49 protein-coding genes, 2 tRNA genes and 1 pseudogene (1 of these 52 cut by a window edge) are annotated in these 57,120 nt (G+C 62.3%); 30 read left to right on the top strand and 22 right to left on the bottom strand.

Annotated features, from left to right (window positions below; all coding sequences use genetic code 11):
• Window positions 1–126 precede the first annotated feature (126 nt).
• Window positions 127–1,791, bottom strand: coding sequence for an ABC transporter substrate-binding protein (locus AC0L3L_RS11820; protein WP_473637679.1), 1,665 nt, complete (start codon window positions 1,789–1,791; stop codon window positions 127–129).
• Between the two features lie 295 nt (window positions 1,792–2,086).
• On the opposite strand from AC0L3L_RS11820, the gene AC0L3L_RS11825 reads away from it, so the two are divergent.
• The 3 genes from AC0L3L_RS11825 to rbsK all read left to right on the top strand — a co-directional run bounded on the left by AC0L3L_RS11825 (window position 2,087) and on the right by rbsK (window position 4,626).
• On the top strand, window positions 2,087–3,145 hold the full coding sequence (locus AC0L3L_RS11825) for an ABC transporter ATP-binding protein (protein WP_473637680.1): 1,059 nt from the start codon (window positions 2,087–2,089) through the stop codon (window positions 3,143–3,145).
• A gap of 98 nt (window positions 3,146–3,243) precedes the next feature.
• Window positions 3,244–3,696, top strand: coding sequence for an RbsD/FucU family protein (locus tag AC0L3L_RS11830; protein WP_473637681.1), 453 nt, complete (start codon window positions 3,244–3,246; stop codon window positions 3,694–3,696).
• Window positions 3,697–3,699: 3 nt separating this feature from the next.
• Entirely contained in the window at window positions 3,700–4,626 is a 927-nt protein-coding gene (rbsK, locus tag AC0L3L_RS11835) for a ribokinase (RefSeq protein ID WP_473637682.1), read from the top strand.
• 304 nt (window positions 4,627–4,930) lie between these two features.
• Here rbsK and AC0L3L_RS11840 read toward each other — a convergent pair whose 3' ends face one another.
• Window positions 4,931–5,713, bottom strand: coding sequence for an ion transporter (locus AC0L3L_RS11840; protein WP_473637683.1), 783 nt, complete (start codon window positions 5,711–5,713; stop codon window positions 4,931–4,933).
• 396 nt (window positions 5,714–6,109) lie between these two features.
• Between AC0L3L_RS11840 and AC0L3L_RS11845 the strand changes: the two genes are divergently transcribed.
• From AC0L3L_RS11845 to AC0L3L_RS11855, 3 genes are all read left to right on the top strand, one after another.
• Window positions 6,110–6,397 carry a GIY-YIG nuclease family protein gene (locus AC0L3L_RS11845; protein ID WP_065009969.1) on the top strand — a complete coding sequence of 96 codons (288 nt, stop codon included), beginning with the start codon at window positions 6,110–6,112 and terminating at the stop codon, window positions 6,395–6,397.
• Window positions 6,398–7,078: 681 nt separating this feature from the next.
• Window positions 7,079–7,273 carry a hypothetical protein gene (locus AC0L3L_RS11850; protein ID WP_352956255.1) on the top strand — a complete coding sequence of 65 codons (195 nt, stop codon included), beginning with the start codon at window positions 7,079–7,081 and terminating at the stop codon, window positions 7,271–7,273.
• Between the two features lie 54 nt (window positions 7,274–7,327).
• Window positions 7,328–7,621 carry a hypothetical protein gene (locus AC0L3L_RS11855; protein ID WP_473488893.1) on the top strand — a complete coding sequence of 98 codons (294 nt, stop codon included), beginning with the start codon at window positions 7,328–7,330 and terminating at the stop codon, window positions 7,619–7,621.
• Window positions 7,622–7,714: 93 nt separating this feature from the next.
• Here AC0L3L_RS11855 and AC0L3L_RS11860 read toward each other — a convergent pair.
• Window positions 7,715–7,791 (bottom strand) — tRNA-Asp (locus AC0L3L_RS11860).
• A gap of 215 nt (window positions 7,792–8,006) precedes the next feature.
• Here AC0L3L_RS11860 and AC0L3L_RS11865 point away from each other — a divergent pair.
• Window positions 8,007–8,082 (top strand) — tRNA-Val (locus AC0L3L_RS11865).
• A 99-nt stretch (window positions 8,083–8,181) separates the two neighbouring features.
• Here AC0L3L_RS11865 and AC0L3L_RS11870 read toward each other — a convergent pair.
• Both AC0L3L_RS11870 and AC0L3L_RS11875 read right to left on the bottom strand, forming a co-directional pair.
• Window positions 8,182–8,424, bottom strand: a complete 243-nt coding sequence (locus AC0L3L_RS11870; RefSeq protein WP_473637815.1) for a pentapeptide repeat-containing protein — start codon at window positions 8,422–8,424, stop codon at window positions 8,182–8,184.
• Window positions 8,423–8,746 (bottom strand): annotated as a pseudogene (locus AC0L3L_RS11875) (pentapeptide repeat-containing protein); the annotation flags it as partial. The gene AC0L3L_RS11870 and the pseudogene AC0L3L_RS11875, both read right to left, overlap by 2 nt.
• Window positions 8,747–9,473: 727 nt before the next feature.
• Between AC0L3L_RS11875 and asnB the strand changes: the two are divergent.
• From asnB to AC0L3L_RS11900, 5 genes are all read left to right on the top strand, one after another.
• Window positions 9,474–11,411, top strand: coding sequence for an asparagine synthase (glutamine-hydrolyzing) (gene asnB / locus AC0L3L_RS11880; protein WP_473637684.1), 1,938 nt, complete (start codon window positions 9,474–9,476; stop codon window positions 11,409–11,411).
• Window positions 11,412–11,431: 20 nt separating this feature from the next.
• Window positions 11,432–11,695: an acyl carrier protein gene (locus AC0L3L_RS11885; RefSeq protein WP_123150041.1), complete on the top strand. Its 264-nt coding sequence runs from the start codon at window positions 11,432–11,434 to the stop codon at window positions 11,693–11,695.
• A 22-nt stretch (window positions 11,696–11,717) separates the two neighbouring features.
• Window positions 11,718–13,265 (top strand): class I adenylate-forming enzyme family protein, encoded by a 1,548-nt coding sequence (locus tag AC0L3L_RS11890; protein WP_473637685.1) that lies wholly within the window; start codon window positions 11,718–11,720, stop codon window positions 13,263–13,265.
• On the top strand, window positions 13,262–14,269 hold the full coding sequence (nadE, locus tag AC0L3L_RS11895; RefSeq protein WP_473637686.1) for an NAD(+) synthase: 1,008 nt from the start codon (window positions 13,262–13,264) through the stop codon (window positions 14,267–14,269). The genes AC0L3L_RS11890 and nadE overlap by 4 nt, the downstream gene beginning before the upstream one ends.
• Before the next feature lie 263 nt (window positions 14,270–14,532).
• Entirely contained in the window at window positions 14,533–15,789 is a 1,257-nt protein-coding gene (locus AC0L3L_RS11900) for a flavin-containing monooxygenase (RefSeq protein ID WP_473637687.1), read from the top strand.
• Window positions 15,790–15,939: 150 nt separating this feature from the next.
• Here AC0L3L_RS11900 and AC0L3L_RS11905 read toward each other — a convergent pair whose 3' ends face one another.
• The 8 genes from AC0L3L_RS11905 to AC0L3L_RS11940 form a co-directional block, all read right to left on the bottom strand.
• A complete protein-coding gene (locus tag AC0L3L_RS11905; RefSeq protein WP_473637816.1) occupies window positions 15,940–17,055 on the bottom strand; it encodes a hypothetical protein in 1,116 nt (371 codons plus the stop codon).
• A gap of 447 nt (window positions 17,056–17,502) precedes the next feature.
• Window positions 17,503–18,273 carry an SDR family NAD(P)-dependent oxidoreductase gene (locus AC0L3L_RS11910; protein WP_473637688.1) on the bottom strand — a complete coding sequence of 257 codons (771 nt, stop codon included), beginning with the start codon at window positions 18,271–18,273 and terminating at the stop codon, window positions 17,503–17,505.
• Window positions 18,270–19,265: an ABC transporter permease gene (locus AC0L3L_RS11915; protein ID WP_473637689.1), complete on the bottom strand. Its 996-nt coding sequence runs from the start codon at window positions 19,263–19,265 to the stop codon at window positions 18,270–18,272. The genes AC0L3L_RS11910 and AC0L3L_RS11915 overlap by 4 nt, the downstream gene beginning before the upstream one ends.
• A gap of 161 nt (window positions 19,266–19,426) precedes the next feature.
• Window positions 19,427–20,467 (bottom strand): sugar ABC transporter substrate-binding protein, encoded by a 1,041-nt coding sequence (locus AC0L3L_RS11920; protein ID WP_473637690.1) that lies wholly within the window; start codon window positions 20,465–20,467, stop codon window positions 19,427–19,429.
• A 39-nt stretch (window positions 20,468–20,506) separates the two neighbouring features.
• Complete coding sequence (locus tag AC0L3L_RS11925; protein WP_473637691.1) at window positions 20,507–21,271, bottom strand: ATP-binding cassette domain-containing protein; 765 nt, start codon at window positions 21,269–21,271, stop codon at window positions 20,507–20,509.
• Window positions 21,272–21,288: 17 nt separating this feature from the next.
• Window positions 21,289–22,455, bottom strand: a complete 1,167-nt coding sequence (locus AC0L3L_RS11930; RefSeq protein ID WP_473637692.1) for an ROK family transcriptional regulator — start codon at window positions 22,453–22,455, stop codon at window positions 21,289–21,291.
• A 515-nt stretch (window positions 22,456–22,970) separates the two neighbouring features.
• Window positions 22,971–24,260 carry a M23 family metallopeptidase gene (locus AC0L3L_RS11935; protein WP_473637693.1) on the bottom strand — a complete coding sequence of 430 codons (1,290 nt, stop codon included), beginning with the start codon at window positions 24,258–24,260 and terminating at the stop codon, window positions 22,971–22,973.
• A 186-nt stretch (window positions 24,261–24,446) separates the two neighbouring features.
• Window positions 24,447–24,914, bottom strand: coding sequence for a peroxiredoxin (locus AC0L3L_RS11940; protein WP_473637694.1), 468 nt, complete (start codon window positions 24,912–24,914; stop codon window positions 24,447–24,449).
• A 96-nt stretch (window positions 24,915–25,010) separates the two neighbouring features.
• On the opposite strand from AC0L3L_RS11940, the gene AC0L3L_RS11945 reads away from it, so the two are divergent.
• Complete coding sequence (locus AC0L3L_RS11945; RefSeq protein ID WP_473637695.1) at window positions 25,011–28,394, top strand: hypothetical protein; 3,384 nt, start codon at window positions 25,011–25,013, stop codon at window positions 28,392–28,394.
• Between the two features lie 189 nt (window positions 28,395–28,583).
• Here AC0L3L_RS11945 and AC0L3L_RS11950 read toward each other — a convergent pair whose 3' ends face one another.
• Both AC0L3L_RS11950 and AC0L3L_RS11955 read right to left on the bottom strand, forming a co-directional pair.
• Complete coding sequence (locus AC0L3L_RS11950) at window positions 28,584–30,308, bottom strand: adenylate/guanylate cyclase domain-containing protein (RefSeq protein WP_473637696.1); 1,725 nt, start codon at window positions 30,306–30,308, stop codon at window positions 28,584–28,586.
• A gap of 586 nt (window positions 30,309–30,894) precedes the next feature.
• Window positions 30,895–32,640 (bottom strand): adenylate/guanylate cyclase domain-containing protein, encoded by a 1,746-nt coding sequence (locus AC0L3L_RS11955; protein ID WP_473637697.1) that lies wholly within the window; start codon window positions 32,638–32,640, stop codon window positions 30,895–30,897.
• A 633-nt stretch (window positions 32,641–33,273) separates the two neighbouring features.
• Between AC0L3L_RS11955 and AC0L3L_RS11960 the strand changes: the two genes are divergently transcribed.
• Genes AC0L3L_RS11960 through AC0L3L_RS11970 form a run of 3 tightly spaced genes read left to right on the top strand, consistent with a single transcriptional unit; the run spans window position 33,274 to window position 35,845 of the window.
• A complete protein-coding gene (locus AC0L3L_RS11960; RefSeq protein ID WP_473546605.1) occupies window positions 33,274–33,852 on the top strand; it encodes a Spy/CpxP family protein refolding chaperone in 579 nt (192 codons plus the stop codon).
• 43 nt (window positions 33,853–33,895) lie between these two features.
• On the top strand, window positions 33,896–34,597 hold the full coding sequence (locus AC0L3L_RS11965) for a response regulator (RefSeq protein WP_473637698.1): 702 nt from the start codon (window positions 33,896–33,898) through the stop codon (window positions 34,595–34,597).
• Window positions 34,598–34,600: 3 nt separating this feature from the next.
• Window positions 34,601–35,845 carry a sensor histidine kinase gene (locus AC0L3L_RS11970; protein WP_473529866.1) on the top strand — a complete coding sequence of 415 codons (1,245 nt, stop codon included), beginning with the start codon at window positions 34,601–34,603 and terminating at the stop codon, window positions 35,843–35,845.
• Window positions 35,846–36,353: 508 nt separating this feature from the next.
• Here the strand turns inward: AC0L3L_RS11970 and tyrS are convergent.
• The gene (gene tyrS, locus AC0L3L_RS11975; protein ID WP_473637699.1) at window positions 36,354–37,607 is read right to left on the bottom strand and encodes a tyrosine--tRNA ligase; all 1,254 of its coding nucleotides are present in this window, start codon (window positions 37,605–37,607) and stop codon (window positions 36,354–36,356) included.
• Between the two features lie 321 nt (window positions 37,608–37,928).
• On the opposite strand from tyrS, the gene AC0L3L_RS11980 reads away from it, so the two are divergent.
• Together AC0L3L_RS11980 and AC0L3L_RS11985 are read left to right on the top strand one after the other, a co-directional pair.
• Window positions 37,929–38,657, top strand: a complete 729-nt coding sequence (locus AC0L3L_RS11980; protein ID WP_473637700.1) for a glycosyltransferase family 2 protein — start codon at window positions 37,929–37,931, stop codon at window positions 38,655–38,657.
• The gene (locus AC0L3L_RS11985; protein ID WP_029353575.1) at window positions 38,650–38,982 is read left to right on the top strand and encodes a lipid-A-disaccharide synthase N-terminal domain-containing protein; all 333 of its coding nucleotides are present in this window, start codon (window positions 38,650–38,652) and stop codon (window positions 38,980–38,982) included. Before AC0L3L_RS11980 ends, AC0L3L_RS11985 begins: the two co-directional genes overlap by 8 nt.
• Before the next feature lie 113 nt (window positions 38,983–39,095).
• Here the strand turns inward: AC0L3L_RS11985 and AC0L3L_RS11990 are convergent, their stop codons facing one another.
• A complete protein-coding gene (locus AC0L3L_RS11990) occupies window positions 39,096–39,746 on the bottom strand; it encodes an FMN-binding negative transcriptional regulator (RefSeq protein WP_473637701.1) in 651 nt (216 codons plus the stop codon).
• A gap of 5 nt (window positions 39,747–39,751) precedes the next feature.
• Window positions 39,752–40,426 (bottom strand): alpha/beta hydrolase, encoded by a 675-nt coding sequence (locus tag AC0L3L_RS11995; RefSeq protein WP_027154148.1) that lies wholly within the window; start codon window positions 40,424–40,426, stop codon window positions 39,752–39,754.
• A gap of 241 nt (window positions 40,427–40,667) precedes the next feature.
• On the opposite strand from AC0L3L_RS11995, the gene AC0L3L_RS12000 reads away from it, so the two are divergent.
• The 8 genes from AC0L3L_RS12000 (at window position 40,668) to sufA (ending at window position 48,371) form a co-directional block, all read left to right on the top strand.
• The gene (locus tag AC0L3L_RS12000; protein ID WP_473637702.1) at window positions 40,668–41,831 is read left to right on the top strand and encodes a cysteine desulfurase family protein; all 1,164 of its coding nucleotides are present in this window, start codon (window positions 40,668–40,670) and stop codon (window positions 41,829–41,831) included.
• Window positions 41,832–42,018: 187 nt separating this feature from the next.
• On the top strand, window positions 42,019–43,536 hold the full coding sequence (gene sufB / locus AC0L3L_RS12005) for a Fe-S cluster assembly protein SufB (RefSeq protein WP_473637703.1): 1,518 nt from the start codon (window positions 42,019–42,021) through the stop codon (window positions 43,534–43,536).
• Window positions 43,533–43,973 (top strand): hypothetical protein, encoded by a 441-nt coding sequence (locus AC0L3L_RS12010; RefSeq protein WP_473546588.1) that lies wholly within the window; start codon window positions 43,533–43,535, stop codon window positions 43,971–43,973. The genes sufB and AC0L3L_RS12010 overlap by 4 nt, the downstream gene beginning before the upstream one ends.
• Window positions 43,974–44,004: 31 nt before the next feature.
• Entirely contained in the window at window positions 44,005–44,760 is a 756-nt protein-coding gene (gene sufC / locus AC0L3L_RS12015) for a Fe-S cluster assembly ATPase SufC (protein ID WP_473637704.1), read from the top strand.
• Window positions 44,761–44,803: 43 nt separating this feature from the next.
• Window positions 44,804–46,072, top strand: a complete 1,269-nt coding sequence (gene sufD, locus AC0L3L_RS12020; protein WP_473637705.1) for a Fe-S cluster assembly protein SufD — start codon at window positions 44,804–44,806, stop codon at window positions 46,070–46,072.
• A 189-nt stretch (window positions 46,073–46,261) separates the two neighbouring features.
• Window positions 46,262–47,503 (top strand): cysteine desulfurase, encoded by a 1,242-nt coding sequence (locus tag AC0L3L_RS12025; protein ID WP_473637817.1) that lies wholly within the window; start codon window positions 46,262–46,264, stop codon window positions 47,501–47,503.
• A gap of 5 nt (window positions 47,504–47,508) precedes the next feature.
• Window positions 47,509–47,901, top strand: coding sequence for an SUF system Fe-S cluster assembly protein (locus AC0L3L_RS12030; RefSeq protein WP_473637706.1), 393 nt, complete (start codon window positions 47,509–47,511; stop codon window positions 47,899–47,901).
• 89 nt (window positions 47,902–47,990) lie between these two features.
• Window positions 47,991–48,371, top strand: a complete 381-nt coding sequence (sufA, locus tag AC0L3L_RS12035; protein ID WP_006206001.1) for a Fe-S cluster assembly scaffold SufA — start codon at window positions 47,991–47,993, stop codon at window positions 48,369–48,371.
• Window positions 48,372–48,504: 133 nt separating this feature from the next.
• Here sufA and AC0L3L_RS12040 read toward each other — a convergent pair whose 3' ends face one another.
• On the bottom strand, window positions 48,505–49,002 hold the full coding sequence (locus tag AC0L3L_RS12040; RefSeq protein ID WP_473637707.1) for a GFA family protein: 498 nt from the start codon (window positions 49,000–49,002) through the stop codon (window positions 48,505–48,507).
• A 92-nt stretch (window positions 49,003–49,094) separates the two neighbouring features.
• On the opposite strand from AC0L3L_RS12040, the gene AC0L3L_RS12045 reads away from it, so the two are divergent.
• Window positions 49,095–49,418 carry a TfoX/Sxy family protein gene (locus tag AC0L3L_RS12045; RefSeq protein ID WP_473637708.1) on the top strand — a complete coding sequence of 108 codons (324 nt, stop codon included), beginning with the start codon at window positions 49,095–49,097 and terminating at the stop codon, window positions 49,416–49,418.
• Window positions 49,419–49,437: 19 nt separating this feature from the next.
• On the opposite strand, the gene AC0L3L_RS12050 is transcribed toward AC0L3L_RS12045, so the two are convergent.
• A complete protein-coding gene (locus AC0L3L_RS12050; protein WP_473637709.1) occupies window positions 49,438–50,376 on the bottom strand; it encodes a carbohydrate kinase family protein in 939 nt (312 codons plus the stop codon).
• 274 nt (window positions 50,377–50,650) lie between these two features.
• On the opposite strand from AC0L3L_RS12050, the gene recA reads away from it, so the two are divergent.
• Both recA and alaS read left to right on the top strand, forming a co-directional pair.
• Complete coding sequence (gene recA, locus AC0L3L_RS12055; RefSeq protein ID WP_008875470.1) at window positions 50,651–51,748, top strand: recombinase RecA; 1,098 nt, start codon at window positions 50,651–50,653, stop codon at window positions 51,746–51,748.
• A gap of 249 nt (window positions 51,749–51,997) precedes the next feature.
• Entirely contained in the window at window positions 51,998–54,664 is a 2,667-nt protein-coding gene (gene alaS / locus AC0L3L_RS12060; RefSeq protein WP_473637710.1) for an alanine--tRNA ligase, read from the top strand.
• Between the two features lie 47 nt (window positions 54,665–54,711).
• On the opposite strand, the gene AC0L3L_RS12065 is transcribed toward alaS, so the two are convergent.
• Together AC0L3L_RS12065 and AC0L3L_RS12070 are read right to left on the bottom strand one after the other, a co-directional pair.
• A complete protein-coding gene (locus tag AC0L3L_RS12065; RefSeq protein ID WP_473637711.1) occupies window positions 54,712–55,338 on the bottom strand; it encodes a glutathione S-transferase family protein in 627 nt (208 codons plus the stop codon).
• Window positions 55,339–55,448: 110 nt separating this feature from the next.
• Complete coding sequence (locus tag AC0L3L_RS12070; protein WP_473637712.1) at window positions 55,449–56,660, bottom strand: NADP-dependent isocitrate dehydrogenase; 1,212 nt, start codon at window positions 56,658–56,660, stop codon at window positions 55,449–55,451.
• Between the two features lie 217 nt (window positions 56,661–56,877).
• Here AC0L3L_RS12070 and AC0L3L_RS12075 point away from each other — a divergent pair, with 217 nt between their 5' ends.
• Window positions 56,878–57,120, top strand: partial view of an RNA methyltransferase gene (locus tag AC0L3L_RS12075; protein ID WP_473637713.1) — the start only. Its footprint extends 603 nt past the window's final position; 243 of the gene's 846 nt are visible here — the first part of the coding sequence; the start codon lies at window positions 56,878–56,880; its stop codon lies off the right edge, out of view.

A 57,120-nucleotide genomic window follows, 5' to 3' on the forward strand; every position in this document is an offset into this window, starting at 1 on the left:
TGGGTGTCAATCGCTGGCCCCCCCGCGGCTCCCCCCCTACATTTTTTTTTTTTTCGCCGGGGCGGCCGTCTTTGGGTGGGGGCGGGGGGCGGCGGGCCCCCCCCCCACGGTTCCTAGAATCTCAGCCTACATGCCAAGCGAGGCCTTGTAGAGCTTGATCTGGTTTTCGCGGCCGATCTGGTCGGTCAGCTTCTCCCAGGCGGCCGCAATGGCGTCGGCGCCTTCCTGCGCCGTCATCTTGCCGGCAAATGTGTTGGCCAGGATGTCCTCGGCGGCACTGTAATATTGGAAGATGCCGGGGATGCGCGGCTCGATCGCGGCGTTCGGATGGTTGTAGCTGTCGGCCTCCGACTTCAGATACGAGGTGATGAAAGCCTCGTCGTAACCGGCCGCCACCCATTCCGGAATGTCGAAATGGGAGTTCCGGTAGGGCTGGAATCCGGACGGATATGCCGCGCACCAGAGAGACAGGTCCTTGCCGCCGAGATGGGCCGCGGCCGACCATGCCGCCTTCTTCTTCTTTTCGTCGCTGTCGACCCGGGCCATGACGTAGACGCCCCAGCCGAGATAGGCGCAGTTCGGCGCATGGTTCGGGCCGCTGGCCAGCTTGTCCCATTGGCCGGTCTTGGAATTGTAGACGTCGTCCGAGCCTGGCAGGATCGAGAAGCCGGTGACGTCGCCGACGACAGAACTGTCGTTGGTCTTGACGTTGGAGCCGACGTCGCCCCACCAGGTGACCATCGAACCGGTGCCGGCCAGGAACTGCTGGAAGGCGGTGGTGTTCGGGTCAGCGTTAATCTGATCGGCAGGCTCGGAAGGCAGCGCGTCGATCACGTCCTGGATCGCCCGCACCCAGGCTGGATTGTTGATGCGCGGCTTCATCGTATCGGCATCGAACAGCCAAGCCTTGTCGTCAGGATGCTTGGCATAGGCGCTGGCGCGGCTGCCGAGGAAGTAGAAGCCGAAGCCGCCCCACGCCTTGGGCGCGTCGAGATAGCCGAAGACATCCTGGCCCTGGAACTGCTTGCCCTTGAGGAACTTGGTCACGGCCTGCACCTGCTGCCAGGTCTTCGGCACGCCCCATTCGCCCCCGCCGCCGCCTTCCTGCCACGCCTTGGCGAGGTCGGCATCGGCAAACACGTCGGTGCGGTAGTTGAAGTTGTGCGCGTCGCCGTCGACGGTCACGCGATATTGCTTGCCGTCCCAGGTGCCGACCGGTGGCTGCAGATAGGCCACGACGTCCTTCATGTCGATCTGGTCCTTGACCCAGTCCGGCATTTCGGAAGTGAGACCCTTGCCGCAGACGTCGCCTTCGAACGGCGCGCCCATCTCGATGATGTCGAAATCGACGGTGCCGGTGGCAATCGACTGCTGCAGCCGGGCGTTGTAGTCCGCCTGCGCCAGGTCGATCCAGTTGATCTTGGCGCCGGTATAGGTCTCCCACGGCTTCAGGAAGCCGCGAAACAGCACATTGTGCAGGTTCTGGTTGTTGAGCCCCATGAAGGTGAGCTGGACGCCGGCGAATTCGCCTTCCTTGACGCTGGCCTTGGTCGCCTCCAGGCAGAGCTCGCCGACCTGCTGGAAGTCGGCATCGGTCGGCTGGCCCTTACCGACACCGGGGATCTGCAGGATCTGCGCGCGCAGCTCGCCTGCGGCGGAAGCAGGGCGCGTCAGTGCGCCAAGCCCGGCGCCGGATGCCGCTGCGATCGCGGCCATGCTGGCCGCGCCCTTGAGAACATCGCGGCGAGTGGCTCCCGCGCGGACAAGTTGATTGTAAAGGCTGACTTTCATCTCATTCCTCCCAGAATCTCAATGGTGCTTGTTTCGGATGCTTGGAGCGCTGGACGTGTTCCCCAACAACAGCGACTCCTGGAAATAGGGCCCAAGTTTTCCTCCCGCGACACTTCGATTTCCGTAGTCCGAACTAGTGTGCCGGCGCGCCCGGAACAGGGGTCAAAACCCGAGCCCTTTCACTATTCTCACAACCAAGTGCCGTGTCAACGAGGATGGGGTTTTTTATCTATAAAAGACTGACTTGCCCTAGCCGTTTGCGTTGTTTAGCTTCACCGCAACGAAAGGGGGGCCGATGGCTCAAGTCGCGATCAGCAATGTGGCCAAGGCGTTCGGAACCGTCAAGGTCCTGCACGATGTCAGCGTCGACATCGCCGACGGGCAGTTCGTGGTGCTGGTCGGTCCTTCGGGGTGCGGCAAGTCCACGCTGCTCAGGATGGTGGCGGGGCTGGAGACCGTTTCCGGCGGCACGATCGCCATCGGCGACCGTGTCGTCAATCATCTGCCGCCGGCCAAGCGCGACATCGCCATGGTGTTCCAGAACTACGCGCTCTATCCGCACAAGACGGTCGAGCAGAACATGGCCTTTGCGCTGAAGCTGCGGAAGACCGACCCGGTTGATGTCGCCGAGCGGGTCAAGCGTGCCGCCGATATCCTCGACCTCAATCCCTATCTCAAGCGCTATCCGCGCCAGCTCTCGGGCGGCCAGCGCCAGCGCGTCGCCATGGGCCGCGCCATCGTGCGCAACCCGCAGGTGTTCCTGTTCGACGAACCGCTGTCTAACCTCGACGCAAAGCTGCGCGTCCAGATGCGCACCGAGATCAAGGAACTGCACCAGCGGCTGAAGACCACCACCATCTATGTCACGCACGACCAGATCGAGGCCATGACCATGGCCGACAAGATCGTGGTGATGCGCGACGGCCGCATCGAGCAGGTCGGCGCGCCGCTGGAACTGTTCGACCGGCCGGCCAATCTGTTCGTCGCCGGCTTCATCGGCTCGCCGTCGATGAACCTGCTCAAGGGCGTGGTGCGCAAGGGCGACAAGCCTGTCGTCGAGATCGCCGGGACGCCGTTTCCGATCGCTGCGAACAGCGCCGTGGAGGATGGGCGCAAGGTGGTCTACGGCGTACGGCCCGAGCATCTCGAAATCCACCCCGACGGCGTGCCGGCGAAGGTTTCCGTCGTCGAGCCGACCGGTTCCGAAACGCTGGTCTTCTTGCGCTTCGGCGAGGGCGAGATGGTGGCGCTGTTCCGTGAGCGCCACGATTTCAAGCCGGGCGACACGCTGCACCTGAAACCCCGGCTCGACCAGGTCCATCTCTTCGATTCAGAGACCGGCCGTCGTCTTTAACACTTTGAATTGCGCATGATCTTATCCGAAAACCGCGAACACTTTTCGGGATCATCCGCCAGGCTTCGCATCAAAAAAAGCCCGTTCGGGAGGGAACTATGCTTAAAGGGATCAATCCGCTGCTCAATGCCGACGTGCTCCAGGCGCTGCGGGCGATGGGCCATGGCGACGATTTGATCATCGCCGACACCAACTTCCCTTCCGATTCGGTGGCGCGCCAGACCGTGCTCGGCCGGCTGCTGCGTATCGATGCGCCGGCCGCGGACGTGGTCAAGGCGGTTCTGTCGCTCTATCCGCTGGACAATTTCGTCGACGACGCGGCCGCCCGCATGGAGATCGTCGGCAAGCCGGACGAGATTCCCGCAGTGCAGACGGAAGTGCAAAGAGAGATCGACGCTTCGGAAGGCAAGGCCTGGCCGATGATCCCGGTCGAGCGCTACGCCTTCTACGAACGCGCCAAGAAAGCCTATTGCGTCATCCAGACCGGCGAGCGCCGCTTCTATGGCTGTTTCGCCTTCCGCAAGGGCGTCGTGCCGCCGGATGCGGAGTAGCAGATGCCAGGCAAGCCTGTCGTCATATTGGGGGTCTTCGTCGCCGACACCGCTTACCGCGCCGCCCGCCAGCCGCGCATGGGCGAGACGCTCCTTGGCACATCCTTCACGCTTGGCCCGGGCGGCAAGGGCTCCAACCAGGCGGTTGCGGCCGGCCGGCTCGGCGCCGACATCACTTTCCTGACGCGCCTCGGCGTCGATCCCTTTGCCGATATGGCCAGGCAAACCTGGGCGCAGGCCGACGTGAAAAGCGCTATCATCGACACGCCCGAGAGTTACACGGGTGCGGCTTATATTTTCGTTGAGGAGACGACCGGCAACAACGCCATCATCGTCAGCCCCGGTGCGGCCATGCTGATTTCGCCCGACGACATCGAGGCTAACGCTGGCCTGATCGGCTCGGCCGGCGTCTTCGTCACCCAGCTCGAGCAGCCGATCGAGGCGGCGATGCGGGCGCTGGAGATCGCGCGCGGGGCAGGGGTGACGACCATCCTCAATCCGGCGCCTGCGGCAAAGCTTCCGGATCGCATCTACACGCTCTGCGACTATGTCACGCCCAATGAGACCGAGGCCGAGGAACTGACCGGCATCAAGGTGTCGTCCATCGAGGACGCCCGCCGCGCCGCCGATCGTTTGCTTGGAAAGGGCGTCGGCGCCGTCATCGTGACGCTCGGTGAAAAAGGCGCGCTGCTGCACACGGCCAGCTGCTCCGACCATGTCGGCGCGATCAATGCCGGCCCTGTGGTCGAGACCACCGGAGCAGGCGACGCCTTCAATGGCGGCCTGGCCGCAGCACTTGCGAGAGGGGTGGAACCGCTGCAAGCGGTCCGCTTCGCCTGCGCCGTCGCCGGCATCTCGGTCACCCGGCCCGGCACGGCGCCGTCGATGCCGACGCTGCAGGAGGTCGAGGCATTGCTCGCCAAGGGGTGAGGCCGCGCAGCCTCGCCGGCGCTCTCGACTTTAGTCCGTTCCGACCACGGTGACATATTAGTCACAGTTAATGTAAATCGGAAAACCCATCTTGCGTCATTGGCATAGGTGTCCCGTAATGGGTCACTGGGTCTGGCGCCGCAATTGCACGGTCAGCGATGCCGGGGGGCAATCTTGACCTGGCAAGGGGGGGTGATTGGGGGGCCCCGCCGCTTCGCAAATGGAGCGGCGGGGTCTTTCACGGCACCACACCATCACAAGCCGCCGACGGATAGGAATGTTTTGCAATGCTCGCGGAGGCGATCTAGCCGCGAACGCCGGACAATTCGCGGACCTCTGCCCGCAACGCCCGTAACTCCGCGAGGATGATGGCCTGATCGCTGTGCAGCGTTGCCCTGTCGGCCGATTCTACGGCCTCATGCTCGGCCTCCATCGCCGAAACAATCACGCCGATGAACAGATTGAGCACGGTGAACGAGGTCGCGATGATGAATGGGATGAAGAACAGCCAGGCGGTCGGATAGACCTCCATGACCGGGCGCACCACGCCGTCCGACCAGCCTTCGAGAGTCATGACCTGGAAAAGCGTGAAGAGCGATTCCGGTATGCCGCCGAACAATTCGGGAAAGGACGAGCCGTAGAGCTTCGTCGCCATCACCGCAAAGACGTAGAACACCAGCCCGAGCAACAGCATGATCGAGCCCATGCCAGGCAAGGCGGTGATGAAGCCGGTGACGACGCGGCGCAGCGACGGAACGATGCTGATCAGGCGCAGGACCCGCAGGATGCGCAGCGCCCTTAACACAGAGAGCGAACCGGTCGCGGGGATAAGCGCGAAACCGACGACCAAGAGGTCGAAGATGCGCCATGGATCGCGGAAGAAATTCGTCCTGTAGACGACCACCCGGATCGCGAGTTCGAAGACGAAGACGCCAAGGATCGCGCGGTCGATGGCCGTTAGAAGCGGGCCAAAAACAGCAATCGCATCGGGCGAGGTTTCGAGGCCGAGCGTGACGGCGTTGATCAGGATCAGGACCATGATCGTGAGGTCGAAATGGCGCGATTCGATGAGCGATTTCAGGGCCAAGGCTTCTTCTCCGTTAGAGCATCGGACCCAAAGTGGGAACCGGGTTCGGGAAAATCCAATGCTCAAACGCATATGACAGGCTTGGAACGCAACAAATACAAAAAGTTGAAACTCTCAGGAAACCGAAAGTCGAAACTTTTGTATTAAGGAACCAAGTAGTTCGGCACAGAGGATTTGGTTCTTCGACTGAGCCTGAAAGGGATTGTCGACGGTCCAGCTGCACAATCTCCAACGTCTGCGATTAGCCGCAGGCCACCACACCTTCGTCATCCTAGGGCGGAGCAGGAGCGAAGCGACGTCGCGGAGACCCTGGGATCCATTCCGTGACATCAGCCGAAGAATGCAGCGGCTCAGAACGGCGCTTGCATCCGCAACGGTGCTCGTTACCCTTCCGCCATGACCGGCTATGCCTACATGACCGCCAGCCAGAAGCGCGGCACGATCTACATCGGCGTCACCAACGATCTCGGCCGCCGCATGCCGGAGCACAAATCCGGCCAGGGCTCGCGCTTCACCAGCCGCTACGGCGTGCAGCGTCTGGTCTGGTACGAGGAACATTTCGACATTCGTGACGCCATCCAGCGCGAGAAGTCGCTGAAGCGCTGGCCGCGCCAATGGAAGATCGAGCTGATCGAGAAGACCAATCCAGAGTGGTTCGAGCTTTTTCGCGGAACCGGGTGGTAGCGTTCGGTTCTGGGCCGCTGCATTCTTCGGCAGAGGTAACGGAATGGATCCCAGGGTCTGCGCCGCGTCGCTTCGCTCCTTGCTCCGCCCTGGGATGACGAAGTGGAGGGATGCTTCGGCTAACCTCGAAGGTTTGCGATCTGCCACTGAGATTCGCCACTGACGGGAATTATCGACGTTCGCTGCCGATCGCCGATCTGTCAAAATCACTGTGTCGAGGCTCTAGTGACCGCGTTCATTCGCGGCAGCGCGAAGGATTGCGTCGCTCGTCGGGACCAACATGCAGCGATCATCTGCCAACTCGCCAGGAACCATGCGGGGAGCAGCGGGTTTGGCTTGGATGCAGACACGTTCGGTCCACCATTCTCCAAGGAGAATACAATGACACTAGCAAGTAAGACCACAGCAGTTGCCGCGGCGTTGGCCATGCTGGCTTCGCCGGCACTATCCCAGACGAGCTCACCTGCCCCCGCCGCACCTGCACCGGATCGTGGCTCAGAGCCAGCGCCGAGCGGGCCAACCGAAGACTCCATGCGCAATATGATGCGTGAGATGATGACTGAGATGCTCGATGAGAGAATGCAGGAGCATCGCCGCCCCCGAGCAGAACGACGAGGTGGCGATCGTTGGCATCGCGATTTCCGAAGAGGTCCGCATGACGGGCGCCGAATGGGAGGCGGGATGATGCATGGCGCGCGGATGCGAATGATGTTCGCCATAGTGGACGCCGACGGCGATGGTGCGCTTTCTCAAACCGAGGTTCAGGATTTCATCGGGCGGATATTCAACGCCGTCGACGAGAACGGCGATGACAGCGTCGACAGGGAGGAAATCCGATCCTTCTTCCACGGAGGTGCCGACGAAACGGGTGAATAAATCACTGCAAGTCTTGCGCGTTCCTGGACGGAAATTCAGGAGAGGAATTCGGAAATGGCTGGTCTCGTTGGCAAGTTTGTCGGGAAAACCCCGGCGCCTCGCAAGGGCATGGCTAGTCCCAACCAGAACAGAATGGCTGAGCTCAGCGAGCGCCGCACCGAGCTGAATCTGCAGATCAGCCTGCTCAACGAACATGAAACCACACGACTGATCGAAACCGCTCTGACGGAGCGTTTGAAGGTATCGACGCCGGCAGATGACGAACTGCCCCAGCTAGCTCACAACGTCGATCCGCAAGCGGTGATGAGCCAAATCGAACGGATCTCTAAAAATCGAACCAAGCGCTAGAAATTATCGAGTGCCCAGGTCGACGCGAATATCTGAATTGCCGGTCCGGCATTCAGAGTTTTTTTCATTTCCAATCAGCTAAGTGATTGAAAATGGCGCGAGTGACGGGGCTCGAACCCGCGACCTCCGGCGTGACAGGCCGGCACTCTAACCAACTGAGCTACACCCGCGCAAGACGAGCACGGTCAGCCGTGTTCGTCGTTGGGGCGGTGGATAAGGCGTAAGCCACCGGGTGTCAAGCGGAGCGCGACAGCATAACAGCAAACAGGAGAAGGTTTTTTGACAAGCCGAATTTTGTTGCCGAAAACGACCAGCGGCGAGGGCGTTGTGCGCTCATTTGGCCTTGCGAACCCCGTCCTAACTGCTTAAAGGTCCGGCCCGGAGCGGGCGATTAGCTCAGTTGGTAGAGCGCTTCGTTTACACCGAAGATGTCGGCGGTTCGAGCCCGTCATCGCCCACCATAAAATCAATAACTTCCGCCCAGAAGACGAAGTTACCTCCGGGTTCATTGAACTGGGAGGCAATTCAAAACGGCACCCCCTCTCCATCAAATACCGGGACTAGCAGCCTCTGTTATCTATCAGGCCGTCCGGCATTGTTGTGTTGCAAAGTTTCGCGTCCACAAGCAGCGCCGCGTCCAAGTTTAGCACCAAATGCAAGTTTGCTCCCTCCAGGTTTGCGCCCGACAGCCGCGCTTGCGCAAGGCGCGCGCCCCTTAGGCTTGCACCAGTCAAGACCGCCCCTGACAGGCTCGCATTTGACAGGTTTGCGCCAGAAAAGGCTCGCCTTCGACAGGTTCGCATTCGACAGATTCGCGCCTGACAAGTTCGCGTAATTCAGGCTGGCGCCAGATAGTTCCGCGCCGGAGAGATTCGCACCGCTAAGGTCCGCGCCATTCATGTTTGCTTCTTTAAGGTCGGCGCCCGTCAGGTTCGCATTGGTCAGAATCGCGCCCGGCAGATAGCTCCCCGTCATGCTGGCGCCCGATAGGTCGCAGTCTGCGCATATTGGCTTGGACCTGAGACGCTCGACCGCATCCAAATCGAACGCAGTCGTGGAAGAAGTGCCCAGCCCAACGGCCAGCGCAGTGAAAACTGTCAGTTGTTTTATCCGCCATCCCAGCATGTTTACGGCTCTTTTTGGAAAAATGCGACCTGAGGTTGTACTGCCGCAGATCGCCCGCGTCTTGGCGTCGTTCCTAGTGTCGCGCCATCTGTCAACGATGCCTAGAAGCTAGGCGGCGCGCCCAGTCGGTCAACGCGATAGACCACAGGCCATGCCGCCGAATGGTATCATGGGGACCGACTACCAAACACGATCTCAGGGTTGTTGTGGGCTCTAAACGCGGAACAGATCAGGGCCGGGCGGCGTTAGGCAGCACTGGGAACCCCGAATGACTCCTCCGGGTTCCAGTTGAGCCGGCGAAAATGCCCCTCGCTTCCCTCCGGGACATCTCGCCAGTTCATTCGACTATCAGCGCTTTCAAGGTTGCACGTGAGCAGAGCGACAGGCGCTCGCTGACTTCGGGCAAACCTAATCGCTTTTAGTTTCCGCCGTTTTGTCGGGTTAGAGCGGGGCGGCTCGGGATTGCAAATCCATTGAGCGAACAAGCGATCTGTGACGGACCCACTGAGCCGGCGATGGGCGGCAACGCGACTGCGCCGCCGTTGCTCGAACAAAGTTGCATTTAGCGTTGAAATATACTTTTCTATCTCGACGAGATAATAGAGCTAAAAAAGTACATTTGTTGTTTAATTATTGTTAACCATGTGTTAGCCGAAGTTATCCGGTTAACGCTTGAGGCAACTATTGAGGTTATGTTTCGTACATCGCTGATAAATGAGTCATACCAATGTGCGGATTCGGGGGCTATTTCGGTTCGATCCGGGATGCGGAAGCTTTGCTTGCGCGGATGATCGCTGCGATCGCCCATCGCGGCCCGGATGAGCAAGGGAAATTTGTGGCAGCCGACGCCGGGCTCGGGCATGCGCGGCTGTCCGTGATCGGGATCGGTGACGGCCAGCAGCCGATGTCCGACGTGTCAGGCAATTTGACGATTGCTTTCAACGGCGAGATTTTCAACTACCTGGAACTGCGCGAAGGGCTGATGGCCAAGGGCCGGCGCTTCCGTACTTCGAGCGACACAGAGGTCATCCTGCAGCTGTATGACGAGATGGGTGAAGACTGCCTGTCGCTTCTGAACGGCGATTTCGCCTTCGCGATATGGGATAACAGGCGCCGGCGTATGGTGCTTGCCCGAGACCGGATGGGTGTCCGGCCGCTGTTCTACACGAGCAAGGACGGCGTGCTTTACTTCGCGTCGGAGATCAAAGCCCTCCTGAAGGTCCCCGGCGTCTCAGCCGAGTTCGATCCGATTGCACTCGACCAGATCTTTACGCTGTGGGCGCCGATCGCTCCCCGCACGGCTTTCCGCAACATCCACGAGCTGGAGCCGGCAAGCGTGATGATCGCGACACAGGGGCAAGTCACGGTCAAACGCTATTGGCACCTCGACTATCCGCATCGGGACGCGCCGTCGAAGGTCACCAACGAGGACGATGCCGCCGAGGAACTGCAAGCGCTTTTGACCGATGCGGTGAGGCTTCGCATGCGCGCCGACGTGCCGGTCGGTTCTTATCTTTCGGGCGGGCTCGATTCGTCCCTTGTTTCGGCGCTTGCCGCCGGCATGACTCCTCGGAGGCTGCAGACATTTTCCGTGACGTTCGACAGCACCGAACATGACGAAAGCGCCTTCCAGACCGAGATGGCTTCAGCACTTGGCGCCCAGCATCGAACCATTGCCTGCCAGGCCGGCGATATCGCCGGCGTCTTCCCCGACGTCATCCGCTTTGCCGAGCGGCCGATCATCCGCACCGCACCGGCCCCCCTCTATCAATTGTCCGGCCTCGTTCGTCAGGCCGGCCTGAAAGTGGTGCTGACCGGCGAGGGCGCCGACGAGGTCTTCGCTGGGTACGATGTCTTCAGGGAAGCGCGTGTTCGCCGGTTCTGCGGACGGCAGCCGGCATCGCGCATGAGGCCGCAGCTGTTCCGCAGGCTTTATCCCTATCTGCCGGGCCTGCAGCAGCAGTCCGTGGAGTACCTGGCTGCTTTCTTCGGCGCCGGCAACGCTGCGCTCGACGATCCGCTGTTCTCGCATCGGCCGCGCTTCAAGACCACGGCGGCGGCGAAGATTTTCTTTTCCGGTGACCTGCGTGCGACGTTGAAGGGCTATGACGCGGCCGAGGAACTGGTCAGCCGGTTGCCCCAAGCATTTTCCCTGTGGCACCCGCTGCATCAGGCGCAATATCTCGAAACCCGCTTCCTTCTGCCGGGTTATATCCTGTCCAGCCAGGGCGATCGGATGGCCATGGCGCACGGTATCGAAGGACGTTTCCCTTTCCTCGATCCTCGTTTGGTGGAGTTCGCAGGGAGACTTCCGCCGGAAATGAAGCTCAAGGGATTGGTCGAAAAGCACATACTGCGCAAGGCAGCCAAGCACCTGCTTCCCAGCGCGATCCGGGAGCGTACCAAACAGCCTTACCGGGCTCCAGAAGCCAGCTCCTTCGTTGGAGCCGGAGAACTGGATTATGTCCGCGACTTGCTGAGCGAAGCGAGCATCGCTGCCGGGGGACTGTTCAACGCCAAGGCGGTGGCGAACCTTCATGAGAAATGCCGCACGCAGCCAGCGTCCGGGTTCCGCGACAACGCGGCCTTCGTCGGCATCCTATCGACGCAACTGTGGCAGAAGAATTTCACCAGCCAAGAAGTCAGCGCAGCACGAGCGGCCTGAGAAATCCAGGGAAGGAAAAAATGATGATAACAATCAAGGACAAGGTCAGAGCCTTTATCGTTGACAACTTCTTGTTTGGCGACACGTCGTACGAACTTGCAGATACAGCCTCGCTGATCGAGAACGACATCATCGACTCGACCGCCGTGGTGGAACTCGTGGCCTTCATTGAGGACAATTTCGGTATTGTGATGGTCGATTCCGACATTGTACCGGCCAACCTGGATTCGCTTGATCGTATTTCGTCCTTCATCAAGGCGAAAGCGGGAACGCCGGTAGTCTAGGCGCGATCGGCGAGGAGCGTCCGTGCGGATCGAACATTTTCTGGCCGCAAAGGCCGCTGCCCATCCCGCCAAAACGGCATTGGTCACCAAGCAAAGAAGGCTGCGCTACGAAGAACTGGACGATCTTTCGAGCCGCCTTGCCGCAGCCCTTTTCCTGAACGGCGTCAGGCCCGATGACCGTGTCCTCGTTTTCATGGACAATTGCTGGGAGGCCGCGGTTTCGATTTTCGCCGTCCTCAAGGCAGGGGCAACCTTCAGTCCGGTCAACCCATCCACCAAAGCCGACAAGCTTGCCTACATCATTGCCGATTGCGACGCTGCGGCGATCCTCACGCAAGCAAAACTGATGCCCGTGGTCGCTGAAGCGTGCGGATCGCACGGCAACACCGGCATCTTCGTGGCGTCGACCGCTGGTGCCGATGGCCAATGCCCGGCAGGGGCTGCATCCCTGGCGGACTGCCTGACGCTCGAGGCCAGAGAGATAGACCACCGTGGCATTGACGTCGATCTCGCGATGTTGATCTACACCTCAGGCTCAACGGGCCGGCCCAAGGGCGTGATGATGACGCACCGCAATTGCGACGCGGCAGCGGACTCCATCACCACCTATCTGCGTAACGCGCCCGGTGACATCATTCTAAATGTACTTCCACTCTCGTTCGACTATGGCCTCTATCAGTTGCTGATGGCCGTCAGGCTCGGCGCCACGCTCGTGCTCGAGAAGTCCTTCGCCTTTCCTCAAGCGATCTTTGAGCGTATCCGCGAGGAAGGCGCCACCGGTTTTCCGCTTGTGCCGACGATGGCAGCGATGATCCTGCAGATGCGTGACCTGACGCCGGGCTTCCTGCCCAGCGTTCGCTATATTTCCAACACGGCGGCTGCCTTGCCGCCGGCTCATATAGAACGTCTGCGGTTCCTTTTTCCCGGTGTCAGGCTCTATTCGATGTACGGCCTGACGGAATGCAAGCGCTGCACCTATCTGCCGCCCGAGGAACTCGATCGCCGGCCGGGGTCGGTCGGCATAGCCATCCCGAACACCGAAGCCTTTGTCGTCGACGACCACGGGCAACGCGTGCCGCCAGGCGTAGCGGGTGAACTGGTCATTCGCGGACCGCACGTCATGCAGGGTTATTGGCGAAACGAAGCTGCGACGGAACGAGTGCTCAGAGTTGGCCCGGATCCTTGGGAGAAGGTTCTCTACACCGGTGACCTGTTCAGGACCGATGAGGACGGCTTTCTCTATTTCGTCGGCCGCAAGGACGACATCATAAAGACGCGGGGAGAGAAGGTGGCCCCGAAGGAAGTGGAAGCCGTGCTTCACGCCCATCCCGGCGTCGCGGAAGCCGTTGTCGTCGGCGTGCCGGATCCGGTGCTCGGGCATGCGATCGGCGCATTCGTCGTACGCTCGGACCCGACGCTCAGCGAAAAAGATGTCATGCGCCACTGCGCACGTCATCTCGAGGACTTCATGGTCCCCAAGGTCATCGAGTTCCGCCGGGAACTGCCGAAGACGGATACTGGCAAGGTCAGCCGCCGGCTTGCGGCAGAGATGATGGAGGCCACGCAATGAGTGTTCGCCCGACCCAGGACGCGCAGACCTTTCTGGCGCGGGCTCTGGCGATGGACCCCGCCGCCGAAACGGACAGGATCGTGACGGCCTTGCGCAACCAGTTGCGCGGCATCCGCAAGCGCGGCCTCGTGCTCGGTCTTTCAGGCGGGATCGATTCCAGCGTTTCGGTCGCCTTGGCCGCGCGCGCCGTCGGCCACCAGAATGTACTTTGCCTCCTCATGCCGGAAAACGATTCCGATCCGGAAAGTCTACGGCTCGGTCGGCTTGTCGCCGACACTTTCGGTGTCGAGGCTATTGTGGAGGATATCGGGCCGGCCCTGCGCGCGATGGGCTGCTATCAGCGTCGCGACGCTTTCATCCGCGAACTGGTCCCGGAGTACGGCGAAGGCTGGGCCTCGAAGATCGTGATTGCGAACGCCCTCGAAGGCGAGGGCTACAATATTTCGTCGCTGGTGGTACAGGACCCCAAGGGCAAGCAGACCAAACTAAGAATGCCGCTGCCGGTCTATCTCGGTATCGTCGCCGCCACCAACATGAAGCAGCGCACCCGCAAGCAGATCGAATACTATCATGCCGATCGCCTGAACTTCGCCGTTCTTGGAACGCCGAACCGGCTGGAATACGATCAGGGCTTCTTCGTTAAGAACGGTGACGGCGCGGCGGACGTCAAGCCGATCGCCCACCTCTATAAAACGCAAGTCTACGCGCTCGCGGCCTATCTCGGCGTTCCCGAGGAAATCCGCAACCGGCCGCCGACCACCGATACCTATTCGCTGGCACAGACGCAGGAGGAGTTCTACTTCTCGCTTCCTTATGACCGCATGGATCTTTGCCTTTGCGGCCGCAACAACGGCGTGGCCGCCGAAGTGGTGGGGCAGGCGGCGGGACTGACTGCCTCGCAAGTTGAACGCGTCTGGACCGACATCGCCGCCAAGCGCAAGGCGACGCGCTATCTGCACCTGCGTCCGCAACTTGTCGATGAAGTCGAGGAAGTCGATACCTGACCTAGCCACGGCGAGCGCTTCAGGGTGACCGATGTTCCGCCCCCACATTGCCCTGTCCGTCTTGATCTGTGATCGGCTTTCCGTGGACGAGCAAAGGGAGTTCTCGATGGAGACTACGTTGGAGGTTCTCGGGTTCGCCTTGCGCTCTGGCGAGAGGCTGGCGAACCGGAATGCGGTAGGCCAGTCGGACGGAAATCGGCGGTGCTGGACTAGTTGCCGTGGACAAGGCTTAATGCTGCGCGGCGAGATTGCCGGGGGCGATTATGAGATCACCGCAGCAAATGACCGATGGCGGCGATATTCTCGATGCTGTCGTCATCGGGGCCGGCTGGGCCGGCCTGGGTGTCAGCTATTGGCTGGCGCGACGGGGCCAGCGCCACAGCGTATTGGAGCGGGGCCGCATAGGAGAGACCTGGCGCACACAGCGATGGGATTTATTTCGGATGAATACTCCCAACGTGCAGACCGTCATGCCGGGCGATTGCTATGACGGTCCGGATCCGGATGGTGCCCTGACGCGCGATCAGTTCGTCACTCTCCTTGAGGATTTCGCCGGGCGCAACGCGCTGCCGATCGAACCGGATACTGCGGTAAGCGAACTCACGCACGAGAATGGCGCCTATCGGCTGACCACCTCACACGGCACGCTTTGGGCGCGCAATGTGATCGTCGCAAGCGGCAGCCTGAATTGTCCAGTGCGCCCGGTCTGGGCCGCCGCGTTGTCGCCCGCTCTCCGCCAGATCGACGCTTCCGGCTACCGAAGCGCTGCCGATCTGCCCGATGGAGCGGTGCTGGTGGTCGGAAGCGGCCAATCTGGTGCTCAGATCGCGGAGGAATTGGCGGACGCGGGTCGAGCAGTCTTCCTTGCGACCAGTCGTGTCGGACGGCTTCCACGGCGCTACCGGGGTCGCGACATCATGGTCTGGCTGCTCGAAAGCGGGTTTCTCGACGTGCGCCGGGAGGAGGTCATTCGACTTGCGGGACGCATCCCGCCGCGTGGTGTGCTCGGGTCGACGCATACGATAAGCCTTCAGGCGCTGAGCGCCCAGGGTGTCGTGCTTCTTGGGCGTCTCACCGGCATCGAGGATGGCGGCAGCCTCTCGTTTGCCGACGATCTCGAAGCGAATGTCCGCTTTGCGGATGAAGCCTCCGAAAATGTCAAACGCCATGTCGACGACTATATCAGCCGCATGGGGATCGATGCACCCGTTGCGGAGCCCGACCCGGCGGAGACGGTCGCGATGCGTCAGCCGAACCCGACGATCGGTTCGCTCGATCTCTCCCGCTCCGGCGTAACGAGCGTGGTGTGGTGCACGGGCTTTAAGGGCGATTTCAGTTGGATGAGGCTTCCCGGTGCGCTCGACAGCGCGGGACAGCCTGTTCACGCGGATGGCGTGGCCGCCCTGCCGGGCCTTTACTTCGCAGGGATGGACTTCGCCTCCACACGCAAGTCAGGCATCATCTTGGTGATCGCCGAGGAAGCACCTCGCCTTGTCGAACATATCGCAGGGCATTCGTGACCGCCTTTGGCATAGTCAAGAAGCTCCTGACAGTCCGGGCCGGGAGATCGTCAGCCACCGCCTTGCGCCGCGCTTAGCGACGTTCCCACTGAGCGAAGCAAAGGCCTTCAACGATCAGCCAATAACTTCGCTCCCGCACGACTGAATGCTTCAGGTGAAGCCGCCGCCGATCAGCCGGCTCCACTGCTCGCCCGCAAGCCCGTTCAGGAAAGCTTGCGAGTTCTTCATGGCATCCAAAACCTCTGGATCGCGTGAATGCACCACGGTCGAGGCAACGGTCAGGAAAGCTATGCGTCGCCCAAGCATTGCTTCCAGAAGTGCGGGTTGAATGCGCCCGCGCAGGCCGCTGACGCCGCGTACGGCGGCATGATCGATCAGGCAGTCGATCACCGAACCCGCCTGACCGGGAAGGGCGAGGATCTGCAGCACGCGACCGATTTCACCCGCCCGTGCGTAATAGGCGAATGCGCCGACATTGGTGCCGACCGGCGATGTCACGGAAACGTAGATAAGCTCGCCCAGCTCCGGCTTTTGTGCCGCATCGGTTAGGATGTGAGCAAGCTGGCCCTCCGACCACTCCGGGCGCAGGGCGAACTGGGCGGTCAACGGTTCGACGAGCTTGGCAAATGTGCCGCTGTCGATTTCCGACGTCCGAAAAGCGCCATGGCCTGCCCCGTCCGCCGCCACACCGGACCAGCGTCGTTCGCTGGACTTCATTCGCCTGCAATAAAATCGGTCGATGGCATGCGCAAACGGATTGAGCATTCTGGCAAGCTTCATGCGACTGGCGGAAAGGCCGAGCACAAAGCTTGACGGCCGCATCACGCGTACCCAATCGAGACTGTATTGCGGCAGGACCACGCCGCGCAGCCGTGTCCACAACCTTGCAGAGATGTCGTTGGCCGTCTCGCTGAAGGAGATGTCTTGCGGACCATCCAGGTAAGCTTTCAACAAGCGGGCTCCGGCCATCGGGTCGCGCTCATGATCCTCGACCATGAGCGAGCTGCAGATGGCGGCTCGTAATTGCCGGCCGTTGAACTGCATCGGCAATGCGTGAACGCCGACAAATCCGGAGACGCGGCCGGCTGCGTTGACGTGGACAAGCGACCGCAGATCGCCTCCGCAACCCGGCGCCTCCAGATAAAACCGTCTCATATAGTCGATGAGCGCTGGCGTCGCTTCGGTCCGCTCTTTGCGCAGCACGCGTTGAAACATGCCTGCGACTGCCGGAAGATCGGCACCTTCCAAGGCGCGAATGACGCTCAAGCCCGGCTCCCGGCACCGGAGTCCCCGCGTTTCCAGACCATGGCAAGGCAAGGCTTCCCATCGGCCATCGCGGCGACCGTCGGGTGTTCGTAGCGGTGCAATCTCGACCAGTTGCAATCGCTCCGGTGGCCGAAAGCAGAGCTGTAATGCTGCGGCAAGGTAGGCCCTTTGCTTGATCATGAAAACGAGCGTCGTTGCTGTTACCAACTTCGGGTAAACCGATGTTGAAGTATTGGTAGCGAATCGAGTTTTATCGGACGCAGCCTTGTTTCGTCGGTGCCGCCGCACGTCCGGCGAAGGCTCAGCCTGCAACTTCCGGTGCGAAGCCAAGTCGCTTGGCTACTATCCTTGCCCGCGTCGCCGGTCTTGAGACGAACCATGGCAAGTGCTGCCATGATCTGCCGCTGTTGCCTGGTGCAGGAAAAAAACCGGCGCCGAAATCGACGATCATGGCGGAAGCAGCCGGAAATCCTTGCCTTCGGGCAGCAGCTGCCCGCCGTCGACGATGATGGTCGTGCCGGTGATGTAGCTGGCGTCGTCCGAGGCCAGGAACAGGAAAGCATTGGCCACGTCGCGCGGGCTGCCGAGGCGGCCGAGCGGTATGGAGTCCTCCATGTTCTTTATATAGGCGGCGCCGCGATGCAGCTGGATTGCTTCGGTGAGGATATTGCCGGGTTCGACGCCGTTGACGGTGATGCCATAGGCAGAGAATTCGAGAGCGGCCGAACGGATCAGGCCGTTGATGCCGGCCTTGGTCGCCGAATAGTGGCCGTGACCAGGGCTGGTGACGTGCGGGCCGGTGATGGAGGAGGTGAACAGCATGCGGCCAAAGTGCTGCGCCTTCATCGGAACGAGTGCGGCCCGGGCGGCGTTGAAGCTGCCGCGCAAATTGACCGCCATGACACGGTCCCAGTCCTCCGCACTGGTGTTTTCCAGCAACTGCCACGGATAGACGCCGGCATTCTGGACCATGATGTCGAGACGGCCGTGATGGTCGAGCGCCAGCGCAACGGCGGCCTCCACATCGGCCATCTGCGAGATGTCGGTGCGGATGAAGGCAGCGCCGAGCTCGTCCGCGGCCGCTTGCCCGGCCTCGACCTCGGTATCGGCCAGGACCAGCTTCGCGCCCTCTTCGGCAAAGCGCTGTGCGATGCCCTTGCCGATGCCGCGCGCACTGCCGACGATCAGCGCGATCTTGTCTTTGAGCCGCCCGGTCATGCCAGCCTCTGGCGAATGGTTTGCTTGAAAGCGTCGAGCAGCACGGCGGCAAGCACCAGCAGGCCGTGGATCACCTGGGTGAAGTTGGCCGGAAGGCCCATGAGGTTGATCGCCGTGTTGATGGCCGACAGCAAAAGCACGCCGGCATAGACGCCGGGCAGGGTGCCGACGCCACCCTTCAGGCTGACGCCGCCAATGACGACGGCGGCGAACGCGTTGAACAGCAGGCCGACGCCGAGATTGGCGGTGGCGCCGGAGGTGCGGATCGCCAGCAGCCAGCCGGCTAGGCCGGCGATGGCGCCAGCGAGAACGAAGGCGATGACGAGGTTGCGGTTGACGCGGATGCCGGCGCGGAAGGTTGCGGTCTCGTTGCCGCCAATCATGACGAGATGCCTGCCGAAGGGGGTCTTGGCCATGATCAGCGAGAAGACCACGAAACACGCAATGGTAATCCAGGCGGTGAGGGGCAGGCCAAGGAGGCGCTGAATGCCGAACCAGCGGATTGCCGGCGCAAGATCCTGTGCGGAGCGGCCGCCGGAAATAACCAGCACGAGGCCGCGCACCCAGATGTAAGACGCCAGCGTGATGATGAAAGCACTCATCTTCACCTTGACGACCAGGTAGCCGTTGATAACGCCAATGGTGCCGCCGACAGCAAGGGCAATAAGCAGCGAAACCGGAACCATCAGCCATTCCGGATGCAATTGAACGCCAAGGCCGATGCCCGCCGAGCAGAACAGGATACCGACCGCCATCGCACTGAGCGCCGCCACGGATTCGACTGACAGGTCCATGTGGCCGGTGATGATGACCAGCGCCAGGCCGATCGACATGACGCCAAGCACGCTCGACGCCTCTATGATGTTGGCGAAGATACCGAGCTGGAAATAGTTCGGAATGGAGATGGAGAAGACCACCAGCACGAAGACCAGCATGAACCAGACGAGGTTGTCGAGGGTGAACTCGAGGGCGTGGCGCGTGCGGGGATTCATGGTGCTGATCCGACTGGCGCATGACCCCGAAAGCCGATTCGATTTTCGGGATTATGCGCGGATTGAAAATTGCTGCAGCGTGCCTGCGCGTTCGTTCTGACGTGCCGGGCTGCAGAGGTTGGGCTCCGGGCCGGCGTGGCCCGAAGCCCTAGGCGACTTTGCTATTCGACCGGCTTCACGGTGTCCGTGGGCGGCTTCAGATTGCCCCAGAAGGCCGGGTTGTCGACGTTTTCCTTGGTGATCGCAGCGCCGGGGATCTTGATATTTGGCCCCCAGGCTTCCTTGGTCACGGTCGACTTGAGGCCGAGCACGTCGTACTCGCCCGGCTTGATCTCCTGCTTGTTGACGACCTTGTCCATGAACATGGCGACGGCGGCGGCCTGAGCGTAGAGCGGCTGCTCGACTTCGACGTTGAGCCAACCCTTGCGGATCAGGTCGAGGCCGACCGGCGCACCGTTCGAGCTCATCAGCATGACGTCGCCCGGCTTCTTGCCAGCGGCCTCGAGCGAGGCGACGGCGGCGACCGAGAGGTGCGCCGCATGGCTGAAGATCAGGTCGATATCAGGGTTGGCGAGCATCTGGTCGTTGACGATGGTCCCGGCTGCATCCGCCGCCCATTGCATGGCCGGCACCGAGATGATCTTGACGTCCGGGAACGCCTTCATCTTCTCCTCGAAACCCTTCTGGATGTCGAGCGTGTAGGGGTCGCCAGGATCGCCGAGCACCTGGAGGATCTTGCCTTTCACCGATCCGTGCTTCGCCTTCAAGAGCTTCTCGGCCTGATCGGCGGCAATCTGGCCGATCTCGACCGTTCCCGCCACCGACGTGAAATCGGACGGTGTCGAGGTGATCTGGCGATCGAACTCGACCACCGGGATGCCGGCGGCGCGGGCGGCCTCGATAGACGGCTTCAACGCATTGAAATCGACGGCAGCGAGAATGATCGCCGACGGCTTGAGCGCGATAACGTCGTTCATTTGCGATTGCTGAGCGTCGGTCTTGTTATCGGCGTTCAGCGTCTTCATCTCGTAGCCGACCTGCTTCAGGAACATCTCCAGAGCGCTCACCGAGCCGGTCTGGAATTCGTCGAGCAATGTCGGCACCAGGTAGTAGACGGTGCCCTTGGACTGGGCGAATGCCGGCGTGAGCGTGGCAAAGGCCAGTGCCAGGATACCGAAGACAGCAAGAAGTATTTTCTTCATGTCGTTCGCTCCTTTTGCGCCGGACCCCTCGTTTGTCCCTCAGCCTGCCGGTCCGGCACCGGCGAGCGTCTCTCCGGTGATCATGTTGACCACCGCGTCGGGACTTGTCTTGTTGCGCGCGACATCGCCCGCCACGACGCCTTGCCGGATCACCACGATCCGGTCGGCGACCTGGAAGGCCTGTTGCATGATATGGGTGATGATGACGACGCCGATACCTTGGCTCGCCACCTGACGGATCATGTCGAGACCGCGCCGCGTCTGCTCGACACCGAGTGCCGCGAACGGCTCGTCGAGAAGCACGAGCTTGCCGCCAAAATGCACGAATCGGTTGAGCTCGATGGCCTGCCGCTGGCCGCCCGAGAGGTGCTCGACATTGGTTCTGAGCGAAGGGATGCGCGTGCCTGCGCTGGCCAGCGCCTTTTCGACCACCTGCTCCATGGCGGGTTCGTCAAGCACGGCAACGCCAAGAAATTTCCTGGTGATCTCGCGGCCCATGAAGAAATTGGCCACCACGTCGACATTGGTGCAAAGCGAGAGGTCCTGGTAGACGGTCTCGATCCCCGCCGCCTTGGCCTCGGCGGGAGATTTGGCCAGGAATTCCTTTCCCTCGAACAGCATGCGACCGGAGGTCGGCTCCAGGCCGCCGGCGATGATCTTGACCAGTGTCGATTTGCCGGCGCCATTGTCGCCCAAAAGCGCCACTACCTCGCCCTTGCCGATCGAGAAGCTGATGCCCTTGAGCGCTTCGATCGCGCCATAGTTCTTGGCGACGTTGTCGAGCACCAGCAGAGGTTCACTCATGCCAGGCTGAGCTCCGCTCATGCCGCGATCCCCTTGCCTTGCAGGATATCTCGCCCGCGTTCGCGCTCGGCGGTGAATATCTGGCCGAAGCGTGGCGAAAGCACCCCTGAGACGGCAAGCGCTGCGGCCCCGCGCAGCACCGCATGCTGGCCGCCGCGTGCGACGGTGACACGGGGCGCCGTGCGGTCCTTTCGCGCCGAGATCGAGTTGGGAAGGTTCGCAGCCGAACCGGCCAGCCGTTCAAGCAAATCGGTGGACGCCAGTCCGCCGAGGATGATGGTTTCGGGATCGAACAGATTCTCGATGATGGTGATGGCGTTGCGGAAGATCGGCCCGATTTCGCTGACCCAGTCGGCGTCGCTGATGTTCCGGCGCCGCAGCGCCTCAAGCGAGAGGTACCGTTCGAGGCAGCCGCGATTGCCGCAGGGGCACGGCTCGCCACCAGGCACGACAGGGATGTGACCGATTTCGCCGGCATTTCCCCAGGCGCCGCGCAACGCGCTTCCGTCATGCACCATGACGCCGCCAAGACCGACTCCGAAATAGAGATAGTAGTATTCGGAATACCCCGTCCCGAGGCCATACAGGCGCTCGCCCATTGCCGCGGCCGCCATGTCGGTCTCAAAAAACGCGGGCAGCCCGGTCGAGGCCTCCAGCCGTTCCCGAAGCGCCACGTCCTTCCAGCCGGTCATCGTCGTCGGGCCGATAAAGCTCATCGACTCCACCCCGAAAGGGCCGGGCAGTGCCATGCCGATGCCGAGAACGCGACCGCCAGGCCGCAGTCGGGTCAATTCAAGCACCATCGCGCCGATCATGTCGAAGGCGTGGTCGGGCGTTGCGTTGGGGGCCTCGCGGTAGGCGCTGTCGATCACGTCTCCGCTCAAATTGATCAGCGCCGCATTGATACCCAGCGGAGTGACATGGATGCCGACGGCATACCCGCCCTCCGGGTTGATCCGCAGGGTCGCCGGAGGCAGCCCGCGCCCCCGCGGCTCTTCGCGCATGGACAGAACGTAGCCGTGTTCTTCCAGTTCGCGAACGATGGTCGATACCGTTTGCACGGTGAGCCCGACCCGCCGGGCAATATCGCCGCGGGCGATCGGACCGTGAAGGCGGATGGATTCGAGGACGATGCGCCTGTTGTAAGGCCTCCCGAATTCCTGATTGGTCCCTCGCAGTGCCATGTCTTGCGTCCCTGGGAGACATGAGGTTCGCACCAAAGATTTATTCAGTCAAATGGAATTCAAAAAAGAATTTCAAGCGCGATCCCGGCTAAGTCGCATTCCTTCGCGCCCCCCTCTGTCCTGCCGGACATCTCCCCACAAAAGGGGAGATTGACAGCTTCGACGCGGTGCTCATTCATGAGAGGCTGGCGATTGACGAAAGCCGGGATAACCGCCGATCTCCGCAATGGGCAGGGCTATCGCAGGTAGAAAGCCGAGGCTTTCGCTCTACGATGTACCCCCACCCCTAACCCCTCCCCACAAGGGGGAGGGAGACTTCCGCTGGCGCTGACCTCGGCAAATTGCCTGCCTTCCGGCGCGCCAAAAGGAAAGTACAGGCGCGCGGCAGCGTTCCCTCCCCCTTGTGGGGAGGGTTAGGGTGGGGGTCCACCTTCGCAAAAATCCAAATACGATTGCCCTGCCGCAATGGGGGAGATGGTCGGCACGACAGGCTGCAACTATGCCAGGGAATTAGATCAGAGATACTGCGCGACCTTCTTGCCGACCCTGAGGAAGCGCAGCGGGTCGATGGCTTCGCCGTTGTGGCGGATCTCGTAATGCAGATGCGGGCCGGTCGAGCGGCCGCTGCTGCCGGTCATGCCGATGACATCGCCGGCGTTGAGCCTCTTGCCGACGGTCACGTTGATTTTGCTGAGATGCCCATAGCGCGTCGCAAAGCCGTTGCCATGGTCGACCTCGACCATGCGGCCATAGCCGCCGTTCCAGCTGGCCTTGACGACGATGCCGGGCGCCGTGACCTTGGCGGGCATTCCGGTCGGCGCCCTGAAATCCATCCCTGAATGCAGCGCGGCGGTGCCGAGCAGCGGGTCGGTGCGCACGCCAAACGGGCTGGTGACCGAGCGACCGGGGGCGGGGTTGGCAAGCGGCAGCCTTCGCGCCTCCGTCTTCAGACGATCGAGCGCGTCCAGCGCCTCGTCGAGTTCTTTGACCTTGCTGTCGAACGTCATCGAACTGTCGAGCGGTATCAGCGGACCGCCGGCATCGCTCTTGCCGAAATCGCTGTCGACCGGCAGGCCAGCCGCCTCGAGCGCCTGAGAAATTGCATCGGCGTTTCTGTAGGCGTTGTCGGCAAGCGTGGTGATGCGGGTGAGCTGCTGGCTCTCTATCACCTTGAGCGACTCGTTGATCGATACGAACAGTCTGTCGGTACGATCGGCCGCCGTGTCGCTCGGCAGCGGATCGGAGCGCGTCGACCACAGCGAGAACGGCCTGGTGTCGCCGGCGCCAAGGTTGGCGCCGACGCTGGCAACCGAATAGGCCCGCGGCTGGGCGTCGGTCACCTCGGCGCGTTCGTCCGGCTTTGCCGACGCAGCAGTGCCAGCGGGAGGCGACGTTCCGACGTCGCTCTCGCTGCGTTCGAGGAGCGGGCCGAGGCGGCCATGGCGCAGGCTGAGCTGGGTCTGTCGTTCCAGCAGTTCGCCAACCTTGGTTTCCATGAGCTGCTGGTCGAGAAGCTGCCGGCTGGTGATCCGGTCGACCTGGGCGCGCAATGCGGAGATGCGGTCCTCATAGGCCTGCTGCATGCGCGCCTGCCGTGCCGTGGTTGCGCCGATCAGGTCGTCGCGCAGCACGAGGTAGGAGGTCGCCAGCAGATAGCCTATGGCCACCGCCGCCAGCGCGGAGCCGCAAAATGCGGCTGCCCATGGCCGTATGGTGAAATGCCTTATCTCGTTGCCACGAGCGATAATGACAGTGTGGGGCTCCTTGCGCCTGCCGAAGACCGTTGACTGACTGGCTACGTTCACGGGACCAAGCTTTCGTTACGACACCAACGACAAGCCTGATTACACATCATTAAGGTTAACGGTCGGTTGCTAACGCCCAGCTGCTTGCAGCCCATGGGTTGCAGCCGAATTGGCATCAGGGGCTGACGTGCAGGCTCCGGCGCCTAATGCCTCACATTCGTCTTCAGACCACAGCCGGTGTTTACGTCAAAGCGCGCGCACCGCCTCCAGCACCGCCTCGGCATGGCCTTTGACGCGAACGTTTCGCCAGATCCGGGCGATCCGCCCGTCGCTGCCAATCAGGAACGTTGCACGCTCGACACCCACATAGCGGCGGCCATAAAGCTTCTTCTCGACCCACAGGTGATAGGCTTCGATCACTTTGCGCTCCTCGTCGGCGACAAGGTCGATGGTCAGATCGTATTTTGATTTGAATTTGTCGTGTTTTCGGACGCTGTCCGGCGACAGGCCGATGACGGCGGCGCCGAGCTTTTCGAACTCCGGCTTCAACTGCGAAAAGCCGATCGCCTCATTGGTACAGCCGGTGGTGTCGTCCTGCGGATAGATGTAAAGCACGACCGGCTTTCCCAGCAATGACGCGAGGCTGAGCGAGCCGCCGCCGTCGCGGGGAAGATCGAATTGCGGCGCCAGATCGCCGACGTCGAGATCAGCCATATCGATGCCCTTGTTTGTGGTTACGCGCCAAGCCGCATCGATATATTGTCGCACCGGGATTCGTCCACTGGTCGAGTTCGTTCAACGGAAAATTGCGTGGATCAGGAGCAGCCGCAGCACGAGAAGATCAGATTCAGGCGTGATGAGATCACCGACCTGGGTGCCTTCCCGTCCGCGTGCCGCGTACCGCCGCTCGGCCAGGCGTCGATCGGCCGCGGCGTTCGTATTCTTGCGCGGCTGCTTGCCGGCCTTATAGCCCTTGTGCTGCTGGCCGCTGTCGCTGTGTATGCGATCGGCACGTCCGGTTTCGGCGCCGAGCGGCTGCGGGCCGAAGCGGAAGCGGCCATCGAGAAATTGGCCGGCGTCGACGTCGATGTTGCGGTTGGGCCGGCCCGTCTGACGCTCGACGGGTCGAGCTTCATCGCGCTGCAGGTCAGCGACGTCAGCCTCAAAGCCGCCGACGGCAAGCCAATGGCCGACGCCGGGCGTGTCCGCTTCGGCATAAGGCTGATACCGCTGCTTTCGGGCGAGGTGCGGCTCACCAGCGCCAGGATTTCCGATGCACGCATCGTGATGGCGGCGCTGCCGTCGGGCGGCGACTGGACGGCGGCGCTGCGCAATGAAGATGGCCTCGTCGATCCGGAAAGACTGTCCGATGCGGTCTTTGCCAACATCAACCACGCGCTCGATGCGGTGCGCGAGGATTCGATGCGCCAGATCGACCTCCACAATGTCGACCTCGTTCTGCCCGAGGCGGGGTCGGTCAAACTGGTCAGGATCACAGATGCCGCCGTTGCGCAGTCGGGGCCGGGCGGCATGGAGTTTTCATCCGACGCGGATATCGACGGCAGGGCGCTCACCATCGCTGCCTCAGCCACCCGGGATACGACGACACAGCGCGTGACGGCGTTGGATGCCAGCGTCGAGATAGCGCAGGCCGACAAGGCTGCGGCCGCGCCGGGCGGGACGCTGGGTGCGATTGCCTTGAAGCTGGCGGGGTCGGAAGGATCCGGCGAGAACGCGTCGCGGCTGACGGCCTCGTTGTCGTTCGCCGGTTCCGTGCTCGATTTTGGCTCGCGTGGCTCGCTTACAGCAGACGCCGATCTGGATGCGACACTTGTCGCCGGGTCGAACAAGATCCAGGTCGACAAGCTGCTGTTGAAAACCGATCGCTCGATCTTCAATTTCGCTGGTTCGATCGGGCCGAAGCCTGCGACCGGGACAGCGGGCGAGGAGCCATCCTATCGCTACGACCTGACCAGCGACGGGTCGACGCTGGCGCCTTCGGAATCGTCCGAACCTGCGCTCAATTTCATCGCCCGCGTCGCCGGCGTCTACCAGACCAGGAGCCACAAGCTCGTGGCCGAGCAGATCGGGATCAGGTCCGGAGCCGCCAGCGAGGCATTGGGCACGGCTTCGGTTGAGTTCGCTAGGGGAAAGGTGCCGGGCATATCTGTTGCCTTCAACGTCCACGACATGCCGGTCTCGCATGTCAAGCAGTTGTGGCCCTGGTTTTCCGCGCGAAAGGTTCGCCTTTGGGTGCTGAAGAACCTGTTCGGCGGCCGCGTCGTCGATGCGAGCCTGCAATTCCAGGTTGTGCCAGGGCGTCTCGGCAACGGGATCCCGCTTTCATCAGATGAAGTGTTCGGCCGTTTCCAGATCGAGGGATCGCGTTTCGATACGGCCGGCCACATTCCGCCGATACGCGATGCCGTGGGCGTCGCCGAATTCCGCGGCAACGACGTCGACATCGCCTTGTCCTCGGGCAACGTCTACATGGGCAGCGGCCGCACGGTGGCGGCAAGCAACGGCACGATGACGATCAAGGCGGCGAACCGCCCGCCGGTGATCGGCGCGCTCGATATCGACGTCGCCGGGGAAGCGTCCGCAATCGCCGAACTCGCCTCCTATGATCCGATCAATGCCATGCGCCATGTCGGCCTGCTGCCGGAAGATCTGTCGGGCACGGTGACCGGCCACGTCAAGGCGGACATTCCGCTACAGTCCGGCGTCGACAGGTCGAAACTCGATTGGCTGGTGGCGCTCGATTACAAAGATCTGTCGCTGGGCAAGCCGTTCGAAGGCCAGACGGTGACGGACGCCGATGGTTCGATCACGGTCGAACCCAAGAAGGCCGTGATCTCCGCCAAGGCGCTGCTCAACGGCATTCCAGCCGAACTCGACCTGATCGAACCGCTCAGGGATGGCGGGCCGCCACGCAGCCGGAAAGTGGCGCTGGTGCTCGACGACAAGGTGCGTGCCGCCGCCATGCCTGGCCTGTCGGAGCTGCTTTCGGGAACCGTCAAGGTTGAGATCGACAAGAGCGGCACGGGCAACGAGACTGTTTCGGCGGACCTGACCAATGCCAGGCTGGACATTCCCTGGGCAGGCTGGAGCAAGGGACCCGGCATTCCAGCCGATGTCACCTTCGCCATGGCCAAGTCAGGCGACACCACGACGCTGTCCGACTTCGACCTGAATGGAAAGACTTTTTCGATCGACGGCGGCGTGGTGCTGGTCAACGGCGCCCTGTCCTCGGCGCGGTTCAGCAACGTCAAGTTGAACCGGGGAGACGACGTTGCCGTGTCGGTGAAACGATCGGGCAAGGGCTACGCGATCGACATCAGCGGCAGCGCGCTGGACGCGCGCTCGCTGATCAAGCAATTCACGTCCGATGTCGACACCGCCACCAAGGCCACGGGTTCCGACGCGATTTCGGTGAGCGCCGATGTCAATTCCCTGACCGGCTTCCACAACGAGACACTGTCGAACCTGAAGCTCGACTACAGCGCCGCCGGCTCCAGGGTGAACGGCCTCAAGGTGAGCGCCACGGCAAGTTCGGGTGCTGCCATAAGCATCAGCAATACGACCGGCGCTGGCAGGCGTGCCCTCAATGTAACGTCGGCCGATGCCGGCGCCATACTCCGGTTCCTCAACATCTACGAGCATATGGAGGGCGGTTCGATCACGCTGGCGCTCGCCGGGGCGAGCGATGGGCCGATGAAGGGCCAGGTCGACTCGCATGATTTCTTCGTGGTCAACGAGCCGAAACTCGCCTCGCTCGTATCGACGACGCCGGCCGGTGACAGCCGCAGCCTCAACGAAGCCGTCAAAGCCAATATCGACACGTCGAGAGTGAAGTTCGAGCGCGGCTTTTCCGAGATCGAAAAGGGCGCCGGCTATCTGAAGCTGGCCAATGGCGTGCTGCGCGGCCCGCGGATCGGCACCACCTTCCAGGGCACGCTCTACGACCAGAACAACAACATGGACATGACCGGCACCTTCATGCCGGTCTACGGCATCAACCGCATTTTTGGCGAACTGCCGCTGTTCGGTGCGCTGCTCGGCAATGGCCGCGATCGCGGGCTGATCGGCGTGACCTACCGGCTCAGGGGCGATGCCAACAAGCCGAAACTGGACGTCAATCCGCTGTCGGTGATCGCGCCGGGAATTTTCAGGTCGATCTTCGAGTACCGGTAAGGTCAAAACCCAATCACTTCGAGCGACCGAGTCTTGGCCCTCAGTGGATCGCCCCGGCTGAATTCACGCCCATGACCCCTGGACGAAGCCGCTCGCGCGCCAGTGCCGCGTGAGCGGCTTCGTCCTTGGGTGGGGGGCCGGTCTTTTTTGCCTGTCCCAGATTGGATCTGGTTCGTAGTTACGGGCTGGCTAGGCAATACCGGCTTTCAGCAGTCCTTCGCGGACGTGCTGCACATCAGACTCCTGGGCATAGTGCAGGGTGGCGATAAATGAATCGAGGTCGAATTGGGGATCGAGCGTTCTGATCTTGCCTAGATGCGCCGCGGCCGCGATTTCGTCGCCGAGCCAGCCGTAGCAGGCAGCGGCGAAAGCGTGCTGAACCGAGTCCATGGTTGACAGATGCATGAAAGCTTCGATCGCCTCGCCATACTGGCGCGCGGCGAAATGCGCCTTTCCCAGATGGCTCCAGAACCTCTCCGGGTGGTGCGGGTTCAACTGCATTGCCTTGCGGATCCATTCAATTCCCTCTTCCGGCCTCCCCAGCCACGTCAATAACTCGCCTTGCTGCACCACCACGAGGTCGTAATTGGGATTGAGGGCGAGGGCGCGCTCTTGATGGTAGCGCGCTGTGGTCAGCTCATTGTTGTTCACGTTCACTGCGGCGAGGATGCGGTGGACATCGGCATCGTTGTCGTCCAGCGCCAGCGCCCTGTCCAGCGCTGCCATGATGTCGTTCCAGACGGCATCCCTGTCTTGGCACCAGTTATGGACCCAGGCCTGGCCAAGAATGCAGGCCCGCCAGGCATGGGCATGGGCATAATCGGGGTCGAGCGCGACGGCCCTGCCTATCAAGGTTTGCGCGCGTTCATTATCCGCAATCGTGCTTCGGTGATGCAGCACTTTGGCAGCAAGCACACATTCATACGCGGCCATGTTTGCAGGTTTCGCCCGCGCGAGCTGGTCCCGCTGAGCCGCCTCGACACGACCGGGCAGCGTGGCTGCGATCGCCGCGGTCACCTCATCCTGAATCGCGAATATGTCGTCCAGCTTCCGGTCATATTTGTCTGCCCAAATATGAGCGTCATTCGCCGTGTCGATGAGCTGAACCGTCACGCGCACCCTGTCGCCGATCTTGCGGACGCTTCCCTCCACCAGGTATTGGACGTCGAGTTTCTCGGCCACCTCGCGCACATTCACGGCGCGGTTCTTGTAGACGAAGCTGGAATTGCGCGAGATGACGAACAGCTCATGGTGGCGGGACAGTTCGGTGATGATGTCCTCGGTCAGTCCGTCCGCGAAAAATTCCTGCTCGGGGTCGCCGCTCATGTTGTTGAATGGCAGCACCACTATCGAAGGTTTCGAGATGGATCGCTTTGCCTCGACTTCTGGCAGGACAGGACTGTCGAACCCAATGCGATAGAGGCGAACCGGGCGGCTGATGTTCTTTAACGTCTTCTCGCCCAGGTCCTCCATGGCAATTTCGAGACGGTCGGCAATTTGGGTCGCCACCGCTGCGGTCACGCAGATACCGCCGACGTCGGCGAGTTGCTCGATGCGCGAGGCAATATTGACGCCGTCGCCGAAAATGTCCTCATCGTCGAAAATGATGTCGCCGAGATTTATGCCGATCCTGAATTCGATACGCCGTTCTTGCGGCACATCCGAATTGCGCCGTTTCATGCGCTGTTGGATTTCCACGGCGCATTTCACGGCATCGGTCACGCTCTGGAACTCAACGAGCATGCCGTCTCCGGTGGTCTTGATGATCCGGCCCTTGTTCTTCGCGATGGCGGGATCGACCAGTTCTATGCGATGGGTCCGAAGGCGTGCGAGCGTGCCGGATTCGTCGGCCTCCATTAGCCGACTGTAGCCCGCCATATCGGCAGCCAGAATTGCGGCTAGTCTCTGTTCCATCGCTTGAACCAAAAACCAAGCCTATCCTTCCTGGGCTGCCAAATCCAGCAATTTGGGCTTATGGCTGAAACAAGAAGTCTTCCTACCGCAGCAACAAGAAAGGGCGGATCAGAACCTTCCGCCTTCCGCCAGGTGGCTGCGAACTCGATCGCGTCAATGCGGCTTCCGAGCGCGACTAGTTAGGCGCGTTGATTTGGGCTTCAATTTTCCTTGGCTCGTGGGTACCCCTCGAACCGTGCGATTGCATTTTACGTGCAAAGGCTATCCGTCCGCTTCGTGCCCCAATCTCGGTCGTTGGGGGTACTTTCGCTGCTTCTGAAAGCCGACATTCCAAACGGGTCACGCTTGCCGACGTGGTTTGACCCAACGGCGACATTTGTCTGGACCGTCGGTAGGTCTCGTCAGGGTGGAAACCGGAGTTCGACGCGAACCTAACAGAGCTCGCCGGCTGTTCACGGCTGCTCTACGCGCTCGGTCCTCGGACAAGCCGGCCAGAGAACTATCCTTCCAGAAGCGACGCGGGATCAACGGACGTCGCCTGGCCGGACGTGACGCGCAGGAGAGGGCATCTTTGCAACCGCGACGATCACTCCGGCACGCCGGAGATGCCCAGCGCCTCGACGTACTTCTCGGCGAACACCTTGTCCCGCCACGGGTTGATCTGTCTCTGCAGGGTGAGCGTGTAGGTCGGGAACGCCTCCATCAGCCGCCGCGCCGCCGCCTGCGCCTCGTCCAGCCGGTTGAGTTTGACCAGCGCCATGATCACCACCCGGTGCGAGGAGCCGTAGTTCGGCATCTCGTGCAGCGCGCGTTCTCCCCATGCCAGCGCTTCTTCGTAGCGCTCGAGCATCAGGTAGCTCATCCCGATGCCGGAGAGCGCGATGCCCTTCTCGGGGTCGACCGGGCTCAGCCGCATCGCCCTGTGAAAGTGCTCGATCGCGACGAGCGGGCGGCTGGAATGTGCGTTCACCCAGCCGCTGCCCGTATGGCCCTGCGCCGAATTGGGGTTGAGCAGCAGGGATCGTTCGATCGTGCCCAGCGCCATCTCGTAGTCCTTCGCGCTGTAGGCGATCACCTGCGCGGCGAAGCGTAGGCTGGTGGGGTCGTCGCGCGCTTCCGCCAGTACCTCGCGCGCCATGCGCGCGGCGACTCGGGTATCGTCGGGCTCGTGCCAGCACTGGCTCACGGATAGGCTGCGGATATAGGCGCCGAGTGCCTTCGCCAAGTTGAAGCTAGGGTCGATGCTGAGCGCCTCGTTGGTGAGCCGGCGCACGTCGGCAAAGCCTTCGCGCGTCATGCTGTAGAAGCGCGGCAGCGCGCGAAGGTAGAGGTCGTAGGCGCTGATGTAGTCGGTCGGCTTCATGCGCGCCTGCTTGATCTCCTCCAGCCGGATGCTCGGCTCGACGGCGCCGACGACGCTCTCGGTCACCTTGTCCTGCAGGTCGAAGATGTCGCTCACGTCGCCCTCGAAGCGGTCGGCCCAGACATGGTGTCCGCTGATCGCGTCCACCAACTGCCCACTGATGCGCACCCGCGATCCTGCTCTGCGGATGCTGCCTTCGAGCACGTAGCGGACGCCCAGTTCGCGCCCGACCTGGCGCAGGTCCACCGCCCGGCCCTTATAGGTGAAGGACGAGTTGCGGGCGATCACGAAGAAGGAGTTCACCCGGCTCAATCCCGTGATGATGTCCTCCACCAGCCCGTCGGCGAAGTATTCCTGGTCGGGATCGCCGCTCATGTTGGTGAAAGGCAGAACCGCGATCGAGGGTTTCTCGGGCAGGGGAGGCAGTGCAGCCACCGAGGCGCTGGCGTCGGTCTCGACGCGGTAGGCGCGCACAGGCCGCTCGATGTTCTTGAGGCGCAGGGCGCCGAGCGGCGTGAAGCCGCAGTCGAGCTTGCCCTGAAGGTGGTCGTAGGCGGTGCCCGAGACGACCACGGTGCCGGGATCGGCGATGCTTTCGAGGCGGGCGGCGATGTTGACCCCGTCGCCGTAGAGGTCGCCGTCCTCCTCGCAGACCACGTCGCCGAGATTGACGCCGATGCGGAAGCGAATCCGCTCTTCCTCAGGCGTCTCCGCCTCGTGTTCTGCCAGGGCCTGCTGGATCGCCATCGCCGAGGTCACCGCGTTAACGACGCTCGCGAACTCGCACAGCATGCCGTCGCCGGTGAGCTTGACGATCCGACCCTGGTGCTCGGAGACCAGCGGTTCGAGGAGGTCCTTGCGGTAGATCTTCAGCCGCTCGAGCGTGCCGCGCTCGTCGCGCTCCGTCAGGCGCGAATAGCCGACCACGTCGCAAGCCAGGATCGCTGCGAGGCGGCGCTGCGTGGTCATTGCACCGCTCAGCCAGGCGCCTGCACGCGGGCCGCCCCGCGTCCATGTCCTGCCAACTTCCGGACGCCCTACGTGCATGGTATCCATCTCTCCCAGTCGCCGCCCGTGAATACAGAACGGAGAACGCAGCTTGACCTTGCCTTCACGAGACTTCGCTATCCCGCTTGCGAGGCGTGGAGCTTTCCAGTCGCCGCGCTAACAGCCAACCGACGACACGCCCACGCAGCCTCTGGGGACGCTGACACGCCACTCCCAGAAGGCCGGAGATATTTCCTGCCCTGTGTAACCGGTTGACGCCATCGTGTCGGTGCTTTTGTCACCGCGATGTAACAGCGAGATGCATTACGAGCGCCCGCATCGGGCATCACACCAGACGTTCGCGCTTAGAGGTGCTGAGGTCGGCAAGTGGCGCATCCTTCAGCAAACCGTAAAGATTGACCCTTACGGCCACATCGATCAGATCAAGCTCAAGACGCGGAGTTTCAGGTAGGGTGGAGCACTCCCGCTGCCCCGCCGCAATAGCGCCTTGCCGGCTTCACACAACTTTACATTCGCCCGCAACGGCCGAAACATTGCGCTCCTAGTCTGGCCCAGTCGCGGCAGAGATGCCGCATTAGCGAAAGGACCAGCATCATGGAAACGAACCATCAGGAACCGGCCGGCCTCTCCGGCACCCCGCAGAAGAAGAGCTGGGGCAAGCGCATCGCCATAGGCGGCATTGCGATAGCGGCGCTTGCCGGCGTCGGCGTCGCCGGCGCGCTCAGCCAGGATTACGGGCGCATGCAGCGCTTCGGCATGGGCGAGAGCGACGGCGGTCCCGGCATGCACATGCAGGCCAATTTCCGCCACGGCATGGGGTTTGGCGGCCCGGGTTTCGGCGGCCATCACTTTGAGCGCATGCTCGATGAGGTCGACGCCACACCCGAGCAGGAAGACAAGCTGGAGGCGATCATGGACAAGCTCCACGACGATGTCCGCCCGATCATGCGAGGCTTCCGCGACACGCGAGACGATGTCGCCAAGCTGCTCGGCGCCGCAACCATCGACCGCGAGGCAGCGGAGAAGCTGCGAGCCGAGCGCATCGCGGCGGTCGATGAGGCCTCGCGCAAGCTGACGACGGCGCTGCTCGACGCCGCCGAGGTGCTGACGGCCGAGCAACGGGCGGAGCTGGTCGAACATTTCGAGGATCGCGGCTGGCACCGCCGCTGGTAAGCTCTGTACCGGCACAGTTTCGAATCGGAGCAAACAAACGAGCATGGCGGACCAGGTTCTCATCGTCGACGACGACAGGCGCCTGTCCGCCATGCTCGCGGAATATCTGACGGACAACGGCTTTCGTGTGCGAGCGGCGGAGACGGCCGGCGCAGGCATTGCCGAGATCGCGCGGCTGTCGCCCGATGCCGTGATACTCGACGTCATGCTGCCTGACATGGACGGCTTCGAGGCGCTCAAGCGCATCCGCGCGAACTTCGATGTGCCGGTTCTGATGCTGACGGCGCGAGGCGACGAGACCGACCGCATCGTGGGGTTGGAAATAGGCGCCGACGATTATCTGCCGAAGCCGTTCAATCCGCGCGAGTTGCTGGCGCGGCTGAAGGCAATCCTGCGCCGCCGCAACGCCGGCGCGAACGCCTCCCCGCGCATCCTCCGCTTCGGACGGCTGGAGATCGACCCTTCCTCGCGCTCGGCCCGCGTCGACGGGCGCGACTGCCCGATGACCAGCTACCAGTTCGACCTGCTGGTGGCGCTCGCCGAAAATGCCGGGCGCACGCTGTCGCGCGAGCAGCTCATGGACATGGTCAAGGGCGAAGAACTGGAAGCGTTCGACCGGTCGATCGACGTGCATGTTTCGCGCATCCGCGCCGCGATCGAGATCGATCCGAGACATCCTCGCCGCATCCTTACGGTACGCGGCGCGGGCTATGTCTTTGCCCGTTTCCAGGACGGTGACAGATAAGCCATGCGCAGCAGCCTTTTCGTCAAGATCTATCTCACCGTGCTCGTCAGCCTCGCCGTAGTGGCGATCGCCAGCGCGATCTTCGTACGCATGGGCCAGGAACGCGAACATGCCGGCTGGAGTGGCCGGCGCGACGCCTTCATCGAGGCGATGCTGCCGGCAGACTCCGACCCCGCCTTGCTGCAGGCGACGGTCGAGCGGCTTTCGGCGGCCTTCGATGCCGACATCTCCGTCTACGGACCGCAGGGTCGGCTGCTTGCAGCGGCCGGTCGGCCGATCCCCCCGCAAGAGATCGGATCGCGGCGCAAGATGCGTCCCGGCGGGCATCACCTGCTGATCAGCCGGCAGCCGGACGGAAGGGTGATCGCGGCGCGGCTGAGAGTGCCGTTCGGCCCGGCCGGCCGCAGCCCACTTGCCTTTCTCGCGCTGATCGCCGCGGTGATAGGGCTTGCCGCCTTTCCGGTCGTGCGTCATCTTACACGCCGCCTTGAAGCATTGCGCCAGGGCGTGGATCGCTGGGGCAAAGGCGCCCTTGACACGCGCGTCGCAGTGAGGGGCAACGATGAGGTTGCGGCGGTGGCGGCGAGCTTCAACCGCGCCGCCGAGCAGATCGAGCGGCTGCTTGTCGCGCACCGCTCGCTCCTTGCCAATGCCAGTCACGAGTTGCGCTCGCCGCTTGCGCGCCTGCGCATGGCGATCGACCTCAACGCCGACGGACAGAGCGGCCCGATGCGCGACGAGATCGTGCGTGACCTCGCCGAACTCGATGCGCTGGTGGAGGAAATCCTGCTTGCCAGCAGGCTCGACCATATCGAGAAGCTGGAACGGGTGGAGCCGGTGGATCTGCTGGCGCTTACGGCCGAGGAAGGCGCGCGCTCCGGCGTCGACGTGTCAGGCGAACCCGGCATCGTGTCGGGCGACCCGACACTGCTCACGCGGCTGGTTCGCAATCTCATGCAGAACGCGCAGAGACATGGCAGCCCGCCGGTCAGCGCGCATGTGGGAACCGAAGGCGGCTCTGTGGTGCTCAAGGTGCGCGATCACGGACCGGGCCTGCCGGAAGGTACCAGCGAGCGCGTCTTCGAGCCGTTCTTCCGACCACAGGGCCGCAGCGAGATGGCCGGCGGCTGGGGCCTCGGACTGTCGCTGGTGCGCCAAATCGCCTTGCACCACGGCGCAACTGTGCACCACAAATCGCCGTCCGGCGGCGGCGCCTGCTTCGTCGTCACGTTTCCGGCAATATCTTAATACGGCGGGCGCATACCCTTGTGAAAGCAGCCCCCTTGGCGGGGCGGAAGGAAGGTATGATTAACGCACGAATTCCCGACGGCGAGATCATCGACGGAAGAGCCAGGGTTTCGCGCATCTGAGCGGTAACTCGCGAGGCCCTCCTTATGCGGTCGCTAGAGCGCCGGGTCCTTCGCCTACACAATATACGCGAAGCGTATGCGTCCGCGCACTTGCTCGCGAACATGCAAGTTTCCACCGCGTAAAAAGTTGGGGCCTATGGCCTATCACGTCGGCTCTTGCCCCCCTTCCACGACACCTGACCATCATCACAGGCTCAAAGGCGGCTTTCCACTCGATGGCGGCCGTTCGTGCGCCAACTGAATGTCTTGGAGGGTCAGGGTTTGACGGTGCTCTTGCCTAGGCCGTGATCCCGAACCGAAGGTCAGCGCAGCAAGAAGTGAAACCGGTTTCGGAAAAGGGCTAATGAAGCCCCATCCCGACTCCATCGAGATCGATCAGGCGCTGGTCAGACCGGCCGCACCAGAACGTGTTTTTTCTTGCCGAGCGACAGTTTTACGACTTGTTCCGGGCCGAGATCCTGAAGTGTCACCAACCGGCGATCATCGGAAACGGACTGGTCGTTCAGCCGCACCGCGCCGCCCTGGATGTGTCGCCGCGCCTCGCCGTTGGACGCCGCCAGCCCGGCGGTAACGAACAGCGACAATATGCCGACGCCGCTTTCCAGATCGGCCTTGCCGACCTCGACGGTCGGCAGCGTTTCGGCCAGCGCGCCTTCTTCGAACGTCTTGCGCGCGGTTTCCTCGGCTTGCTCGGCTGCCGCGCGGCCGTGCACGATGGCCGTCGTTTCCGTGGCCAGGACCTTCTTGGCCTCGTTGATCTCGGAGCCGCCAAGCGCGGCGAGCCGGGCGATCTCGGTGAGCGGCAGGCGGGTGAAAATCTTGAGGAAGCGCGTGACGTCGGCGTCCTCGGTGTTGCGCCAGTACTGCCAGAAATCATAGGGCGAGTAGAGATCGCCGTTCAGCCAGACCGCGCCCTTCGCCGATTTGCCCATCTTTGCGCCTGACGACGTCGTCAGCAGCGGTGTGGTCAGGGCATAAAGCTGCGGCGTACCCATGCGGTGTCCGAGATCGACGCCGTTGATGATGTTGCCCCACTGGTCCGATCCGCCCATCTGCAGGCGGCAGCCATATCGCCGGCTGAGCTCGACGAAATCATAGCCCTGCAGGATCATGTAGTTGAATTCGAGGAACGACAGCGATTGTTCGCGCTCGAGCCTCAGCTTGACGCTGTCGAAGGTCAGCATGCGGTTGACCGAAAAATGCCGGCCGACATCGCGCAGGAACTCGACATAGTTGAGCTTCATCAGCCAGTCGGCATTGTTGATCATGATCGCGTCGTTCGGACCGTCGCCGAAACGCAGGATGCGGCCAAAGATGCGTTTGATGCCTTCGATGTTGGTGGCGATGGCCTCAGGCGTCAAAAGCTTGCGCTGGTCGTCGCGGAAGGACGGGTCGCCGATCATCGAGGTGCCGCCGCCCATCAGCGCGATCGGCCGGTGGCCGGTCTCCTGCAGCCAGTAGAGCATGGTCGCGGAAATCAGATTGCCGACATGCAGGCTGGTCGCCGTGGCGTCGTAGCCGACATAGGCGGTCACCGTTTCCTTGGCGAAAAGCTGGTCGAGGCCGGCATCATCCGAAATCTGGTGGATGAAACCGCGCTCGCTCATAATGCGCAGGAAATCGGATTTGAAGGCGGACATTTTTTCTTTCCCGAAAGCGCCCAACCGAAGCGGATCGGGCGTGGTATGCGTGAACGCGGGCGTTTAACATCCAAGCGCGGTCAGCAAAAGGGGAATCCGGTTTTGCGTGCGGTCGCGTTTTACATGACCGGTTCGGTGCGAACGCAATCACGGGGTCGTGAAACGGCGCAAGCTCGCCTTCCGGCTGCATCCTTGCTTCATCGTTTGGGCTGGCGTAATGAGGCGCCGCGCCAGCGGGTTCTTGCCGCACCTGACCCGCTGGAACGGCACCGCCCCGGCATCGAATCGAATGCCAGATCCTGTGACAGAGCCCGACGCGAAATGCCGGAGATATCCATCGTCATTCCTTGCCGGAACGAGGCGGCGAACCTGCCGCTTCTACTCGATGAGATCGGGGCGGCGATGGCCGGGCGCGACTTCGAGGTGATCGTCGTCAATGACGGTTCGACCGATGAGACCACCTCGGTGCTTGCCGCCCAGGCAGTGCTTCGCCCGTTTCCGCTTCGCCACCTCCGGCATGAGAAATCCGCCGGCCAGTCTCTCTCTGTGCGTTCGGGCGCATGGGCGGCCCGCGGCGATATCGTCGCCACGATCGACGGCGACGGCCAGAACGATCCCAAATATATTCCGGTGCTGGTCGATGCCCTGCGGCAGGCCGGTCCCGGTTTCGGTGTTGCGCAAGGGCAGCGCCTGAAGCGTCGCGACAGCAAGATCAAGCAACTGGCGTCGCGTTTTGCCAACTGGCTGAGAAAGGCCGTCCTGCATGACGAGACCCGCGACACGGGCTGCGGCCTGAAGGCGATCCATACAGACATCCTCAGGAAATTGCCGTTCTTCGACGGCACGCACCGCTTTGTTCCGGCGCTCGTCATCCAGGAGGGGTATCGCGTCGTGCATTGCGACGTCGTCGACCGCTCTCGCCGCCACGGCAAGTCGAATTACGGAATTTTCGATCGCGGCCTGCAGGGGGTGCTTGATCTCGCCGGTGTCTGGTGGCTGCGCCGCCGGCGCCGCAGGATGCCAAAAACAGAGGAAATCCGGCATGGCTAACGTGCTTCAGGAGCTGGCGACCTGGCTTCACGACGTCTTCGTCAAGCAGTTCGATACGTGGATTCTGCTCGGTTTTGTCGCCCAGTTCTTCTTCAGCATGCGCTTCGTGGTGCAGTGGGTCGCATCGGAAAAAGCCAAGCGCAGCGTTGTGCCGATCGCTTTCTGGTTCTTTTCGCTGTTCGGCGGCAGCCTGCTGCTGATCTACGCCATCCAGCGGCAGGATCCGGTGTTCATCGCCGGCCAGGCCCTCGGCCTGTTCATCTACATCCGCAACCTGTGGCTGATCGCCAACGAGCGCAAGGCGGCGATGACGAAGGTCGATTGAGCGACCTGCCTCTCAGAGCGACGTGGCGCAAGCCGGCAAGGTCGACACCGATGCCTTCCTGGCCGCAGCAATCCCTGGGAGTCTCCGGGCTGCGACCTTGCACAAGGTCGGTCCTATCTGTCGTCCAGTCCGCCGTAGGATCGTACAAGCCGGACCATGTCGGGCGAGTTCGGATCCTCGCTCTCCAGCCCCTCGGCGACACCGCTACGGTCGGCGATGGGCCGGTTCTGGCTGACCTTCCACTTGCCTTGCAAGTCCGTGATCTCGATTTCCAGCCCGACAATGCCCTTGATCTGCGACTGGATGAAGCTGGCTGGTGCGTCGGCCACCGCCCAGGGTGCTTCGCGAGCGGCTTCCTGTGATATCGTCAGATCGGAAATCTGCTGGGCCAGCCAATCCTGGTCCTCGATCACCCTGACGGCACCGCGCACCTGGACAATGGCGTAGTTCCAGGTCGGCACGACCTTCCCGGTTTCGCGCTTGGTTTCGTACCAGGACGGCGTCACATAGGCGTCGGTGCCCTGGAAGACGACCAGCACGGGCGATGCCTTGCTGTCGGCCAGCAGGCGCCATTGCGGATTGGCTCTCGCCAGGTGGGCGCGCAGCCTGCCGTTTGGTGGCACTTCGGCGTCGAGCAGAAACGGGATCGCGTTCGCGACCGGCCCCTCGGCCCCATTTGAAATCAGCAGCCCAAGCGGATGCGCCCGGATCAGCTCGTGCAGGACGTCCTGTCGCGTTTCCTGGAAATGCGGGGGCTGGTACATCGCTGCTATCGCAACCGTTTCGGCCGCGGGTCGGACAATTCACCGGCCAGCCGGCGATCGAGATAGTCCGCGCATTCCTGGAGCAGGAGGTCCGCATCGTTGGAGAAGAAATGGTTGGCGCCGGGCAAGGTCTTCTGGGTGATGGTGATGCCCTTTTGCGTGTGCAGCTTGTCGACCAACCCCTGCACGTCCTTTGGCGGCGCGACCTTGTCGGCGTCGCCATGGATGATGAGGCCTGACGACGGGCAGGGCGCCAGGAACGAGAAATCATAGGTGTTGGGCTGCGGCGCGATCGAGATGAAGCCTTCGATCTCCGGCCGGCGCATCAGAAGCTGCATGCCGATCCACGAGCCGAACGAATAGCCGGCGACCCAGCAGCTCTTGGAATCCGGATGCAGCGATTGCACCCAGTCAAGTGCCGCGGCCGCATCCGACAATTCGCCGGTGCCGTGGTCGAATTCGCCCTGGCTGCGGCCGATGCCGCGGAAATTGAAGCGAAGCGTGGTGAAATCCCGCTTCTGGAACATGTAGAAGAGGTCGTAGACGATCTTGTTGTTCATCGTGCCGCCGAACTGGGGGTGCGGGTGCAGGATGATGGCAATCGGCGCGCTCTTTTCCTTGGAAGGCTGGTAGCGACCCTCCAGGCGGCCGGCCGGACCGGTGAAAATGACCTCAGGCATAAAATACTCCACATGGCATAAGAATGCGCGGCGCCCGGAACAACTCTTCCTCTGGCCTTGACGCAGGGCGAGCGTCTTTCTAGAAGCTAGTTTAGAATTGTTCAAAACTGGGTGGCCAAAACGCAATGGCTCGGCTACCCACGCCGCACGCCGCGTAAATAGGACGTCTTGCCTTGCAATTTCAAGGAAATAACGCGCAAACCTCGCGGAATGGCTCTTGAAGGGACCGATTGAAACGAAAATGGCCGGACCACGCGCCTATCTCGACTACAATGCCAGCGCGCCGCTGCTTGCCGGGTCGCGCACGGCAATGATTGCGGCGCTCGATGCCGCCGCCAACCCGTCGTCGGTCCATGCCGAGGGCCGCGCCGCACGGCGGCTGATCGAACATGCAAGGCGCGACGTGGCGGCGCTGGTCAAGGCCGGCGCCGAGCATGTCGTCTTCACCTCCGGTGCGACGGAAGCCGCCTCGACGCTGCTGACACCGGATTGGCAGATGGGGCGCGGCACTGTCCGCATGAGCCGGCTCTATGTCTGCGAGGCCGATCATCCTTGTGTCCTGAACGGCGGGCGATTTCCGGCAGCCCTGGTGACACGCATCGGCGTCGATGCCGACGGCATAGTCAGGCTGGACACGTTGGCGGCGGCACTTGGCCGTCATGACAAGGCAGGCGGCCTGCCGCTGGTGGCGATCCATGCCGCCAATAACGAGACCGGCGTCATCCAGCCGGTCGATCGCATCGCCGAAATCGTCAAGGCGGCGGGCGGCATCCTGGTCGTCGACGCCGTGCAGGCAGCCGGTCGCATTCCGCTCGATATGTCAGCGGGTTACGCCGATTACCTGATTCTGTCTTCGCACAAGATCGGCGGTCCCAAGGGCGTTGGCGCCATTATCGCCGCCTCGGACCTGATGATGCCTAGGCCCTTGATCGCCGGCGGCGGCCAGGAAAAAGGTCATCGTGGCGGCACCGAAAATCTGGCCGCGATCGCTGGTTTTGGCGCGGCGGCGCGGGAGGCCCTGATCGGATTGAAGAGCATCGATGCGGTCGGCCGCCGCCGCGACGAGATCGAGGCCATCGTGAAAGCGCTGGTGCCGGATGCGGAAATCTTCGGAACCGGGGCGCCGAGGCTTGCCAATACGACATTCTTCGCTATTGCGGGCATCAAGGCCGAGACGGCGCAGATCGCCTTCGACCTCGCCGGTGTGGCTCTGTCGGCCGGTTCCGCCTGTTCGTCGGGCAAGGTCGGCCCGAGCCATGTGCTGAAAGCCATGGGATACAATGACAGCCTTGGCGCTTTGCGTGTGTCCATCGGCCACGCAACGAGCGCCGAGGACATCGAACTGTTCCGCACTGCGCTGGCAGGTATCGCCTCACGCCGCGGGGGCAGGGAAGAAGCTGCCTGAGTGCGGCAGAATGATGCAGGCCTTCCGGCCTGGTAGAGCCGTGCGTTTCATGGTGGCCGGGTGAATTTCCGGCAAGGACGCACTATATGGAACTTACGCCGCCTTGGGTGCCTCACGAGTACTGGTTTCGCGGTGCCATAGTTTGAAAACTGCCGGGCCTTGACCCCGGCGTGGATGGAGAACGCTAATGCCTGCTGTGCAGGACACGATCGATCGGGTCCGAAAGATCGACGTCGACCAATACAAATACGGATTCCAGACCGAAATCGCGATGGACAAGGCCCCAAAGGGCCTGAGCGAAGCCATTATCCGCTTTATTTCGGCGAAGAAGGACGAACCGTCCTGGATGCTGGAATGGCGTCTGGAAGCGTATCGGCGCTGGGTGACGCTGGACGAGCCGAAGTGGGCGCGCGTCCATTATCCGAAGATCGATTTCCAGGACCTCCACTATTACGCGGCGCCCAAGAGCACGCCGGGACCGACATCGCTGAGCGACGTCGATCCCGAACTGTTGAGGGTCTATGAAAAGCTCGGCATCCCGCTGAAGGAACAGGAAATTCTTGCCGGCGTGCAGAAGACCGATGCGTCTGAACTCGAGGAAGCCAGGGACAATGTCTACAAGTCGGGCCGCGTCGCCGTCGACGCCGTGTTCGATTCAGTTTCCGTCGTCACCACCTTCAAGAAGGAGCTGGCGCAGGCCGGCGTCATCTTCTGCTCGATCTCGGAAGCCATCCGCGAGCACCCGGAACTGGTGAAGAAATATCTCGGCTCGGTCGTGCCGACCTCCGACAATTTCTACGCCACGCTGAATTCCGCGGTGTTCACCGACGGTTCCTTCGTCTTCGTGCCCAAGGGCGTGCGCTGTCCGATGGAACTGTCGACCTATTTCCGCATGAACGAGAAGAACACCGGCCAGTTCGAGCGCACGCTGATCATCGCCGAGGAGGGGGCTTACGTCTCCTATCTCGAAGGCTGCACGGCGCCGCAGCGCGACGAGAACCAGCTTCACGCCGCCGTGGTCGAACTGATCGCGCTCGACGATGCCGAGATCAAATATTCGACGGTACAGAATTGGTACCCCGGCGACGCCGAGGGCAAGGGCGGCATCTACAATTTCGTCACCAAGCGCGGCGACTGCCGTGGTCACCGTTCGAAGATTTCGTGGACGCAGGTCGAGACCGGCTCGGCGATTACCTGGAAATATCCGAGCTGCATCCTGCGCGGCGACGATTCCAGCGGCGAGTTCTATTCGATCGCCGTGTCGAACGGCTACCAGCAGGTCGACAGCGGCACCAAGATGATCCATCTCGGCAAGAACACGTCGAGCCGCATCATCTCCAAGGGCATCGCCGCCGGCTACTCGCAGAACACCTATCGCGGCCAGGTCTCGGCGCACCGCAAGGCGACCAACGCTCGTAACTTCACCAACTGTGACTCGCTGCTGATCGGCGACCAGTGCGGCGCGCACACCGTGCCCTACATGGAAGCCAAGAACGCCACGGCACAGTTCGAACACGAGGCGACGACGTCGAAAATCTCCGAGGACCAGAAGTTCTACGTCATGCAGCGCGGCATTCCGGAAGAAGAGGCGATCGCGCTGATCGTCAACGGCTTCGTCAAGGACGTCATCCAGCAACTGCCGATGGAATTCGCAGTCGAGGCGCAGAAGCTGATCGGCATTTCGCTTGAGGGGAGCGTGGGGTGAGTGGATCTCAACTGAAAGCGTCATTCGACGCCGCCTTTGCAGAAGGAAAGGAACTCGCACTCAAGCAGACTCCTATCTATTCGGAGGTCCGAAACCGGTTGATCGAAAACAATGATCGATTCCGGTTGGCGCTTTCGGCGGCGCTGTCGGACAATGCGGCTTTCGCGGTCGTCCCTGCGGAAGTGTCGATTGGCACTTCCGTGTCTTTCAACAACAAGGTTGTGCTCACGGTGTTCCCAGCCAAGCACGGGGATACTGAGTACGTTGTAGGCGTAGATGATCGTCTGCTCGCCGAGAATGCCGGCATGGCGACAGACGCCATCCTCCAGAAAGACCTGCCCGGTGCGGTGAAGCTTGTTGGCTGGTACTTGGGCATCATTTCTACCGGAGCACAGATCAGTCCAGATTGGCCCGATGAGGCGGTAGAGAGAAAGTAAAAACTGGTGGATCTTGATATTGGAACGAAAAATGCTTGAAATCAAAAACCTGCATGCCCGCATCGTCGATGACGGCACCGAAATCATCCGCGGCCTGGACCTGACGGTCAGAGCCGGCGAGGTCGCCGCCATCATGGGCCCCAACGGCTCGGGAAAATCGACGCTGTCCTACATCCTCGCTGGCCGCGAGGATTATGAGGTGACCGAAGGCGATATTCTCTACAACGGCCAGTCGATCCTCGAAATGGATCCGGCCGAGCGCGCCACATCAGGCATCTTTCTCGCCTTTCAGTATCCGATGGAGATACCGGGTGTGGCGACGATGGAATTCCTGAAAGTGGCGATGAACGAGCAGCGCAAGGCGCGCGGCGAGGAGCCGCTGAAGATCCCCGAATTCCTGAAGCGCGTGAAGGACGCCGCCGCCTTGCTCGACATGGACATGGCGATGCTGAAACGGCCGCTCAATGTCGGCTTCTCCGGCGGCGAGAAGAAGCGCGCCGAGATCCTGCAGATGAAGCTTCTGGAGCCAAAACTGTGCGTGCTCGACGAGACTGATTCCGGCCTCGACATCGATGCGCTGAAGATCGTCTCGGAAGGCGTCAATGCGTTGCGCGCGCCGGACCGTGCCATCGTCATCATCACCCACTACCAGCGCCTGCTCCAGTACATCGTGCCGGACAGTGTGCACGTGCTGTACAGAGGCCAGGTGGTCAAGTCGGGCGACAAGTCGCTGGCGCTCGACCTCGAGGCCAATGGCTATGCCGGCGTGATCGGCCAAGCCGCGTGAGATGCCAGAAGGCCCAGAAGGCAAGCCAAGCAAGGCGAAACTGATGAATATACACACGACACCCCAGCGGACGCCGGCCGAAACGGCGCTGATCGACGCCTTTAGCGACCGGCTGTCGCTGCTGCCCGGCGACGGCACGGTGATGCTGAAGCGCGACGACGCCATCGAGGCGATCAAGAGCGGCCTGCCGACGCGGCGCATCGAATCCTGGCACTACACCGACCTGCGCCGCCTGCTGACTTCGGTGCCGGATTTCGATCCCGCAGCTGTCGCGAGAGCCATTGCGCCTGTTGTCGAAGGGTCCGCTGTTCTGCCGGTGCTGAACGGCGTGTCGAGCGTGAAACTGCCTGATATCGAAGGCATAGCCGTGCAGCGCCTGTCGGACAAACTGACCGACGGCAGCGCAGCACCTGGGCTCGATGCCTATGGCGCCGACGATGCCATCGGCGCGCTGAACACGGCTTTCGTGGCCGACGGCTATTTCGTCGACATCGCCGACGGCACCGAACTGGACAAGCCGATCGAATTGCAGAACCTGCAGGCCGGCGGCCAGACGCATGTTCGCCTGGCCGTCCGCGTCGGCGCCGGCGCCAAGGTCGTTATCGTCGAGCGCCAGGCGGGCGAGGGCGCCGCACTCGTCAGCTCGGTCAGCCAGCTTCTGCTTGAGGAGGGCGCCGACGTGACGTGGCTCATCGTGCAGGAGCAGCCGGATACGGCGACGCATCTTGCCCAATTCAAGGCGCATCTCGGCAAGGATGCGAAGCTGACGCTGTTCGTCATGAACGCCGGCGGCAAGCTGGTGCGCCAGGAGGTCGTGGTGAAGACCACCGGCGAAGGCGCCGACTTCACGCTGCGCGGCATCAACCTGCTTGCCGGCGACACGCATACGGACGTGACCATGGTGCTTGACCATACCGTGCCGCACACGGCTTCAACGGAGGTGATCCGCAACGTGGTGACCGGAAGAGCGCGCGGCGTCTTCCAGGGGCGCATCAACGTCCACCAATATGCGCAGAAGACCAACGCCAAGATGGCCTGCAACACGCTGCTTCTGTCCGATGACGGCGAGTTCTCGACCAAGCCTGAGCTCGAAATCTTCGCCGACGACGTCGTCTGCGGCCATGGCGCGACCGTCACCGAGATCGACCACAGCCATCTGTTCTACCTGATGGCCCGCGGCGTCGACGAGAAGACCGCGCGCGGGCTGTTGGTCAAGGCGTTCGTCGCCGAGGTGATCGAGGAACTGGACGACGAGGCGATCGTCGGGGCGCTGGAAACGAGGCTCGACGGCTGGTTCGCGGCGCACGGGTAATTGGATGAGGCCTGGCTCCGGCCAGCACCCCTCATCCGTCTTGGCGCTGCGCGCCAATCCACCTTCTCCCACAAGGGGGAAGAAGGTGTGGCGCTAACCTTCTCCCCTTGTGGGAGAAGGTGGCCGAGCGAAGCTCGGTCGGATGAGGGGTGTTGGACGGAATGAGGCGATGCCTCGAGAGAGCTTATGATGGACCAGAAAGTCGAAAACATCCCCTACGACGTCGAGGCGATCCGCCGCGACTTTCCGATCCTGTCGCGGGAAGTCTACGGCAAACCGCTGGTCTATCTCGACAATGGCGCCTCGGCGCAGAAGCCGCAGGCCGTGCTTGACGCCGTCCAGCACGCTTACTCCCAGGAATACGCCAACGTCCATCGCGGGCTGCATTTCCTGTCGAATGCCGCGACCGACGCCTTTGAGAACGCGCGCAAGATTGTGCAAAGATTTCTGAACGCGCCTGATACCGACAACATCGTCTTCACCTCGAACACCACCGCGGCGATCAACACCGTCGCCTATGGCTTCGGCATGCCCAATATCGGCGAGGGCGATGAAATAGTCCTGTCGATCATGGAGCACCATTCCAACATCGTGCCGTGGCATTTCATCCGCGAGCGGCAGGGCGCGAAACTGGTCTGGGTGCCGGTCGACGATCTCGGCATCTTCCACATCGAGGAGTTCGAGAAACGGCTGACCGACCGCACAAAACTGGTCGCCATCACGCACATGTCGAATGCGCTGGGCACGGTGACGCCGATCAAGGAGATCGTGCGTATTGCGCACGCGCGCGGCATTCCGGTGCTGGTCGACGGAAGCCAGAGCGCCGTGCATATGCCGATCGACGTGCAGGACCTCGACTGCGATTTCTTCGTCTTCACCGGCCACAAGGTCTACGGGCCCTCGGGCATCGGAGTGCTCTATGGCAAGAAGGACATGCTGGAGCGCATGCGCCCGTTCATGGGCGGCGGCGAGATGATCGAGGAGGTGACGCAAGACTTCGTCACCTACAATGATCCGCCGCACCGCTTCGAGGCCGGCACGCCGCCGATCGTCCAGGCGATCGGGCTGGGTGCTGCGCTCGAATACATGGAAAAGATCGGCCGCGAGCGGATTGCCGCGCACGAAGCCGATCTGAAGAACTATGCCCATCAGCGGCTGAGGGCCATCAATTCGCTGCGCATCTTCGGCGATGCGCCGGATAAGGGCGCCATCATCTCCTTCGAATTGCAGGGCATTCATGCCCACGACGTGTCGATGGTGATCGATAGGCAAGGCGTCGCCGTCCGCGCCGGCACGCACTGCGCGCAGCCGCTGTTGAAACGCTTCGGCGTAACCTCCACATGCAGGGCATCGTTCGGCATGTATAATACCAGGGCCGAAGTCGACGCTTTGGCCGATGCGCTCGAAAAAGCGCGAAAGTTCTTCGGATGACGATCATGGATGATGCAGGCCGCACCGCTGAGACCACTTCGGAAACGACTGTCCGCAGTCTGGTTTCCGCCTCGGCCATTCCCGCCGACGAGCTGGCGCGGCTGACCGACGACATCGTCTCGGCGCTGAAGACGGTCTACGATCCGGAAATCCCGGCCGACATCTACGAGCTTGGCCTAATTTACAAGATCGACATCGAGGACGACCGCTCGGTCAAGATCGACATGACGCTGACCGCGCCCGGCTGCCCGGTGGCCGGCGAAATGCCCGGCTGGGTGGAAAACGCCGTCGGCGCCGTCGAAGGCGTGTCCGGCGTCGAGGTCAACATGACGTTCGATCCGCCCTGGTCGCCCGACCGCATGTCGGAAGAGGCTCAGGTGGCGGTTGGCTGGTATTAATGGGCGCACTTGCGCCAGGCAGAGAATTTCACCATTTTAGGTGAGGAATCATTCGGCAGGCCTTGAACCTGCACGTAATGGAGAAAAAAATGGGACGCTTCGCCGTCATCACGATGACCGAAAAGGCTGCCGACCGGGTACGCGAGATCGTCGCGACTCGTGAGAATGCGCACGGCATTCGCCTTGGCATCAAGAAGGGCGGCTGCGCCGGCATGGAATATACGGTCGACCTGGTGACCGAGCCCAACACCAAGGACGATCATATCGAGCGCGACGGCGCTCATGTCTATGTCGCACCTGAGGCAGCGCTTTTCCTGTTCGGCACCGAGATGGATTTCGAGCAGACGACGCTGCGCACCGGCTTCACCTTCCGCAACCCGAACCAGAGCTCGGCCTGCGGCTGCGGCGAATCGGTCGAACTGAAGCCGGCCGATCTGAAGGCGCTGGCCGAGGCGCGCGCTTCGGCCTGATCTTCCCTTCTCCCTGTTTACGGGGAGAAGGTGGCCCGAAGGGCCGGATGAGGGGCAGAGCCGGCCTCGGTGATGTTTGCGCCGCCCCTCATCTGCCTGCCGGCATCTTCTCCCCGTAAACGGGGAGAAGGACCTAATCCACCCACATTCCCGTCCGCTTGTGCCAGTCTGCGATCGATTCCTCGGGATAGACATCGAACACCTTGTCGCGCTTGCCGATTTCGGGCACGACCCAGTTCGCCTTGTATTTCAGCATGAGGTGCACCTTTTCAGGTGGTTTCGGCAGGTCTGTGTCGATCGCCGAGGCGAAGGGATGGACCAGCTCCGGCCAGGTCGGATCGTAGAGCCACAGTGCCGATCCGCATTTCCTGCAGAAATTCCGCTCGCCTGACGAGATCTCGCATTGCGGATGCTCGTCGTCCTCGATCTCGGCCTGATAGATGCCGAGATTGCGCTTGCCCTTGATTTTGAGCGTCTCGTAATCGGCGCCGAGATTGATGGCAAAGCCACCGCCGCCCTGCTGCTTGCGGCAGATCGAGCAGTAGCAGAGCATGAACGGCACCGGCGTGTGGCTTTCCACCTCGAAGCGGACAGCATTGCACCGGCAGGACCCTTTGAGCAGAAGCGGCATGAAAAAAACTCCGACGAAGTTGGCTTTCAACTTGTCAGGATGGTGCCGGTTGCGGCGATGACAAGGGGAAATCCGGATGACATGATCGCGGCATGGACAATGAACGCATTGCCGAACTTTTCGAAGGCCTCGGCCCGGTCAGCATTCGCAAGATGTTCGGTGGCAAGGGCATCTATTTTGACGGCGTTATCGTCGCCATCGTGGTGCGTGGCGAATTGATGCTGAAGGCCGACGCGGAAAGCGCGCCCGAATTCGAGGCGGCCGGCTGTCGGCAATGGACCTATACGGGGTCGCGGCACGGCAAGCTGGTGTCGATGCCGTACTGGAGCCTTCCCGACAGCGCGTTCGACGATCCGGATGAGATGGCGGTCTGGGCACGCCGGGCCTATGAAGCGGGGCTGCGTGCCGGCAAATAGGCTGCCTCTCCACTGGTCATCAGCTCATGCCAATTTTCTGCGGCTCGGGCACAAGGGCCAGCGCGTCGGCAAAGTCTGCCGCCGTTAAGACCGGCACAAGCCCGGCACTTTCGATCGCGAGCATTGCCGCGGCAACGCCGTCGCGCAGCGCCGCGCGCAGCGTCAGGCCGCGCAGCAGGGCGGCGACCGTTGCGCCCGCCAGCGCATCGGCGCCGCCGTCCGCGACTTTTTTCGGCGGCAGGATCGAGAATGCGCCGGCTTCGTCGAAACCCAGCACCGGACCGTCATCCGCCGTCACCACGCTGCCTTTGAGGCCCGCGCGCCTCAGGCAGTCGATGATATCTCGCTCCGCCGTGTCGATACCGATATCGGCGAGTGCAATGGCCTCGCGCCGGTCCATGAAGACCATCGCCAGGCTGCCAAGCACCGGCGCGAGCCGCACCGCCTTGTCTGGTGAGACGGCGAGGCCGAAGACCGGCTTGCCGGCGGCAAGCGCCACCAGCCGCTCCAGTGCCGTCGACGGCAGGTTGGCGTCGCACAGGACCGCATCGGCGGTGCTGATCGCCTCGCGCACCTTGGCACGGCGGATCTGCTTGGGAAGCGCCAGGTCGTAGAGCGCCATGTCGGCAAGGCCGACGATCAGTGCGCCGTCGCCGTCAATCAGCACCGTGTTGCTCGGCGTCGTGCGATCGAGGAACACCACGGACAGGTCGGCAATGCCGGCCGCAGTGATGGCGCGCGAGACCGTATCGGCCAGAACATCACCGCCGCGCACCGAAAGCAGCGAACCGGAGACGCCGCGGCGCACGGCGCTGCGCAGCGCATTGAAGACGGCACCGCCGACAGCCTCGCGCATCGTGCCGGGATTCGACGCCGCCGGCACGAAAGTGCCCGAAACCTGGCCGCGCCGATCTATATAGGCGCCGCCTACGGCCAGGATTGTCGGCGACTTCATCATGCCGGCGAGATGACCTTTGCTGTTGCCGGGCGGAGACTAGGTCGTCCGGCGGAACCGGGCAACCGGAGGCGCGATTCGGGAGATGCCAGCACGATCCCACGGAGGAAGCGGGAACCATCTTGGGGTGAAAACACGAAACAAAAAAAGAACAAATACAGATATCCTTTGTTGTTCAATCGCTTGTCTCCCCTTGCCAGATGAGAACAAAAAAGGTACAAATTAATAAGGATTACGGATTGTCCGGCCTTCATTGACGACCAAGGGGTGATGTATCATGGCTCAGAATTCTTTGCGGCTTGTAGAGGACAAAGCAGTGGACAAATCAAAGGCTCTGGATGCGGCGCTGTCGCAAATCGAGCGTGCCTTCGGCAAGGGCTCGATCATGCGGCTCGGCGCAAACGAGCAGGTCGTCGAGATCGAAACGGTGCCGACCGGTTCGCTTGGCCTCGACATCGCGCTTGGCGTCGGCGGCCTGCCGCGCGGCCGCATCGTCGAGATCTACGGGCCGGAAAGCTCGGGCAAGACGACGCTGGCGCTGCACACGGTGGCGGAGGCCCAGAAGAAGGGCGGCATCTGCGCCTTCGTCGATGCTGAGCATGCGCTCGACCCGGTCTATGCCCGCAAGCTCGGCGTCGATCTCGAAAACCTGCTGATTTCGCAGCCCGACACTGGCGAGCAGGCGCTGGAGATCTGCGACACGCTGGTGCGTTCCGGCGCCATCGACGTGCTGGTGGTCGATTCGGTCGCGGCGCTGACGCCGCGCGCCGAAATCGAGGGCGAAATGGGCGATTCGCTGCCGGGCCTGCAGGCCCGCCTGATGAGCCAGGCGCTGCGCAAGCTGACCGCCTCGATCTCGCGCTCCAACACCATGGTCATCTTCATCAACCAGATCCGCATGAAGATCGGTGTCATGTTCGGTTCGCCCGAGACCACGACCGGCGGCAACGCGCTGAAATTCTATGCTTCGGTGCGCCTCGACATTCGCCGTATCGGCTCGGTCAAGGACCGCGACGAGGTCGTCGGCAACCAGACCCGCGTCAAGGTGGTCAAGAACAAGCTGGCACCGCCCTTCAAGGTGGTCGAATTCGACATCATGTATGGCGAGGGCGTCTCCAAGACCGGCGAGTTGGTCGACCTCGGCGTCAAGGCCGGCGTGGTCGAGAAGTCGGGCGCCTGGTTCTCCTACAATTCGCAGCGTCTCGGCCAGGGCCGCGAGAATGCAAAACTGTTCCTGCGCGACAATCCCGACACGGCGCGCGAAATCGAGCTGGCACTGAGGCAGAATGCCGGACTTATCGCCGAGAAATTCCTCGAGAATGGTGGTTCCGAAGGCGGAGACGACGGTTTCGAGGACGAAGCGGGCGCGATGTAGGATGCAGGCTGTGCCAGCCAGAATATCCGTTTGAGTTCACGTATCCCGAATTGTGTATCGATGTGTTCATGCCGCCGGCCTTGGGCCGGCGGTTTGCGTTTTTGGCGGTGGCTCTGGCCATTCAGAACAGCCGGCCAAGGCTACGATTTGGAGCAATTCCGTGTTTCTGGACAGGGTGCGGTGCGACCGCTAAAAGGCCATGTCTGTTTTCCGCCGGCAATCGGCGGTTCTCTCGAAAAGGCAGTATTCATGAGTGGCGTCAACGAGATCAGGTCGGCATTTCTCGACTATTTCCGCAAAGAAGGTCACGAGGTCGTGGCGTCGAGCCCCCTGGTGCCGCGCAACGACCCAACGCTGATGTTCACCAACGCCGGCATGGTGCAGTTCAAGAACGTCTTCACCGGGTTTGAAACCCGTCCCTATTCGCGCGCCACGACCTCGCAGAAATGCGTGCGCGCCGGCGGCAAGCACAACGATCTCGACAATGTCGGCTACACTGCCCGTCACCACACCTTCTTCGAGATGCTCGGCAATTTCTCCTTCGGCGATTATTTCAAGGAGCGCGCCATCGAGCTCGCCTGGAACCTGATCACCCGCGAGTTCGGCATCGCCAAGGATAGGCTTCTGGTGACCGTCTACCATACCGACGACGCGGCCGCGGGCTTCTGGAAGAAGATCGCCGGGCTGCCGGAGGACAGGATCATCCGCATCGCCACCAGCGACAATTTCTGGGCGATGGGCGATACCGGTCCCTGCGGTCCGTGCTCGGAAATCTTCTACGACCATGGCGCCGACATTCCGGGCGGCCCGCCCGGCAGCCCGGATGAGGACGGCGACCGTTTCATCGAGATCTGGAACCTCGTCTTCATGCAGTTCGAGCAGGTGACGAAGGCGGAGCGGATCGAACTGCCGCGCCCGTCGATCGATACCGGCATGGGTTTGGAGCGCATCGCCGCCGTCCTGCAGGGCGAGCACGACAATTACGACATCGACCTGTTCAAGGCGCTGATCCGAGCCTCGGAAGAGGCGACCGGCGTCAAGGCGGAAGGCAAGAACCGGGCGAGCCACCGCGTCATTGCCGATCATCTGCGCGCCTCGAGCTTCCTCATCGCTGACGGGGTGCTGCCGTCGAACGAGGGCCGCGGCTACGTACTGCGTCGCATCATGCGCCGCGCCATGCGTCATGCGCAGCTTTTGGGCGCCGGTGATCCGTTGATGTGGCGGCTGGTGCCGGCGCTGGTGCGCGAGATGGGCCAGGCCTATCCCGAACTGGTGCGCGGCCAGCCGCTGATCACTGAGACGCTGAAGCTCGAGGAAACGCGCTTCCGCAAGACGCTGGCGCGCGGCCTCGGCCTGCTTGCCGATGCAACCGAGACGCTGGGCAGCGGCGACCGGCTCGACGGCGAGACGGCGTTCAAGCTCTACGACACCTACGGCTTCCCGCTCGATCTCACCCAGGACGCCCTGCGCCCGCGCGGCGTTTCGGTCGATCTCGACGGCTTCAATGCTGCGATGGAGCGGCAGAAGGCCGAGGCGCGCAAGAGCTGGGCCGGCTCTGGCGACGCGGCCACCGAGACCGTCTGGTTCGCGGTGCGCGAGAAGGCGGGCGCGACCGAGTTTCTGGGCTACGACACCGAGCAAGCGGAAGGCATCGTTCAGGCGCTGGTCAGGAATGGCGTTGCGGTGGAGAGCGCCGTTGCCGGCGAAACTGTCGGCGTCGTCGTCAACCAGACGCCGTTCTATGGCGAGTCCGGCGGCCAGATGGGCGACACCGGCGTGATTTCGGGCGAAGGTTTTGTCATCGAGGTGACCGACACGCAGAAGAAGGGCGACGGCCTGTTCGTGCATTTTGGCAAGGTTACCAATGGCGCCGTCAAGACGGATGAAGCGGTCGAGGTAAAGGTCGACCATATCAGGCGCACGCGGCTGCGCTCCAACCATTCGGCGACCCACCTTGTCCACGAGGCGCTGCGCGAGGTGCTCGGCACCCATGTCGCGCAAAAGGGCTCACTGGTCGCGCCGGAACGGCTGCGCTTCGACTTTTCCCATCCGAAGCCGATCTCGGCCGAGGAACTGGAACGCGTCGAGGCGATGGCCAACGAGATCGTCATGCAGAACAGCCCGGTGACGACGCGGCTGATGAGCGTCGACGACGCGATCGCCGAGGGCGCCATGGCGCTGTTCGGCGAGAAATATGGCGACGAGGTCCGCGTCGTTTCGATGGGCACCGGGGTCACCGGCGACAAGGCCGGCAAGCCCTATTCGGTCGAACTGTGCGGCGGCACCCATGTCGGCGCCACCGGCGATATCGGCCTGGTCCGGCTGGTCTCGGAAGGCGCTGTCGCCGCCGGCGTACGCCGCATCGAGGCGCTGACCGGCGAGGCGGCCAGAAAGCATCTTGACGAGCAGGACAAGCGGCTGAAGGCGGTCGCTGCCACGCTCAAGATTTCGCCGGCCGACGTGCCGGCCCGCGTCGAGGCGCTGCTCGACGAGCGCAAGAAGCTGGAGAAGGAATTGACCGAGGCGCGCAAGAAGCTGGCGCTGGGCGACCGCTCGCCAGCCGGTGCGCCGGCCGAAAATGAGACCATTGCCGGTGTCGGTTTTCTCGGCAAGGCGGTATCGGGCGTCTCGCCAAAGGACTTGAAGCCGTTGGCCGATGCCGGCAAGAAGTCGCTCGGCTCCGGCGTCGTCGTCTTCGTTGGCGCCGGCGAGGACAACAAGGCGAGCGTCGTGGTCGGCGTCACCGACGACCTGACTGGCCGCTTCAGCGCGGTCGATCTGGTCCGCGTGGCGTCCGCGGCATTGGGTGGGCAGGGCGGCGGCGGTCGGCCTGACATGGCCCAGGCCGGCGGCCCGGATGCCTCGAAAGCCGAGAATGCGATCGCTGCGGTGAAGGCAGCACTGGAGGCGGCCTGATCGGTCGCAGGGAAGGCTGGCCAAAGTTGCCTACCTCGCGCAGCGGTTCATTCGGCCTTTTCGGTCTTCGCAAAGCTCTCCCGCCCGGCGATGCGCGTGAACCAGTCCCGAATATCTGGAAATTCGGCCAGCAGCTTTTGCCCCTCAGTGACCTTGACGAAATAGCCGATGATGGGTGCTGCATGCAGGTCGGCGAGCGTCAGTTCCGCTCCCAACAGCCATGGCCCCTCGGCCTTCAGCGATGAGAGTGCCTGTAGTGTCGTTCTCGCCTGCCGAAGCCCATTGGCGATCAAAGCCTCGTCGGGCGCCGTCTTCTCCAGCCGCTCGACGGCGACATCCCAGACCATGGCCCGATAGGCATAGGCGTCGAGCATGCCGATGATCTGGTTCATGGTTGCGCGAGGTCGGGCTTCGACTGGCTGCAACGCCGGTCCGTCGAAAGCCTCGTCGACATAGCAGGCAATCGCGCTGGTCTCGTAGAGGCGGAACCCGTCGTGCTCGAAGGCAGGGATGCGGCCGAACGGGTGATGGTCGAAATACCAGCCCGGAATGCCACCCGCCGCAAAGATGTCGACCGGCACAAGTTCGTAGTCGATGCCTTTTTCCTCGAGCACGAGGCGGACGATTCGCACGTAGACGCTGTAGTCCGCCCCGTAGACGACGGGTTTGGCCATGACGCTCACTACTGCGCCGCGCGTCTTTTCAGACGCGCAAAGGACGCTGTAGCACTTTGATTTTGCGCATGATCTTGTCCGAAAATGATTCCGATTTTCAGGGTCATGCGTCAGGCCATCGCCTTCTGCAGATTTTCGTCGATCTTGTCGAGGAAGCCGGTGGTCGAAAGCCATGGCTGGTCGGGACCGATCAGCAGCGACAGATCCTTGGTCATGAAGCCGGCCTCGACGGTCTGAATGCAAACTTTTTCCAGCGTCTCGGCAAAGCGCTTCAGCTCGGCATTGTCGTCGAGCTTGGCGCGATGGGTGAGGCCCCGGGTCCAGGCGAAGATCGAGGCGATCGAATTGGTCGAGGTTTCCTCGCCCTTCTGATGCTGGCGATAGTGGCGGGTGACGGTGCCGTGCGCGGCCTCCGCCTCCACCGTCTTGCCGTCCGGCGTCATCAGCACCGAGGTCATCAGGCCGAGCGACCCAAAACCTTGCGCCACCGTGTCCGACTGCACGTCGCCATCATAATTCTTGCAGGCCCAGACATAGCCGCCCGACCATTTCAGGCTGGAGGCGACCATGTCGTCGATCAGCCGGTGCTCGTACCAGATCTTTTTCGCCTTGAATTCGGCTTCGAACTCAGCCTCGTAGACTTCCTGGAAAATGTCCTTGAAGCGGCCGTCATAGGCCTTGAGGATGGTGTTCTTGGTCGAGAGGTAGACCGGATAATTGCGCAGCAGGCCGTAATTCAGCGAGGCGCGGGCGAACTCACGGATCGACTCGTCGAGATTGTACATGGCCATGGCGACGCCGGCGGCCGGCGCATCGAACACATCATGCTCGATCACCGTGCCGTCCTCGCCGACGAACTTGATCGTCAGCTTGCCCTTGCCGGGAAAGCGGAAGTCGGTGGCGCGGTACTGGTCGCCGAAGGCATGACGGCCGACGATGATCGGCTTGGTCCAGCCGGGCACCAGCCGCGGCACGTTCTTCATGATGATCGGCTCGCGAAAGATGGTGCCGCCGAGGATGTTGCGGATGGTGCCGTTCGGCGACTTCCACATCTTCTTCAGCTTGAATTCTTCGACGCGCTGCTCGTCGGGCGTGATCGTCGCGCATTTCACGCCGACGCCATGTTTCTTGATGGCGTTGGCCGAATCGATGGTCACCTGATCGTTGGTGGCGTCGCGGTGCTCGACGCCGAGGTCGTAGTATTCAAGTTCGAGGTCGAGATAGGGGTGGATCAGCTTGTCCTTGATGAACTGCCAGATGATGCGGGTCATCTCGTCGCCGTCGAGTTCGACGACCGGGTTCGCCACCTTGATCTTCGCCATGGAAAGAATGCCTCATTGTTGGGGATCGTAACGGCCTTGCCCGCATGGCTTTGGCCGGGGATGCGCCCGTATATCAAAGCATTTTTGGCCGCGCAAACGGCGATCCGCGCCAGCGGGCTCGCCCCTGGCATCGGGCGTTCCTTACCAAAGCTTCATTTTCGCGGCCGGATATGGCAGGGGACGCTGAAATGCCGCAAACAGCAGTTCATTGACACCCATGCAAGCCAGCAACGACATCCCTCCTGCCGCAGGCCCGGCGATCATCCTGGTCGAGCCGCAGCTCGGCGAGAATATCGGCATGGTCGCGCGCGCCATGGCGAACTTCGGCCTTGCCGAACTGCGCCTCGTCAATCCGCGCGACGGCTGGCCGAGCGACAAGGCGCGCGCCGCCGCGAGCCGCGCCGACCATGTCATCGATGCCGCTAGAGTATTCGACGATCTGGCCTCGGCGGTCGCCGAC

It is taken from the genome of Mesorhizobium sp. WSM4849 (assembly GCF_055811385.1).

Excerpts from the sequence above, each read along its gene's own strand:
- AC0L3L_RS11870 (WP_473637815.1), bottom strand. The coding sequence starts at position 8,424 with ATGCGAACCTGTCGAAGGCGAGCCTTTTCTGGCGCAAACCTGTCAAAT.
- AC0L3L_RS12000 (WP_473637702.1), top strand. The coding sequence starts at position 40,668 with ATGGCCGGACCACGCGCCTATCTCGACTACAATGCCAGCGCGCCGCTG.
- AC0L3L_RS11995 (WP_027154148.1), bottom strand. The coding sequence starts at position 40,426 with ATGCCTGAGGTCATTTTCACCGGTCCGGCCGGCCGCCTGGAGGGTCGC.
- AC0L3L_RS12025 (WP_473637817.1), top strand. The coding sequence starts at position 46,262 with ATGGACCAGAAAGTCGAAAACATCCCCTACGACGTCGAGGCGATCCGC.
- AC0L3L_RS11825 (WP_473637680.1), top strand. The coding sequence starts at position 2,087 with ATGGCTCAAGTCGCGATCAGCAATGTGGCCAAGGCGTTCGGAACCGTC.
- AC0L3L_RS11885 (WP_123150041.1), top strand. The coding sequence starts at position 11,432 with ATGATGATAACAATCAAGGACAAGGTCAGAGCCTTTATCGTTGACAAC.
- AC0L3L_RS11970 (WP_473529866.1), top strand. The coding sequence starts at position 34,601 with ATGCGCAGCAGCCTTTTCGTCAAGATCTATCTCACCGTGCTCGTCAGC.
- AC0L3L_RS11855 (WP_473488893.1), top strand. The coding sequence starts at position 7,328 with ATGGCTGGTCTCGTTGGCAAGTTTGTCGGGAAAACCCCGGCGCCTCGC.
- AC0L3L_RS11960 (WP_473546605.1), top strand. The coding sequence starts at position 33,274 with ATGGAAACGAACCATCAGGAACCGGCCGGCCTCTCCGGCACCCCGCAG.
- tyrS (WP_473637699.1), bottom strand. The coding sequence starts at position 37,607 with ATGTCCGCCTTCAAATCCGATTTCCTGCGCATTATGAGCGAGCGCGGT.
- AC0L3L_RS11900 (WP_473637687.1), top strand. The coding sequence starts at position 14,533 with ATGAGATCACCGCAGCAAATGACCGATGGCGGCGATATTCTCGATGCT.
- AC0L3L_RS11920 (WP_473637690.1), bottom strand. The coding sequence starts at position 20,467 with ATGAAGAAAATACTTCTTGCTGTCTTCGGTATCCTGGCACTGGCCTTT.
- sufC (WP_473637704.1), top strand. The coding sequence starts at position 44,005 with ATGCTTGAAATCAAAAACCTGCATGCCCGCATCGTCGATGACGGCACC.
- sufB (WP_473637703.1), top strand. The coding sequence starts at position 42,019 with ATGCCTGCTGTGCAGGACACGATCGATCGGGTCCGAAAGATCGACGTC.
- asnB (WP_473637684.1), top strand. The coding sequence starts at position 9,474 with ATGTGCGGATTCGGGGGCTATTTCGGTTCGATCCGGGATGCGGAAGCT.
- AC0L3L_RS12030 (WP_473637706.1), top strand. The coding sequence starts at position 47,509 with ATGGATGATGCAGGCCGCACCGCTGAGACCACTTCGGAAACGACTGTC.
- sufD (WP_473637705.1), top strand. The coding sequence starts at position 44,804 with ATGAATATACACACGACACCCCAGCGGACGCCGGCCGAAACGGCGCTG.
- alaS (WP_473637710.1), top strand. The coding sequence starts at position 51,998 with ATGAGTGGCGTCAACGAGATCAGGTCGGCATTTCTCGACTATTTCCGC.
- rbsK (WP_473637682.1), top strand. The coding sequence starts at position 3,700 with ATGCCAGGCAAGCCTGTCGTCATATTGGGGGTCTTCGTCGCCGACACC.
- AC0L3L_RS11915 (WP_473637689.1), bottom strand. The coding sequence starts at position 19,265 with ATGAATCCCCGCACGCGCCACGCCCTCGAGTTCACCCTCGACAACCTC.
- AC0L3L_RS11820 (WP_473637679.1), bottom strand. The coding sequence starts at position 1,791 with ATGAAAGTCAGCCTTTACAATCAACTTGTCCGCGCGGGAGCCACTCGC.
- AC0L3L_RS11830 (WP_473637681.1), top strand. The coding sequence starts at position 3,244 with ATGCTTAAAGGGATCAATCCGCTGCTCAATGCCGACGTGCTCCAGGCG.
- AC0L3L_RS11990 (WP_473637701.1), bottom strand. The coding sequence starts at position 39,746 with ATGTACCAGCCCCCGCATTTCCAGGAAACGCGACAGGACGTCCTGCAC.
- AC0L3L_RS12045 (WP_473637708.1), top strand. The coding sequence starts at position 49,095 with ATGGACAATGAACGCATTGCCGAACTTTTCGAAGGCCTCGGCCCGGTC.
- AC0L3L_RS11940 (WP_473637694.1), bottom strand. The coding sequence starts at position 24,914 with ATGGCTGATCTCGACGTCGGCGATCTGGCGCCGCAATTCGATCTTCCC.
- AC0L3L_RS11930 (WP_473637692.1), bottom strand. The coding sequence starts at position 22,455 with ATGGCACTGCGAGGGACCAATCAGGAATTCGGGAGGCCTTACAACAGG.
- AC0L3L_RS11985 (WP_029353575.1), top strand. The coding sequence starts at position 38,650 with ATGGCTAACGTGCTTCAGGAGCTGGCGACCTGGCTTCACGACGTCTTC.
- AC0L3L_RS11850 (WP_352956255.1), top strand. The coding sequence starts at position 7,079 with ATGATGCATGGCGCGCGGATGCGAATGATGTTCGCCATAGTGGACGCC.
- AC0L3L_RS11845 (WP_065009969.1), top strand. The coding sequence starts at position 6,110 with ATGACCGGCTATGCCTACATGACCGCCAGCCAGAAGCGCGGCACGATC.
- AC0L3L_RS11955 (WP_473637697.1), bottom strand. The coding sequence starts at position 32,640 with ATGACCACGCAGCGCCGCCTCGCAGCGATCCTGGCTTGCGACGTGGTC.
- AC0L3L_RS11910 (WP_473637688.1), bottom strand. The coding sequence starts at position 18,273 with ATGACCGGGCGGCTCAAAGACAAGATCGCGCTGATCGTCGGCAGTGCG.
- AC0L3L_RS11950 (WP_473637696.1), bottom strand. The coding sequence starts at position 30,308 with ATGGAACAGAGACTAGCCGCAATTCTGGCTGCCGATATGGCGGGCTAC.
- AC0L3L_RS12040 (WP_473637707.1), bottom strand. The coding sequence starts at position 49,002 with ATGCCGCTTCTGCTCAAAGGGTCCTGCCGGTGCAATGCTGTCCGCTTC.
- AC0L3L_RS12065 (WP_473637711.1), bottom strand. The coding sequence starts at position 55,338 with ATGGCCAAACCCGTCGTCTACGGGGCGGACTACAGCGTCTACGTGCGA.
- sufA (WP_006206001.1), top strand. The coding sequence starts at position 47,991 with ATGGGACGCTTCGCCGTCATCACGATGACCGAAAAGGCTGCCGACCGG.
- AC0L3L_RS11965 (WP_473637698.1), top strand. The coding sequence starts at position 33,896 with ATGGCGGACCAGGTTCTCATCGTCGACGACGACAGGCGCCTGTCCGCC.
- AC0L3L_RS11980 (WP_473637700.1), top strand. The coding sequence starts at position 37,929 with ATGCCGGAGATATCCATCGTCATTCCTTGCCGGAACGAGGCGGCGAAC.
- AC0L3L_RS12070 (WP_473637712.1), bottom strand. The coding sequence starts at position 56,660 with ATGGCGAAGATCAAGGTGGCGAACCCGGTCGTCGAACTCGACGGCGAC.
- nadE (WP_473637686.1), top strand. The coding sequence starts at position 13,262 with ATGAGTGTTCGCCCGACCCAGGACGCGCAGACCTTTCTGGCGCGGGCT.
- AC0L3L_RS12050 (WP_473637709.1), bottom strand. The coding sequence starts at position 50,376 with ATGATGAAGTCGCCGACAATCCTGGCCGTAGGCGGCGCCTATATAGAT.
- recA (WP_008875470.1), top strand. The coding sequence starts at position 50,651 with ATGGCTCAGAATTCTTTGCGGCTTGTAGAGGACAAAGCAGTGGACAAA.
- AC0L3L_RS11925 (WP_473637691.1), bottom strand. The coding sequence starts at position 21,271 with ATGAGTGAACCTCTGCTGGTGCTCGACAACGTCGCCAAGAACTATGGC.